Raw genomic sequence first — 57,437 nt, forward strand, 5'->3', positions numbered from 1 at the left:
AACCTCTTGTGGCCGATCATGGCGAACGTCCGATGGGAAGCGTCGGACCAGCGTGGGCGCGACAGGCTCGACGACATGGTTCGGCGGCTCGGTGCCGCAGTAGAGCGACACTCGTCAGCTGACCTATTCTGATATCCGCCACGACTTTACGAGGCACCAGCGCGGGACGAAGGACTTTGGCGACAGGCGCTAGTCGATAGGAGCGAAATGGCGGAACTCGACGGCAGGGTAGCGATCGTCACCGGGGCTGCCCGTGGGATCGGAGCCGCTATTGCCCGCGCTTTTGATGACCGTGGAGCGTCCGTAGCGATCTGCGATGTTGCCGGGAACCCTGAGCAAGTGGCGTCAGGACTGCGAAACAGTATCGGCGTCGTATGCGACGTCAGCAGTGAAGACGACGTTGACGCTTTGATCAAGAGAACACTGGGCGAATTCGGCCGGCTCGACATTGTGGTCAACAATGCGGGCATTGATGGCGCGTTTAATCCGTTGGCGGAATCTGCACCCGACACCTTTGACCAGGTGATTGCGGTGAATCTTCGCGGAGTGTATCTGGTGATGAGAAAATCTATTCCTGCCTTGATTTCCAGCGGGGGCGGTTCTGTCATCAACATCGCGTCGGTTGCCGCGGTCGTCGCTTTCGCGGGAACGAGTGCCTATACCGCCAGCAAGGCCGGGGTTGTCGGTTTGACGCGGCTCGCGGCACACGAGTATGGAAGTTCCGGCGTGCGGGTGAATGCAATACTTCCGGGAGTGATCGAGACGCCCATGCTCGCCGATCTCAAAGAGACGGCTCCAGAGATGTACGAGCAGGTAAGGGCACAGGCCGTGGCGATGACATCGCAGGCAAGGTTAGGCCAGCCCGACGAAATCGCCTCAGTGGCAGCATTTCTCGCGGGTGACGGCGCTTCCTTCCTTACCGGGGCCGCAATTCCCGTCGATGGCGGGTACACCGTGGCGTAGCGTTGCCGCGCGCGTGCCCACGAGTCAGTCAGTCCGGTGGACAGGAGATGGGGAGCGAGAAGTAGCCACGAATGGGGCCGGACCGCAGCCGTTGTGCGGATTCCAGGTCGACTTCCCAGTTCGGCAGTCGTTGCAGCAGGGCGGTCAGCGCGATCCTCGCTTCCAGGCGCGCTAAAGCCGCACCCAGACAGAAATGGATACCCTTGCCGAAAGCCACCTGATGCTCGGATTTGCGGTCGATGTCGAACACGTCGGGATCGGCAAAGACCCGTTCGTCGCGGTTGGCGGACGCGAACAGCAATAACACCGATTCGCCGCGACTCATCGTGGTGTTGTGCAGCGTGACGTCGCGGGTCAAGTTGCGGCAAAGCCCTTGGACCGGCGAATCGTAGCGCAGCAACTCTTCGATCGCCGGCCCGAGCAAAGTGTTATCGGCCGCGAGGCGGCGACGGCTATCGGGGTGTTGGGCCAGCACGACGGCAGCGTTGCCGAGCAGGTTGGTGGTGGTTTCGGTCCCGGCAAGAAGCAGCAGCGCGCAAAATCCGAGGAGTTCTTCGTCGGTGAGGCGCACATTGTCGATCTCGGCGGATACCAGCGCCGACATCAAATCGTCGCGCGGTGAGCGGCGGCGGTCGGCGAGGAAGTCGGTGAAGTAGTTATACATGGAGGCCATCGCCGACAGGGCCTCCGCCGTCTGCCCACGAGTCGGATCTGCTTGCACCAGCATGCTCGACCACTGCCGGAACTGATCACGGTCTTCGCGCGGGACGCCGAGTAGATCGGCGATCACCATCGCCGGCAGCACGGCGGCGAAGTCCACCACAAAATCGGCCGACCTGGCCCCTCCGTCCAGCCGCCCGACCAGATTCTCGGCCAGTTGCTCGATGCTGTCGTTCAGATTCGCGATCCGTCGTGGGGTAAAGGCTCTGCTCACCAACGCCCGCAGTTGGTTGTGGCGGGGCGGATCCATCAGAACCATCATCGGCAGAAATGACTGGACGAAATCCGAGCCCGGCGGCCTGGGGAACACCCCGTCCACTGAGGAATAGCTGTCGTGATCCAGCAAGGCGGTCTGTACGTCATCGTGACGACTCAACACCCAGGTGTCGGATGGCCCGGCGTGATACACCGGGTCCTCATCCCGCAACAACCGGTAGGTCGGGTACGGATCGTCGATGATGGTGGCGTCGAAGGGGTCGTATTGGATCTGCACGTCGGGCACCAGGGTCTCCTGCCACCCCCCAGAACAAGCGTTTAGACTGGCAGTCTAAACTCGCAGAGCAGGAAGAGCAATGCGCGAAATCCCACCACAGATCGCACACCGCCTTTCCGCCGCGGCCGAGCTATTCGCGGAACGGGGTCTCAACGACACCAAGATCGAAGAGATCGCCGCGGCCACCGGGATCGCCAAGGCCACGCTCTACTACTACTTCGCGGGCAAGGAAGACATCCTCGCGTTCCTGCTGGAAGACGGCTTGCGCGACGTCGCCGAGGACGTGGCCACCATCGTGCACGGCGACGGCACCGGCGCGCAGCGCCTCGGCGCCGTGATCAGCGCACAGCTACGGGTCATGGCCGAGCGGCCCGCTGTCTGCCGGGCGCTGATCGGGGAACTGGGCCGTGCCGCCCGCATGCCGGTTATCGCGGACATGATCAGCACCGCCTACCTGAAACCCGTCGAAAACCTGCTCATCGCGGGCGCGAGCGACGGCTCTCTTGTCGCGCAACACGATCCGCGATCCGCGGCGATCGCCCTGTTCGGAGCCGTGACAACGAGTGCGATAACCTACCTGGTCACCGACAACACCCTCGATGAAGCCCTGGTCGCCGGAACCATCCAAAGCATTCTGTTGGAGGGTCTCCGACCCCGCTGACCACCAATCTCCCCGAAATGCCGGGCGGGTAGGACGCTAAAGCACGCGGTCCATCTGGCTCGAGCCGAGACCGGGCTGCAAAATTCCGCCACTCTCCGGCTGGGTGCGCTCAACGATGCGACTGGCGCGCAACATCAGCCACGTCATCGTCACCATCCAGACGAAGAACGACACGCAGAGCACCCACCACGCCAGTATCCCGTTCCAGGCCAAGGGGCCATTGTGCACAAAAACGACGAAACTGCCCGGCGCAACGCCCAGCGCGGTCCAGATGTTGAGATACGCACACCAGCGTGGCAGCAGCGGCTGGGGACGACGGTCGCCAAACACGACGACGGCGATGATCGCCATCTGAATCATCGCCGTTCCGACGATCCCGACGAATGGCAACCACGCGAGGTCGTTGAGCGTCTGAATTATCTCGGGGCTGCGCCCGCTCCGGTAGGCGGCCGTCTGCCAGACCAGCTGCGGAAAGAGGAACTCAAGGATCAAGCAGGAGCCCGCGATCAACTGTGCCGTCGCCAACGGCGAATCGCTGCCCGCGATCCGCCGGATCTGATGCGTCAGTGCCGCGACGAAGAACGCCAGGAAAGGCGCTGCCGCACAGGCGATCCAGACGCCGCTCCGGATCCGACCGCGTTCTTCGGCGAACATCCGCGCGACCGCGTCGGCGCTCATGCCTGGGGCAGGTGGCGGCACAAAGCCGGCGACCAGGGCGAACCCGACAAGGAAGACCGGAGCGAAAATGATTCCGCCCCAAACGCAAAGACGTTGTTGGCGTTCCGTCATCACGCCGCTACCGTTTGAACGCGTCGATGATTTGCAGGTAACAGTCCTCGGACTCCTCGGCGGTAAACGGAGGCACATAGGACGTGTGCAGGGCCAGATGCGGTAAACCTTTGTAGTTGTCCAGTTTCTGACGGCACTCCTCCGGTGTCCCGGTGATGGAGAACAGCTCGACAAGCTCTTCGGGGGTGTCCTCGAATGCCGCCAGCCCCTTCTGCATCATCGACACGCGCAGTCCGTTGACCAGATCCTGCACGCCCTCGATTTCGGCGACCCCGTCAGACACCGGGTGCGCAATATAGAACCCGACATGCTTCTTGGCGCGCGCCAGCGCGACGTCCCGGTCTGGGTGCACACAGCAGATGACTTCGCATGCCAGGTCCAGTGCATCGGGATCTCGGCCGGCTGAACGCGCGCCCTCGGTGATGTTGGGAAGTACTACCTGCTCGAAAAACTTTGGTGTCCAAAGGTATCCGATCCATCCGTCGGCCTTGGCCCCGCACAACTTCAGCAGCTGCGGGCGCATGCCGGCGATCAGGATCGGGATCTGCGGGCGTACCATGTCGCGCAGTCCCCACGGATTGATCGGCGGCGCGGCGAACTGGTAATACGTGCCGTTGAACGCCTCGACCTCCTCACCGGCGAGGTACGCCCAGGACCGGCGCAACGCCTCAACGTATTCACTTAGCCGCTTGATCGGCGCCTTGAAATCGGTGGAGTGAAAGGCTTCCAAAAACTCCGGAACCCCAGTGCCGAGGCCGAATTTCATGCGGCCCCCGGACAATTCGTCGACGTCGGCCGCTGCGTTGGCCGCCTCGAACGGCGAGCGGTTGAATGCCGTCGCGAGCCCCGTGCACAGCTCTACGCGAGACGTGCTCAGCGCCGACGTGCACAGCATCGCGAACGGGTTTCGATACAGCTCGTAGGTCCACACCGAATCGAAGCCCGCCTCATCGGCCAGCCGGGCGTAATCCGGGATGCGCGAAAGCGGCGCCGTGCGACTGGGCATCGTGACTCCAAGTTTCACACCCCTCACCCTCTCAGGTTGAACTGCCGACGGTCTCGTACAACGCGGGCATCACGGCTCGCGCGAAGCGTTCCTGGTTGGCCACCGCAACGTCGGGAGCCAGGTTTCCGAACGCCGAGACGACGATGAGGCCGCCGGCATCGGTGCGGCGCACGATCTCGCGGATTTTCCCGACGACTTCTTCGGGCGTCCCCCACGGTTGCAGCTCGGCCAGGAAGTGTGCGAATTGCTCGTGGCCGTGTTTGGCGATCGTGCGCGCGATGTTGCCGTAGTACTCATATCCCGGTATCGCGGCAATGCTCTCGTCGGCGAACCCGTAGTGGTCGATCGTCGATCGGTAGTAGGCGACCACCTGCTCGAACAGCTGGGCGGCGATGTCGGGGTCCTCGTGACAGGCATTGAAGATCACCGCGATCGGCTTCGGCGGGTCGGCAGCCCGATATCGCCGATAGTGCTCGCTATAACGCTGCAGGTCACCGACCGTTTGATCCCACGGCTTTTGCAGAAAAATCATGATTCCGGCGCCGAGGCGGGCCATCACCTCGGCAGACTCCGGCGAGATCGACGACGCAAACACCCGCCCACGCAGCGGCGCCAACGGTGCTGGCCGCAGCTGCACGCCCCGGATGCGTCCGGTTTCAAACGCGTCCAGCAGCTCTGCGGCGTACTCATCAAAGAGCTGTCGCGACCGCGCCATCTCGACGCCGAAGCCGTCGAACTCCTCGCGCGCCAGACCGCGGCCCATGCCCAGGATCAGCCTTCCGCCCGAAAGGTGATCGAGCACGCAGGCGTGTTCGGCCAACCGAATGGGGTCGTGCCACGGCAACACCGACACCATCGTGCCCAGCTGCACGCGCTGAGTTCGCGCCGCGACCCAAGTCAAGAACTGCAGCGGGTCCGTCGACATCGAGTAGTCGGCGAAATGATGCTCGACCGCCCAAACCGAATCGAAGCCCAGCTCCTCGGCGCGGTCGGCGAGCATCATCTCTGTTTGCCAGACCTCGTGATCGGGCCGCCCGTCGAGGTTCTGGAAGAAATGCCCGTGTCCAATGCGCATCAGCGACCGCCGTCCTTACCCGGATGGCCACAGTCCTGAACGAGCGTGTACATCTCAAGACGGCGAAGCATGTCTGGGAGCATATCAGTGTGCCGCAGCATTGTGAACGGTCGTTGACGCCATCCGCGCCGGGGCCAGCCGTAGACCCGGGACTCCGTTCTGTATGTTGTTGTCCGGCAACCTGAAGGCTCACGGCGGGGCGGATTTGAGACCGGTGATCAGATACCGCAGACCAACTTCGAACGAGGACCGCGACCCGCCCCGTCCGCGGCTAGTTTCAATCATGACCGCGCCCAGCAGGTAGTTGAAGATGACGCTGATTCCATCAGTTGCCTGGCGCTCGTCGTACCCGCCACTGCGAAGGATGTCGAGGAGGCGTTCGCGTACTTCGGCAACCCAGTCGCCCGTGAGCTGCCGCGAGACCAGGATCTCTGCGATGCCGGGGCGGTCGACCAGGATTCGATGCAGGTCCCGGATGACGTCGAAGAGCACGGCATCCCAGGCCGCGGTAGTCGCGCGACGGATGGAGGGGACGGCGATGGTGCGCGCGACGAGTGCTTCGAGGAGTGCCTCTTTGGAATCGAAATAGCCGTACAGGGTCATATGGCTGACGCCGAGGTCGGCACTCAGGCGGCGGAAACTGACGGCGTCGAGGCCATCGGCGTCGAGGATCGCCAGCGCCACGTCGATCACATGCTCGACGTCAAGGAGTGCACGGCGCCCAGGCCGGTTGCCCGTAGTCATTGCCCAAAAGGTAAATCATCGAGGTTGACCATCAAAACTTTACGGTGTAAATATTATGGCATCAAGTTCAACGCCGGACAAGGGACACCGTGACAATCGACACCGAACGCGAGATCACGCCGGAAGACGACTCGTTTCGCTACCACAAGCGGCCCTCCGACCCGTTCTGGAACGAGTCCGGTCTGTTCGGGTTCATGGTTCCCGAGCGCAAGATCGACGGCTACTTCTACGTCTGGCACCGACCGAACATGAACCTGACATCGGCGGGCGTCGCAGTATGGGACGACAAGGGCATGGAAACACACAACTGTCTCTACTCAGAGTGGTTCCACTTCAACCCGATGGCTTCCGACACCGACATGTTCGATTTCGAGCTGGCCAACGGTATGCGCTGCAAGACGATTGAGCCGCTCAGGGAGTACCGACTGCGCTACACCAGCGACACCTATTCGCTCGATCTGCTCTGGACCGGCGCCTACAAGCCGCCGAACCTGCACTACTCCGGTGAGCACGGCTTCGACATCTACGGTGGTGTCCATTACGAACAACTCGGCACGGTGACGGGCACCATCACCCTGGACGGCGAGACGATCCCGGTGGACTGCCACCACTTCCGCGACCATTCGCGGGGCCCGCGGCCCGGTCCGGCGCATAACCTTCCCGGCGGCGGGTTCGACTTCGCCTGGGCGTCGGACCGCACCTCGTTCGCAGTGACGTCGGCACGGCCCGACCCCACGGCGCCGGTGACCGCCCGGTCGATCGACCAGGTCAGTTACGGCCATATGACCAAGGACGGGGTGACCGCACATGTCGTCGGCGGCACCCGCGAGGTCCTGGACCGCGAGGTGGACGGCCGACCCCGCCGGGTCGCCCTCCATTTGGTGGACGATCGCGGCCGCGAGCTGCACGCGGAGTCAGAGGTCCAGAACTGTCTCAAGTGGCACAGCATCTGGCATATGCAGTGGTGCCTTGCCAGCTGGGACGTCGACGGCGAGCCGGGCTGGGGCGAGAACCAGGACTGGTTCGACATCGAGGTCATCCGTGCCCACCAGCGCCAGGCGTTCGGCGCCGGACGTCCATAACAAGAAACGGAGGTCGCTCACGATGGCGGTGTCCAATTCCGACGAGCTCACCCCCGAGTGGTTCACGCGAGCACTCGGGTCTCCGGACTCCACGGTGACCGACATCGAGATCGACCAGGTGGGCGGCGGTGCGATGTGCCAAATGGTGCGCGCGACGTTGACCTGGAACGCCACCGACGGGTCACCTGAGTCGGTGATCGTGAAGTTCCCGACGTCGGACGCGGGCACGCGCGCCCTCGCTCAGGCGATGCAGATGTACGAACTCGAGGTCCGTTTCTACCGTGACCTACTTCCACACCTGGCCGACGTGAGCACTCCCACTTGCCATTTCGCCGAACTCGACGAAGCGACGGGTGCGTTCACCCTGGTTCTCGAAGACCTCAGCTCCAGAACGCGCCCGGGTGACGTCCTCGTGGAGAGCACCGGCGACGAGTGCAGCGCGGCCTTGGCTGAGCTCGCCCACCTCCAGGGTGCATCGTGGAACTCTCCGATCACCGCGGCAATGCCTTGGCTCGCGGCTCATGAGCGGACAGTGCAGCTCTTCGACTCGATGCCCGCCGGTCTCGAGCCGTGGCTCGCCCGCTTCGGTCATGCACTCGAACCTGCTCAGGTCGCGCTCTTCGAGACCGTGATTCCGCAGGCGGGCAGATGGATCAGATCCTGGGACGGCCCGTCGGTCGTTCAACACGGCGACCTGCGCACGGACAACATCCTTTTCAGTCTCGACCCCGTTCCGCGGGCCACCCTTCTCGACTTCCAGACCGTGCGCCTCGGACCGCCGGGAATGGACCCGGCATATTTCCTTGGCTCCTCACTCTCGACAGAAACACGGCGCTGCGCTGAGCGCGCACTGCTCGCAGAGTTTCACGACCGTCTTATAGCCACCGGTGTCGCCGGCTATGACTTCAACGACTGCTTTCGCGCATACCGCGAAGGTGCCCTGTATGCCGTCTACCTCTTTTGCGGCCTGTCCAGCCAGGTCGCGTCTTCGGAGCGCGTCGACCGCGTAATCGCAGACCAGACCCGCCGGTACGCGGACATGGCACTGGACCTGGAGGCTGCTCAGCTTGCTGGCCTCATGTGATCTGGCCGCCTTGGACCGGCCCCACCACAATGAGCCGATCTAGCCTCTACGCAAGCGCCCGTTCTCCTATATTCCTGTTATGGGTTCAGGCCGTCCCTACTGGGATTTTCCGCGTGGACTCGGCCCTATGCGCGTGCTGTTAGAGGTCGGCGGCGAGTGGGGCGTTCCGGCGCGTGCTTGCCTTTCCGGCACCGGCCTGTCGCTGAGCGACATCGATCGCACTGACCTATTGATCGAGGCCGAACAGGCAATGCGCGCCATCCGGAATCTCGCTGAGGCGACCGGCGATCCGCCGGGTCTGGGCGCCGCGGTGGGTGTTCGCCTGAGGCTCAGCTCGCTTGGCGCCTGGGGCCTTTTGCTGTCGTCATGCCGGACCATCGCGGACGTCATCCGGGTCGGGCCCCGTTACTACGAGTTATCCGAGAACTTCCTTCGGCCTTCGATCGAATATCAGGCGCAATCGGTGGTGATTGTGTACGCGGATGATGAAGTCCCCGAGGATATCCGCGGGTTCGTGATCGAACGAGACCTCGCCTATAACGTCACCTCGGTCCAGTCATTGGTGGGGGCATCGATACCGCTGCATATGACCGCCCGACTGCCGGCCGAACGCACCGCTGCGCTGGCCGCGTTGCTGCCCGGGTTCGAGATCGAGGCCGATAGCGCTCGCAATGCGATACACCTGTCCCGTCGTGTGCTGCAACAGCGCCTGATCAGTGCAGACACTGACGCCCATCGGCGCTGCTTGGCGCAGTGCGATGAACTCGTCGAGACGTTGCACAGCCGCGACAGCGTTGCCAACCGGGTCCGGGCCGTCCTCACCCGGTCGGCACCTCCGCTGCTGGGACTCGACCAGGTGGCTCACGAGTTCCACATCGATGCGCGCACCCTGCGGCGGTGGCTGGTCGAGGAAGCTACGTCCTATCGCGCGCTGGCCGATGAGGTGTGCGCGCGCCGCGCCGTCGAATTGCTCGAGGCGCCAGGTGGCACAGTGCGCCAGGCGGCTCACGGCCTCGGCTATGCCAGTGTCGCGAGCTTCACCCGCGCGTTTCGCCGCTGGACGGGTACCACACCCGCCGCGTGGACACGAGAACGTGCGGGCGCCCAGCCTGTCCGATTCGGTCAACGGAGTGTCCGGACAAGGTCGTCCGAGCGCCCTTAGACTCCTCAACGGCGTAACACATCGGCAGTTAGGTTCATCATCACTGACGTTCGAGTTCCCCCGAGCCTGGCTGCGTTGGATACGGACTGGTTCACCGAGCGCCTTGGCACAGCCGTCAAGGCGGTGTCGTTGACCCCGGTCGCAGTAGCGAGTGCGGCGGGTTCGCTGGCTCGTGCCGAGCTGAGCTACGCAGTGGAAGGTAGCGGCCCGCGATTCGTGATCATCAAGGGGCGCGGCGACAGCGACAACCAGCGCGTCATGGAGTCGGCGATGGGTCTGTCGGCGCGCGAGCAACTTTTTTATTCGCGCATCGCTGACGCGATTCCGGTCGCGGTCCCGCGGTGCTATTTCGTCGGTGAGGTTGGCGGCCCTGAGCCATTGGTGCTCGAGGATCTCGCTCACCTTCGCGCCGGCGATCAGGTGGCCGGCCTCACGCTGGCAGACGCCACGCGCCTGATCGACGTCCTTGCCCTCCTGCACGCCCGCTACTGGGATACCGAGCCCCCGGGTGGCGATCCGGACCGGCTGATCAGCTGGACGGACCCAGCGATCGCAGGGATGATCACAACACTTGTGTGCAGTGGCTTGGAAAATCTGCGCGAGCGCTACTCCGGACGGGTCCGCGAACAACTCCTCGACGCCGTCGCGGCCGCCGCACCCGAATGGCACACGGTGCTGGCACGATGCTCTGAGGGCCCACAGACGTTTGTGCACAACGACTTTCGCTTGGACAATGTCTTCTTCGCTCCTGATGGCTGCCCCGTCGTGATCGACTGGCAGCTCGCGGGCCGCTCCCGCGGCACCCAGGACGTCTCCTACCTGCTGTCCGGCAGCATGACCGAAGACATGCTTCGCGGCAGCTGGCGGGACCTGCTCAGTCGTTACCACGCGGGGCTTGTCTCCAACGGTGTGCGCGGCTACTCGTTCGACCAGTGCCTATTGGACTATCGGCAGAGCCTGCTCTTCACGATCGCACCGGGTATTGCGCTGCTCGGCCAGATGCAGTTGGCCGCCGACGAGCGTGGGCTGGCTGACGCGCTCGTGCTACGCACACTCGTGCACGCCGACGAGCTCGACGCATTCGGGACACTGTAATGGCCACAGCAACGCCGCAGCCCGGCGAGGTGCTCAGTGACCTCAGCGCCTATGTGATCGGTGGACGCGTGTCGTTGGCTTGCGACGATGGTGAGCACGAATCGGATTGCCGGACACCGGCTCAGGGAATTCTCGACGGGATCGAGGCCGAGGAGATTGGATTTCGTCGGGTCTTTCTTTCCGAACGGTGGAATCTCAAAGAAGCCGGCGTCATCCTCGGCGCGATCGCCGCGCGGACCCAGCGCATCGATGTCGCGTCCGGCATCATCACCACCCCGGCGCGACACCCGTTGCACATGGCCGGGATGGCTGCGACGTTTCAGGCCGCATTCGGGCCACGGTTGGTTCTGGGCCTCGGCCGGGGCAACCCGGGCTGGCTACGTGGCGCCGGCATGGACATGGTCGGCTTTCGCGGGCTCGAAGACTATGTCGGCGTGTTGCGCCAACTGTGGCGAGGTCAAACCGTCAGTTATAACGGTCCGCTGGGCGACTTCCCCCACCTCCAACTCGAGGACGTGGGCGACGACTTCGTGGCGCCGCCGGTGTGGTTCGGCACGTTGGGACAGCCGGTGGCGGCGCGCACCGCGGCCAGGTCCTTCGACGGCGTACTCCTTCCTCCGGTCTTCACTCCGGATGCCACGCACACCATCGTCGCCAGGTTGCGCGCCGAGTGCGCGGCTGTCGGTCGTGACCCGGCAAGCCTGCGCATCTGCCAATCCGTGATCACCGCACCCGATCTCGATGACACCGAGACACGCACGCTTGCCCACGCCAGGGCGGTAACCTATCTCGATGCACCGGGCTACGGTGAGATGTTGGTCGAACTGAACGGTTGGGACATGGCCCCGGTGCGTGCGTTGCGTGAGCACCAGCAGTTCGCTTCGATGGCTACGGCGGTGAGCGACTTAAGCTTTCACCGCCGCGAGCTGTTGGGCCCGGCCGCATTGGTCCCCGACGACTGGATGCTGGCTTCCTGTGCAATCGGATCAGTTGCTGAGTGCGTCACCACACTTCGACGGTTCCGCGCAGCAGGTGCCGACGAAATCGTCACGTACGGCAGCACTCCCGGCCAGAACGCCGCACTCGCGGTGGCATGGCGGGAATCATCGAAAGACCTTGGAGGAGAGATGACTTGGCCGGTGTGAAAACAGCGATCGCGCTCTGGGGTGATCGCCACATTCCCGCCACGGTAATCGCGCAGCAGGCCCGCGCGCTGGAATCCGGGGGCGTAGACGGCATGCTGATCGCCGATCAGTTCGGGAACTTCATCCCACCGCAGCTGTGGAAGCCGGAGATCACTCCGGCTGCTGCGGTACTGCCGGATCCGGATTCACACTCCGACCCGTTCACGCTGGCCGGCTATCTGCTTGCGGCAGCGCCCACCCTCGACGTCGCCGTGTCAACGGACTCGGTGCGGCGCGGTCCAAGCGAGCTGGTCCAGGCGGCCCTTACGCTCGCCAACATGACCGAGGGTGAGGTCACGTTGCAGGTCGGCGGCGGTGAGGCCAAGCAGTGCGCGCCGTTCGGATACAAACGCTCTCAGGGCATGTCGCGGATGGAGGATTTGTTTCGGATCGCCGGCGCGCTGTTGGACAGCGGCGGTGAACCGATCGACTTCGAGGGCAGGCGCTGGCACTACACCGGCGCCTCGATAGGCGGCGCGGTGCCCCACCGGCCGAAAATCATGGGCCTGGGGGGCGGTCCCATCCTCATCGACCACTCCACTTCTTATGCGGACGGGCTCGCCACGACCTGCCCGCCGGTGTGGGCCGGCCCCGACGAGTTCGGTCAAGCACGCGAACAGATCCTCAAGACCGTCGCCGCCAAAGGCCGGAATCCCGAGGAGTTCGAATTCGCAGTGTGGTTCCCGTGTCTGATCGGCAACGATAGAAGCCAGTTAGAGAGCAAATTCGACAATCCGCTGATCAAATGGCTGGCGGCGGTGTTCGGTCGGATCGAACCGACCGACTGGGACAAGATCGGCCTCGAATCGCCGTTTCCGGAAGGCTGGCGCTATTACAACGATCTGTTACCACATCAGACTTCCGACTCGCTGATCGATGGCGTGCTAGGCACCGTCACGGACGCTCATGTGACATCAGGCTGGGTGTGCGGAACTCCGGCAGAAGTCGCGGCCACCATAACCGAATACGTCGAGGCCGGCGCGAGCTGGGTCTGTCCCATGGACTACCTGCCGATGGTGCTCGACCCGGCCGAAGCGACATCCGCCTTCGAGCGATCGATCGAGACAGTGGCACTGATCAAGCAGTATTCGACTGCGCAGACCCCGGTTTAGGGCGATACCGGTAGGGTCGCGACGATGACCACTTCGGCCAAACCACCGGCAACGGCGACCAACGCCGACGCCACGATCGCGCAGCGCGAGCAGAGGGTCATCGAGTTCTTCACCTCGTGGAGCGAATCATTCGAGGCGTTCTGCGACTCGTTCGCCCTCCTCACGGCGGACTGCGTATGGGATCAACGGCCGATCCCCCGGCTCATCGGCCCGCGGCAGGCCGTGCGATTCCTCAAGCTCGCCCGCGCGACGCTCGGGCTGGTGACCATCGATGTCGAGATCCTGCACATCGCCTCCGCCGGTCAGATCGTGCACGTGCAACGCGTCGACCGGCTACGACGCGCCGACGGCAGCCTCATCGTCGCCGCGCCCGTGGCCGGGGTGCTCGAGTTCCATGGCGAACGAGTCATCGCTTGGCGCGAGTACTTCGACTTGACCGAGTTCCTCATCCAAACGCTCGCAACCAGTTGCCTGTACGTCGTTCGGCGATCGGCACAGCTAGCCCGGGCAACAGCGATGGCGGCGGTCCGCAGAATCAGCTAACGCGAACCTGCCCGGCAACTGTGCACGTTAGGCGAGCGACTTGGCGAAGCCGCTGACATCGCGCAGGCTCGCCGCGAAGACCTCGGGCATGGCACCGCCGAGCAGCATGTCACCACCGTGACACGTGCCAGCGACCAAGCGGCCGATCGCTGCAACTCCTGCGCGCACTAGGCGGCGGTAGTAGTCCAGTCCCTCGTCGCGTAGCGGATCGAGCTCGTTAACGGAGATGACGTGCGGCGGCATTCCGCTCAAGTCCTCATCCGTCGCGACGCCCGCCCAGCAGGTGGGGTCGTCTGAGTGCGCGCACTCGGGGTCGTAGATCGACGCCATTAGCGCGAGCTGCTGACAGCTGATGAAGTAGCCGTCGTTTTCTCGCATTGACGGATACTCGTCCGGTGGCTCCTGCCACCGGTTGGAGATGTAGGGACACTGCGCGTACGCGCCGGCGATCTCATGTAGCCAACCCTCGCGCTTGGCCTTGTGCGTGACCGTCAGCGTGAGGTTGCCGCCACCCGATTCTCCGGAAACGATCAGGTGAGTGATGCCAAGTTGCTCGCGGTTCGCGAATACCCAACGGACCGCGGCGGCGCAGTCGGTCAGCCCGGCGGGATATGGATGAACGCCCAACTTGCCGCCCGAGTTGCGGAATTCGACGCCGACGACGACAAGCCCTGTGGCAGCAAGGCATTCGCGTCCGCGCGCGTATACGGTGTCGGCGGCGCTGAGGATGGCCATGCCGCCGCCGTGCAGGTGCACGACGCACGGCAGCCTCGTAGCGGTGTCAGGTCGGCTGACATACAGCGTCACGTCTTGGCCATCGCCGCCAGGGATCGTGACGGTCGTGGTTGTCACTCCTTCGGCGATCGGCGTTGCTTGCCCGATTGCGTCGAATAATGTGCTGATCATTTCTTCGATCCCGGCGGTGAGGGCCAGCCGATCGTCGAGTGACGAGTCGACGGTCACCGGCAGTTCAGGCAGGAGGGCGTCAGCGCCGAACTCGGCGAGAGCCTGGACCATTCGGGGGTCGGAGCGTGGATCGGTACCGGGTGAGCAATCGGGATTGGCGAGTCGACCGTCGGGCATGAGGCAAATCCTAGATCTCCCTGGCCTGCGGCCCGCAACGGACGCTTGAAGGGTTGCCTTGTTTGACGGCCTCGCGCTGCAAGGCGATCAGATGCTGAACGATCGTGAACTATCGAGTGGCCCAGTATTTATGCCATTTGATATCGAAATCCATGCCAGATCTGTTACCGATCGTTCTCATTACTTGTTAGGCTAGGCCGGGTGAGCGGTCTGGTCAGCAGCTTGGGCGTCAACTCGTCCAGCGATCTCAGCGTCTTTTTGTTCTGCGCGATCTTCACGTTCGCGGTGGTGACGATCCTGTGGGTGGTGGGCCTGTTTCAGGGCAACCACTCGATGATGGACGGTTGGTACGGCTTCGCCTACGCGGTCCCGGCGTTGTTCGCGTACCTGATTGTCGGCGCCCAATCGGTCACCGCGGCGCTGCTGTTGTTCATGGTGATGCTGCACGGCGGCCGGCTGGGCTGGTACCTGGCGGCGCGCTGGCGCCGCTACGTGCCCGTTTACGGAGGCGACCCGCGCTATCTGAACTTCGTCAAAGAGATGTCCCCCGGCTACTGGTGGAAGAGCTTCTTTCGGGTGATGGAGCCCCAGGCGGTGATCATCGTGGTGATCGGCATGCCCGCCGTGGTTGGCATCCTCAAGAACCGGGCGCCCAACGGCGGCATCGGCCTGCTTGCCTTCGCCGGCCTGCTGGTGTTCATGGTCGGCCTGTACCACGAGACGGTTGCCGACGCGCAGCTGCAGTCCTTCCTGGCGCTGGAACAGCGCCCGCGCTATCTCAACACCGGGGTCTGGAAACACAGCCGCCACCCGAACTACTTCGGGACCACCACGGTCTGGTGGGGCATGTGGCTGGTGGCCGTCGCGGGCAACCCCGACTGCTGGTGGACCGTTGCGGGCCCGATCATCAACACAATCATGCTGACCTCAGTGCTCGGCTCGGCATTCCAGGACAACTACATGGGCGTACGGCCGGAGTATCAAGAGCTGATGGCCCGGACCCGCCGCTTCCTGCCGCTTCCATTGTCGGCCGACGCCATCGCCCGCAACCAGGCTCGGCTAGCCGAGCAGCGCGCCAAGGCAACCGCTAGTTGAGATGTATGACGCCATCATCGTCGGAGGCGGCCACCACGGCCTAACCTGCGCCACCTATCTCGCCCGCGCCGGCAAACGAGTGGTAGTGCTGGAGCGACAACCATGGCTCGGCGGCATGACCTACTCGCGCGAAACCGTTTCTGAAGCACCGGGATTCGTGATGAACCCGTGCGCGGTGGATCTGCTGTTCACCAACTTAGAGCCGTCCATCGTCAGCGAGCTTCGCCTGGAATCCTTCGGCCTGCGCCAGGCCAGCCCGGACCCGTGGGGTGCCTACCTGGGGCCAGAGGGCCAGTCGATCGGGCTGTGGCGCTCACTCGACCGCACCGTCGAAGAGATCCGACGGTATTCCAAACCTGACGCCTCCAAGTTCGCAGAGCTCTGCGAGATGTGGTGTGACTTCTGGTATGTGGCAGCGCCGTACCTGATGGACCATCCCACCCGTCCGCGGGCCAGGACGGTCGCGGAACTGGGTTGGCGGGCGGTGCGCAAGCGCCGCAATCTGGCACCTGTCGCGCGAATGCTGATGGCGTCTCCACATCAGCTCATCGAGACGATGTTCGAGTCCGACGAGGTGAAGTCGCTGCTGGCGATCTACGCCTCGGGCTCGGAAGCTCCGCTGCGGGAACCGGGATCGGGTGCGGTGCTGGGTGTGATCATGCTGCACATCGGATGGGGCATCAAACGCCCGGTCGGCGGTATGGCCGAGTTCACCAACGCACTGGCCGCATGCCTGCGCCGGCACGGCGGCGAGGCCCGCACCGATGCGGAGGTCGAAGAGATCCTGGTGCGCGGCGGGCAAGCGGTCGGGGTACGGCTGGTCAACGGTGAAGTGTTGCACGCCAGGCAGGTCGTCGCGGCCGTCGATCCGGTCACGCTGATGTGCAAGCTGGTTGACTCGGCCCACGTCTCCGACGCGGTGCTCGAGGAGGTCCGCAACATCCGCATCAACGGCTGGGGAGTCAACAACGCCAAGATCGATGTGGCGTTGTCACGGCGGCCAAAACTGTTGTGCGACAGGGCGGAGCTCTGGGGCAGCTACATGCTGATCGGCGACAGCATGGACTACGTCGACCGGGCTCTCGACGGCGCGATGCATGGCGTGATTCCGCCCGAGACGCCGATGTGGGCGCTGATGCCGTCGGCCTTCGATCGCTCACAGGTGCCGCCGGGTAGCGCCGGCGACACAATGTATCTGTTCTGCACCGCGGTCCCGCAGACCTTCGCCGACGGCAGCGAATGGGCGAACCACCGCGGGCCCTTTTCGGCCCAGGCGATACGCACGGTCGACGAGGTTGCCCCCGGCTTCGCCGACGCAGTCATCGGCAGCTGGGTCAAGAGCCCCGACGAACTACGGCGGATGACACACGACGGCAGCTACGTGGTCGTCGACATGTCGCTGAACCAAATGGGTCCCAACCGCCCGACCGCGGCGCTGGCGGGCTACCGCACACCCATCCCGGGCCTGTGGCACACCGGTGCGGGCGCACATCCGATGGGCGGCGTGCACGGCTGGGCAGGCAGGACCACCGCACGCACCGTCCTCAAGTCGCTGTAATCAGGTTGCGCGCGGCTCGATTTCCGAATTCCACCGTCGTATTCTGCCCGCCGGCAACATCAAATCGACACCGCCTTCAGGTCACTGCGCGCTCGCTGTCGGCGGGTTGGTAATCACGCATCCAGTCGTCGCAGTAGTCCCGCCATTCGACAATGGTGTTGCCCTCGAAGACGATTACACCTACTACTGGCACCGACGCCACGCACGTGCCGTCTGCCTTATAAAGGTCGTCTGAGCGTTCTATAAAGACGAATCCGTTGCCTACGGCGACATTTCGGATCGGTACCTCGACACGGACCACATTGAGCATGCTGAACATTGCGTCGATGCCGGCTTCGCATGCTGCGCGGCCGCGTAACGCTCCTCGTGCGCTGTTCCACCAGACAATGTCCTCGGAGGCGTGGATCCGCCACGCTTCTTTCACCGCGTCCTTGCCGTCGGCCCACATGGCGCAGACGTTGCGGACGGTCTGTTCGTGCTCGTTCACATCAGACATCCTTGTCGCTTCCCCGTAATCGATCTTTTCGCGACGGAACGTCGCTTGAGGTATGGGGCCCGGTACGGCTGGGCAGCGTGACTCCGATCCGCAACTGTATATTCTCCTTCGGGCTTGGATCACTGATGACATGAACGATCGTTTACACGATACATGCTAAACGGCCATGCTTTAATCGGATAGCCTAGAACCGATGAAGCACTCGTTATCGCTATGTGAGCCGTGACTCTTCACGCACCCCGATACCGAGGACGTCCTGCGTCGCGCCCCAGAACCGTCGTGGCAGCCTGCCGACATCTAGCTCACGTCGCTTCATCGCCACCTAGTGCGGCAGCGCGAACGCGCGCCCACATGTGGCCTCTCTCGGGGGTGGGACCCGTGCAGGCGCACATCCGATGGGCGGCGTGCACGGCTGGGCAGGCAGGACCACCGCACGCACCGTCCTCAAGTCGCTGTAGTAGCCGCGGTTGCGGATACTCGTAGGCTTCAATCATGCGCGAATCCACGCCGAGCCCATTGCCGCCTGGACCCCCGCTCCCCCGGTCGGTGCAGACCGCGCTGATGCTGCGCTACTGGCCGCGCTTTGTGACCGCCTGCCGACGCCGCTACGGCAGCGTATTCACCCTGCGGGTCGCCTCGCTGGGAACACTCGTTTACCTCGACGATCCCGCCGACATCAAGGCCGTATTTGCCGGTGATCCGGCCGTCTATCACGCCGGCGAAGCGAATTCGATACTGGCCGGGGCACTAGGAGAGAGCTCAGTGCTGGTAATCGACGACGACCTGCATCGCGACCGTCGCCGCCTGATGAGCGCCCCGTTTCACCGCGACGCCGTTGCGCGCCAGGCCGGTGTGATGGCCGAGATCGCCGCCGCCAACATTGCCGGTTGGCCGGTAGCTAAAGAGTTTCCGGTTGCGCCCAGAATGTCGGAGATCACTCTCGAGGTGATTTTTCGGACCGTCATCGGCGCCACCGACCCGGCCCGGCTGGCGTCGTTGCGCGAGGTGATGCCGCGGCTGCTCAACTTCGGATCATGGGCCTCGCTGTCGATCGCCAAACCCGACCTGCAGCGCCGCCGCCCCTGGCGATATGTGCGTCGCCGCATCGAGGAGGCCGACCGGCTGTTGTATGCCGAGATCGCCGATCGTCGCGCCGACCCCGATCTTGCGCAGCGCACCGACGTGCTCGCGATGCTCGTGCGTGCCGGCGACGACGACGGTCGAACGATGACCGACTCCGAATTGCGTGATCAACTCATGACACTTCTGGTCGCCGGGCACGACACCACAGCGACGGCGCTGTCGTGGGCTTTGGAGCGACTCGTCAGGCACCCGGACAAACTGGACAAGGCGGTACGCGCCGCCGACGCGAGTGCGGCCGGTGATCCGGCGGGAGACGAGTACCTCGAGGCGATTGCCAAGGAAACGCTGCGGATCCGCCCGGTGGTCTTCGATGTCGGCCGGGTCCTGACCCAGCCCGTCGAGCTGGCGGGCTACCGACTGCCCGCCGGCGTCATGGTGGCTCCGGGCATCGGGCTGGTACACAGCAGCCCCGAGCAATATCCCGATCCCGACCGGTTCGACCCGGACCGGATGCTGGGCGCCACGCTAGGTCCCACCACGTGGCTGCCGTTCGGCGGCGGCAATCGCCGCTGCCTCGGGGCGACGTTCGCCATGGCTGAGCTAAGAGTCGTCCTGCGTGAGGTCCTCCGCCGTGTCGAGCTGAGGACCACCACCGCCAGAGGCGAACGACAGAGGGTGAAGCATGTCATCCTTACGCCGCACCGTGGCGCACGCATCTATGTCCAAGCCATGCGTGACACCGCGACGGCATCGCCCGCAACAATGCAGATGCCACGCTGCCCCATCGCCAGCTCGCACGAGCTCCGAACACGTTGAAACCCGGGGGCCGCAGCGCGATCAACTGACCGAGTCGTGTACCAAACCGGAGCTGGACGGCGATACTGCTTGCGCGCCTGCTTCCTTCTCCTGCTGCCGCAACGCCCGCAGCAGCGCCCACATCATGATGAGTACCCAGATGCCGAACGTGGCAAGGCCTAGGTAGAAGACGAGCAACCCCTGCCACGCCACCGGTCCTGTCTTTGCGAAGTACGGAAAGAAGGCAGGCAGGAAAGTGAGCGGAATCCATATGTTGGCGTAGCCGACCCAGCGCGGGAATACCGGCCGCGCAGCGCGGTCCATCAGAATTGCCACCGCAATCGGGATGTCCTGGAGGAAGAAGAGCCCGATCGGGGTGACCAGCAGCAGCCATGCCAAATCGTTGATCCCCTGAATCACCGCGGGATCGCGGTCGGGGCGAAACGCGGCGACGTTCATGACGATCAGCGGCAAGACGGTGACGATCACCACGCAGATACCGCCGATCTGCTGGAGATTCGCCAATGCGGGCGGCGCCGATTCGATCCGCAACATCTGTGTAGTGATCAAAGCGACGATCGGCCCTAAGAATCCCAACCCAATTGCAGCCAGCAACAATCCGAGGCGTGTCGTGGTGGGATGGGCACTGTAGAACTCGGCGATCTGCTTCGCGCTCAGGTTGGCGCCCGGCGGCACCGGAAACAGCCGGGCGACGATGAAGCCGGCGAAGGTCAACACGATGACGGCCAATCCACACCACGCCATAGCGCGCTGCACGGCATACGTCATGACGCCACCCCTGAACGCCCGCCCAATCGCCGAGTGATTCGCCTTTTGCCGTTATGTCGCAGAATCTCCCGAGCGCTGCCGCGCCCCGGCCATCCGCTGAGGAACGCCATCGGGAACGCACCTGCGCCGGTGTGCCACAGCCCGTCGATGGGCGTGTTCCACGCCGACAACGACGGCGTCGGACGCCAGGGTCCCATCTGCGCCAGGGAACAGTCCACGTGTTCGTAATTGCCGCGGGTAATGTGGTACTGCGACTCGAAGTCGTCGGGTGTGGTGATGTGAACGTCGAGGACCGCGTCGCCCAATTCCGGTGCATACTGCGCGAAGTTGTCCATCATCAGCTTGACGTACTGCTCCTTCTCGTCCTCCCACGTGCGCCCGCCCGACAGTTTCCGCGGCGTGTTGAACGCATAGAAGTAGAGCGTGTCGCCGTCACTGCCCTCGGGCACCAAAGTGCGGTCGTAGACCGAACTGGTGATGTGCTGGATGGGGATCTCGTGGGTGAACTCGCCGTTGATCGCGGCATGGGCCGAGCGGTTGAGGTACTCCATATTCGGGCAGATCGTGATGGCCGACAACGCTTCTGGGCTGCGGCCCTGTTGGTAGCGGGGAAAGGTGAGCCGCCGGTCCAGCGCGCAGTCGACCTTAAACGTGTAGATGTTGGAGTGCAGATTCTGAAGTCCGCGGACCTCGTCCCGAGTTTGTTCTGGCACCACGTCGGAGTCGAGCAGTTTGGTCACCAGGGTGATCGGGTCGGTAGCGGCAACCACCTCACGTGCGGTGAACGTCCGCCCATCTTCGAGCGCGACGCCTCGTGCCTGGCCTCCTTCGGTGAGGATCTCTTTGGCTTTGGCGGCGGTGAGGATCGTGCCACCGTGCGCTTCCACGCAGCGGGCCAGGGCCTGGGTGTAAGCGCCAGTGCCGCCGACGGGATGGCGCACCCCCCACTCGTGCAACCCGGCGATGAGCGACAAGTGCAGACCGGTGCCGGCTTCCCATGTCGGGGCGAAACTAGCCAGCGAATAGGTGGCAACCGGCACCTTGATCTCGTCGCGGTCGAAGTACTCTTCACAGACCTGTTCGATGGAGGCCAGCATGGCCCGGGCGCCGCGGGCGATCGACCTGGGCCCCTTGGCGGCTCGGACCAGCATCTCGGCCAATGCCGCCGGCCGCACCCGCACAGGATGCCCCTGCAGATACGGCAGGGCCACCTTGAGAGTCGTGGTGAGGTCGTCGCACAACTGCTCGTAGCGGCGAGCGTCCTTGTGTGAATAGCGCTTGATCTCTTCGACCAGGCGGCTGCGGTCCTTCCAAATCGGCATTACCTGCCCATCGGGGCCCAGCCACGTCAGCAACGTATCGGGGTACACCCATCGCAGTCCGTACTTTTCAAGCTCGAGTTCGTGATCAACGGACGGCTCCACACCGGTCAGCAGAAACTCGACCGAACACGGATTGACCTTGTACCCGGGCGCATTCGGCATTTCCATGGTCCACGCGAGGCCGCCGACCACGTCGCGCGCCTCCAGAACCAGTACTTTTTTGCCTGCGCGAGCCAGGTAAGCCGCACATGTCAATCCGTTATGGCCGGCACCGACCACGATCACGTCTCGAGCCGAGTTGTCTGTCAAGGCCAACGAGACCACGGCATCTCCCTTCCCTGCCACACCTCAAGTTGAACGCATTGTATACTTACGTAAACATACTGTATAGTAGGTGAAACAGTACGTCTAGCGTGGCTGCGGCGCGGTGCGTATTACAGTCGGGCAGAGCCTGATCAGTTCCGGCCGTCGCAGCAGCGAGGAATGCCCATGTCAGAGCCGTCGACTCTCCGCGACGTGCGGGACAAGCGAAGGGCCGAACGTCTGAGCGGCCGCACACGGCCGGACTACATGACCCTCATCGTCGAAGCCACCGAGCGGGTGTTGGCGGAAACACCGTTTCACAAAATCACCATCGACCAGATCCTCAACGAGGCGCAGGTTTCCCGTGCGACGTTCTACGCCTACTTCTCGTCGAAGGGCGAAGTGGTCGCCGAAGTGTTGAGCCGCGTCATGCTCGAGCTGTTCGACCTACTCGATCCGTTGTTTCAGCGGCTCCCTGACGCCAATCGACGTCAGGCAATTGCTGCCGTCCTGCAGGAATCGGCAAAGCTGTGGAAGCTACATCGCCCGGTTTTCCACGCCACACACGAGAATTGGCACTCCGTACCCGAGTTGCGGGACAAATGGCTCGCGCTCGTCGAGAAATTCACCGATGCCATCGCGGGACAATTGGAGCGTGACGCGAAGCACGAAGCGGCCCTTGGAGGGAAGGCGCGTCAGCGCAGTGCGGTTTTGCTCTGGTCGAGCGAGCAACTGTTCTATCTCGCCGGGACCGACGCCGACGACGACCTGGACAATGAACAGGACCTGCTAGAGACCCTGGCGATCATGTGGGAGGGCACGCTATTTGGGCCAGAGTGATCTGGCCGCCGCTGTTCGGCTCGCCACCGACGGACGCACCCATTGGGGCCCGCCGCCTCAGGTCGCTTGGGCGCCAATCAAATTGCGCGCGGCCCGATTTCCGAATTCCACCGCGGTGTTCTGCCCGGCCGCCGACATGAAGTCGGCAGCGTACTGAACCGGCGATGCCGGATCGAGCGACGCGTTGAGACGCCCGATGTCCTGGTAGGCGCCGATCCGGGTGAACGGCAACGCCCGCCGCCACCGCGTCACATGGGTGAACTCGACGGTGTTGCGCAGTTCGGGGAACACCTCGAACACGGTCGCCAGGGTGTGTTCAACCACCCGCTCGTCGGACGCGTCGATCATCCGCTCCGACGCGCCGGTCTCCCATAAGCAGCTCAGCAAGCCGTGTCCGGCCGGAGCCCGATCCGGGGCCTTGTTGTGGTCAAGGAACATCAGCGCGATGTCGGGGTCCTCCACCGACGGGAACATCACCAGAAACGCCGGGCAGTCCGGTGGCCCGGAAGTGCCGACGGCGACGCTGATGCATTGGGTGTAGCCCAGACTGTTATCGAGCTGACCAAGGATGCCGCGATCGTCGACGCAGATGGCCGTCGCCTCGGGCAGCGGGCAGGTGACGACACAGGCGTCGTAATCCGATGTCGTGCCGGAATGGCTGACACGGACCTGGTTTTCGGTGCGCCGCACCTCGGTGACCGGCGTCTGCAGGTGTACTTTGAGCCCGTCGGCCAGCCGCTCAGGCATCCGGCCCTGTCCGCCGACAGCGGCCAGGATCTTCGCGGTGAAGATGTTGCCGATCCCGGAGAACAACTCCACCTTTGACACCTTGTCCGTGTCCGCGATCAGCATCGTTCGAACGATCGGCTCGCACAGGTAGCTATCGAGCTCGGTCGAGAGGGCGCGCGTCGCATACGCGCGGGCGCTCTCGGTGTCGAGCGGCGCGGCCTTGCGCATATCGGCGTAGTCCAGCCGGCCACGCGCCTTGGCCAACGCCACGTCGAAAGCCAATCGGGGAACACGCAGTTTGGCGCCCAGCGACAGTACGCCGGTTTTCAGCCCGGAGCGCACCATGTGATCCATGTCGAGCAGATGCGTGACGCCCGCGCGGCGGATGGCGATACATGGTGCAGTGCGGCGCATTTCGACATTCAGCTCACGCGCCAGCGCCAAGTAGCCGTGGTACGTCGAACCGAGCGCCGACGCGCCGGTGTCGATCGCGTAGCCATCGCGGCGCACCGTCTGCACGCGACCACCGGGAGTGTTCGTCGCCTCGAAGACATCGACTTGCCAGCCGGCCTGCTGTAGGCGATGGCCCGCCGTCAGCCCGGCAAGGCCCGCTCCCACGATGGCGGCGCGCGGCATGCTCACACCGCCCGGACCGAAGCCGCCGACACAGCGGGCACATCGTCGAGCCGGTACAACGAGCGACGGATTGTGTACGTCATCACGAAGAACCAGATCCAGAACGTCGCGAACGGCAGGTAAAAGCCGAACAACCCGTTCCAGGCGAACGGTCCGGTCTTGAAGAAGAAGATGATGCTCAGCGGTATCAGGTCGAGCATGAAAAATACGTTGAACCACCCGACCCAGCGCGGAATTATGGGGTTGGTGTCCTCATCGGCGAGCGAGGCATAAATGATGCTGATAACGACGAAGTAGAACGGCGCGATCACCCCGAGGAACTGCAACCAGGCGACGTCGTTGAGCAGCTGCACAATCTGCGGGTCGCGGTCGGACCGAAACGACGCGGTAAGCCACCAGCCGGCGGGATACGCGGTGAGTAGCACGTTGGTACAGCCGGCAATGATCTGACAGTAGGTGAGTATTCCCGGCTTTCCCTCGACGGCCGCGATGAGCTTGGCAAGCATCGCTGTCCAGGGCACGTAGAACATCGAACCGACGAGCACCAGCACCATCCCGATGCGGATTCCCATGGTGTTGTCGTGGTAGACCCGAGTGATCTGAGCGGCGTTCCAGCTCGGCGGCTGGGACGGGAAGAAGCCGGCGAGCGGCCAGATACCGACCATGAGGAACGCGATGTAGACGAACCCGCTCCATGAAGTGCGCTGCAGGAGTCTCAGATTTGCCTGTGGCGACAGCATTCGCGTCCTCCCTGGTCGGTCGTGGTCCCTGACTCGACTCGAATCGAGACACGTAAACGATCGTTGACTCCTCTTATGCGTTGATACACTACCTCGCGGGCCGTGATTTTCACTCTGATGGACGTGATGGGGTTGGGCAGATGTAATTCGCGGCTGGGTCGCTGCAGACTTTTCAGTAAACGATGGTTGACAACGGCCATTTATAAACCTTACTGTCTCAAAATAACCTCCGACACGAGAGTCGCAGAAGCCACAAGGTGCCCCGCCCATCAACTGTGAAGCCGCGGCGAGCGGTTGTCGCCGGCGCTGGAATCGCCGGCCTCACCGCCGCGTACCGCCTGCAGCAAGCTGGCTGGGGGGTAGAAGTCTTCGAAGCGGAACCCCGTGCGGGTGGACGCGTCGAGACAATCGTGCGACAAGGGTATTGCGTCGATACCGGTGCGACGGCATTCGCTGCGCGTTATCCGGTCGCCACGCAGCTGGCCAGAGAGCTGAATCTGCGCATCGTTGACACGGCCCCGTATCTCGGCGTGTACCGAGATGGCCGAGTCCGACTGTTACGCCTCGACCGGTTGATCCGGTCGGGGCTGACAACCGACGTGCTGACCTTGTCCACCAAGCTCAGGCTCGCGCGAGTGGTAGTCGACGTCGTGCGAGCGACTCTGCGCGGCATGCTGTCGTACGACGACTTGCGCGCCGCCGCACCGCTTGACACCGAGACGGCTCGCGATTACCTACGCAGGCTGGCCGGCGCCGAGGCCGACGCCTACTTCGGCGAACCCATCACGCGTGCGCTGTTGCTTGCCAACTCAGACAAGGTCAGCCGCGTCGAGCTGATGTCGGGTCTGGTCAATGCGGTCGCCGGCCGGCTGTCCACGCTGGCGGGTGGACAGGCTGCAATCATCGACGCACTGCTGTCACGGGTACACACAGTGCACTTGCGCTCCCCCGTGCTCTCGCTGACCGACACCGCCGACGGCGTCCATCTGAGTTATCGCGGTCCCGACGGCGAGACGAAGAGCGTCGAAGCCGACGCCTGCGTCGTCGCCACCCCGTTGCCGATAGCGGCCACCATCTGCGAGCCGGCCAGAACACAGCTCGGCCCGCTCAACGAAAAGCTGCGCTTCACCCAGGCGATCAACGTCGCCATCGGAACGACACGACCGGCGAATACGCCGGCGTTCCTAGTCCAGCTGCCGGCCGCCGAGGACCGCGAGATCTGCATGATCATCATCGAAAACAACAAGGCGTCCGACCGCGCACCGACCGGCCACGGCCTAGTTTCGGTGTGCTGGGAGATGTCGGCAGCCGCGGCGTGGATGCACCGCTCCGATGACGAACTCATCGCGCGCTCGCTGCAAACAGTCCTGCGGTTGTTCCCCGAATTGCGGGGCACGGTCGATTTCACCTATGTGCGCCGCTGGCCAGTGGCATTGCCGCAGACGTCTGTTGGCGTCTATCAGCGGATCGCCGAGTTCACCTCGAGCATCGATCCGGCATCGCGCATCCAATTCGCCGGTGACTATCTGTCGCAGACCGGCCAGAACACGGCCGTCGCCTGGGGCAACCGCGCCGCGGCCAATTTGCATAGGCACCACGGTCATTGGCGCCACACGAAGGAGTTCGCTCATGGCTGATGTGCAGTCGATGCTCAGCTCGGTGATCGGCGCGGGCAAGACCGCCGTTCACAAGATCGGAGCCGATGAGATCCGTCACTTCATCGTGAACCAGCCCAACGTCGACGGCGAAGTCGACGTGACGGTCATCGGTGATGCGGGTGAAGTCGGCGCGTCAAATGGCACAGTGCTGTTCGATGCCACCTTCGACACCGGCCAAGGCCGCGTCACACACGAACTGGTGCTGCGCAATGCGCCGGTCAGCGACAATCGGTTGTTCTTTGAATACGACATGTCACGACAGTTCCGGCTACAGCGGGCTCTGCACGGCAGCGACGTACCGGTGCCAGAGCCGTTGTGGCTCGACCCCGATGGCCGCTGGCTCGGCACATCCGGCTATGTCATGGCGCGGGTACGAGGAAGGGGGCAGCACCCCGCGGCCTTCATCCAGGGCCCGATTGCCGAGGCCTCGCCGGCCGACCGCGAGGAGATGCTTGGCCAGGTCATGGCGGCGCTGGTCGCCATCCACAACACCGATATCCAAGCGCGTGGGCTGCAGGACTTCGTGATGAATGCGCCCGGTGTCGCACCGCTGGAACGGCTGATCAACTGGTATTGGCGGACCTGGGATTGGGTGCGCCTACCGGTGTTCGAGCGTCTTGTACCGGCGCGCCGCTGGCTGCTCAATCACCTGCCCGACGGCGCGCCGGAGCTGATGCATGGCGACTCCACGCTGCAGAACTACTTTTTCGACGGCACGCGGTTGAGCGCGGTCCTGGACTGGGAGATGTCGAGCCTCGGTCGCGCCGAGGCGGATCTGGCGCTGCAATGCCTCAGCAACCGGATATTCGCGGCCGCACCCGACAGCGGGCTGTTACAGCCGCCCAGCGAAGAGGAATGGCTGGCCATGTACCACGCCGCCGGCGGTCGTCAGCTGCGCGACTTCGATTACTTCAAGAAGTTCGCGGCCTACATGATCATCGTGGCGGTCAGTGCTCTGCAGCGCAATATGACCGAAGCCGAACGCGCGGCCCAAGCACCGCTGTTACAGCCATGTTGGCAGCTCGTCGAATCCTGAAGGGAGCCTTAAGTGTCCACTGAAACGCACGCGAAGGCGTTCTGGGAAGAAAAGAACGTATCGTTCAAGACCGCCGCACCCGAGGATGACCTACTGCATCGGCAGTTCAAGGACGTGAACCGATCGCCGACACTCACCGAAACACAATTCTTCGGTTTCAGCGTCCCAGAGGAGGACATCCACGCGCTCACGTATCTGTGGCACCACCCGAACCTGGGCGTTGTGTCCGGCGGTGCCTGGGTCTGGCAAGGCGTTAAACAACATGTGCTCCAATCCGAACTGTTTAACTGGACCTCCTTCATGAGCGAGGATGTCCTCGGAAACGACTTATGGGACTACAAGTTCGACAACGGCTACCACGTGCAGACGATCGCACCCCTCAAGAAGCATCGGCTGCGTTATGCCGACGAAGCCCGGCAGAATGCATTCGACATCGAGGTCGACGCCTTGATGGAGCCCATGCTGCTGCAAACCGGCATGCACTTCGAGCAGGCGATGCACGCACGCGGCGAACTCAGGTTGCGCGGCAAGACGTACGAGGTGGACTGCACGCATGTGCGCGATCGGTCGTGGGGGCAAAGCCGCAGCGAACAACACGCGCCGACGCCGCCGATTGACTGGATGACCGGTGTCTTCAACCAGAACTTCATGTTCGGCTGTACCGCATACGACCATCCAGATCTCGAACCCGATTGGAAAGGGCATCTGCAGATTCCCGGAGACGATCCGACAAAGGGTGGCTGGGTTTACCGTGCGGGCGAGTTGATTCCGGTCGTATCGACTCGCAAGCGCGTCAGTCACGACTATTCGACGCTGGTACCCACCACCGCCGAGATGTTGATGACGGACGCGAGCGGCCGCGACTACGAGATCCGCGGCGAAGTCGTTGCAGCCAACCGCATTCCCGTGTGGCCGAATATGGACACCTGGATCTGCCTCGCACGATGGGAGTGTGAAGGCCAGATTTGCTACGGCGACCTACAACAGGTGCAGTGGCACGACTACGTACGACAGTTCTTAGGACGGTAACGGCGATGGTGTCCTCAATCCCTACCACCGACCACACGCAGCCCACAACGGATGTGCTCGTCGAGCATGACGACACCGTGGGCGTGATCACCATCAACCGGCCGGCGCGACTCAACGCGGTCACCCCCGCCGCGGCCGACACGCTGAGGTCGGCGTTCCTCGAGTTGGAAGCCGACAGCCGCATCCGCGCTGTTGTGCTCACCGGCGCCGGGCGGGGATTCTGCGCGGGCGCCGACATCTCCGGCGATGTGGGCGACGCCCGCCAGGTACTCCTGGATGCGTGGAACCCGTTGGTGATGACGATGCGCTCACTACAGCTACCCATCATCGCGGCGATCAACGGCGTGGCGGCCGGCGCCGGCGTCTCATTGGCGCTGGCGTGTGACCTGCGGGTCGCGGCCCCGTCAGCGCGATTCGAGTTGTCGTTCGCCAAGATTGGGCTGATGCCCGACGCGGGCCTGACGTGGCTACTTCCCCGCGTCGTCGGATTGGGACGCGCCAACGAACTAGCATTCCTCGGCGGGCGTCTGTCAGCGGCCGAGGCGCGTGATTGGGGCCTGGTGAACCGCCTGTCCGAGGATGGTCAGGCGGTTACTGATGCGGTCGCAATGGCCCGGCGTTTCGCCGAACTGTCGGTGAGCGTGGCGGCGATCAAGCAAGCACATCATCGGGGCCTCGAAACCGACTTCGCCAGTCAGCTGAAGTACGAAGCGGACACCCAGGGCCGGCTTCAGCAGCAACCCGATTTCGCTGAAGCAACACAGGCGTTCGCCGCCAAGCGGCCACCGCGGCTGGCCGAACGCACGCCCCCAGCCAGGACGCCATGAGATGACAAGCCAGGAATGGCGGACGCGGTCACCAAGAAGCTCGGCCAAAGCCCAGTTGTTCATGGTTATACCGAGGGCGAATGCCGGGCTCACCGGTTAACCTGCGCTACCGTTGAGAAATGCCCAGACGTAACGACCGTTCAGAACAGATCCTGCGCACAGCGATGCACCTGTTCCACGAGCGCGGCTTTGACGGCGTCGGTGTGGATCTCATCGGCGAGAAGGCGGGGGTGTCCGGGCCGGCGATCTATCGCTATTTCAGCGGTAAGGACGAGATCCTGATGACGCTTCTGGACGAGGCGATCGACCGGGTCCTGATGTCGACAGGCGGCCAATTCGATGATCCACGGGAGGAGCTGGAGCACTTGGTGCGGGGCCACGTGCAGCGGGCCCTTGAAGAGCGTGAACTCATGAGCGTGTGGACCAGAGAACGCAATTCGATTCCCAAGGCGTACAGGTCAAGGTTGAGCGCCCGGATCAAGCGCTACATCGACCGGTGGGTGGATTGCCTTCATGCCTGTTACCCGAACCAGTCGCGCGATGTGCTCAATGCGGCCGTGCACGCGACTCACGGACTGATCGACTCAACCTCCATGTGGCCGGAAAAGTCGCTGCGGACGGCCGGGCTCGCTGACATCCTGACCGGGATCGCCCTGCAAGGGTTGGAGTGGTTGGGCACCGACGCGTCCGGCACGGCGTCGGCACCGAAGAGCGTTCGGCAAAAGAAGCCTCCGGTCGTTGGTTCCGAGGTAACACCGCTGCGCAGCCGCAAGCCGCGTATCGCCCGCTAGTCGGGCGTAGTGGGCTTTGACCCTGCGACGAAACGTCAGTTCGATGGTTTGAGTAAACGCACGTTAACAAATCTGCTAGATTTCAACGTAGCGTGGTAGACGCCGTCGGGCGCCCCTATTCATCGCGGCGGCCACGGGCGAACCTGAAGGAGACGCCAATGGATCCCTTGACCAAATCCCGAATCCAAATGTTTGGCGTGTGGTGTGCAATCGCGTATCTGGTTGCCCTGTTCATCGGCTGGGGTGCGATAGCCGGGTTCTTACCGCCGACTGCCCCTTCGGCCAACGCCGCCCAGATCGCTGCGCTCTACCACAGCGACTACACGCGAATTCGCATCGGGATGCTGGTGGTGATGCTCGCCGCGTTGATCTTCATCCCGTTCGCGGCGGTGACATCGCAATTCATCGCACGCATCGAGGGGACCGCCGGCGTCTTGACCTACACCTTCCTACTGGGCGCGGCCGGCAACATGGTGCTGACCTTCTATCCGGCGGTCTGGTGGTTGACCGCGGCCTTTCGTCCTGACCGCCGCGCCGAGCTGATCCACCTGATGAACGACATGGCGTGGTTGCAGTTTCTCGGCGGCGTCACCATGTACCTCGCTATGCCGCTGTCGGTGATGGTCGCCTCGCTGTGCGACAAAAGTGCGGAGCCGGTGTTTCCGCGATGGTGTGGGTATACCAACGGCTGGTTGGCGTTGACGGTCTTACCCGATCAGCTGCTGTTCTTTTTCTACAAGGGCCCGTTCGCGTGGAACGGCCTGTTCGGCATCTGGGTCCCGGTCGTCGTCTTCAGCGGTTTTTTCATCGTCAACTTCGTCGTGCTGCGTCGAGCGATTCACCGCGAGCGCCTTTCCATCGTGGCGCTGCCTACCGCACCGGCCGCGGCGGCACACAGCGCCTGACATGACCACTCACCGCCGCTGACGAATCCGCAATGCGCTGGCCACCACGTCGGCGGCGACCACAATCGTGCGTGGGGGAACGAACGCTCCGGCGGGGACTGTCGCTTGATTCGCTGAATCTGGCTGCATAATTTTGATATTGATGGTATCAATAACCGAGTGGTTGCGTCGTCGCGAAAGAAGAACCTCATGCCCGAGTCGCTTACCCAGAAGATCAGGGTCGCCGGCCAGTTGGGCCGAATCGGCGCGCACATCATCAGTGAGCGTCTAAGCCGTCCGAAACCCACGACCCTCGCTGAAATCCCGCCGTCGGTGGACGCGCTGACACCCGAGTGGCTGACGGCCGCCTTGTGCCACGGACACCCGGGAGCATGGGTCACCGCGGTGTCGAGCGGCTCAGGAAGCGACGGGTCGACCAGCAGGCGAGTGCTGACCATCGACTACAACGACGTTGGCCGCCAAGCGGGACTTCCGACGTCGGTATTTACCAAGTCCACGCCCAAGTTCACCTCGCGAGCAATTACCGTTCCGTCAGCAGCATTGACGTGCGAGGCGCTGTTCTACGACCGCATCCGACCCACCCTCGACATCGAGGCCCCGCGTGGCTACTACATGACGGTGGATAACAGATCCGGACGCTCGATGTTCCTGATGGAAGACGTGGCGAGCGCCAAGAACGCGACATTTGGCGACCCGACCAAACATTACATCGACCGGACCCGGGCCGAAGCGATCGTTAACACGTTGGCTACCGTCCACGGAACACTGTGGGAGAGCCCCCGCTTCGCCGGTGATCTGGCAATCGTCAAGGATGCGCACAGGTGGCAGATCGACGTCAACGAGACAATCGCTTTTCCGCGTCGCACGCTGATCGGCTTCGACCGCGCGGCGTCGGTCTTCCCCGCGGGGTTCCGTCGTCGCCGGGCCGAGGTCTTCCCGGCGCTGATGACCTCCCTGGCGATGCATAACTCGGCACCCAACACACTGCTGCATTCCGATGTGCATTCCCGCAACTGGTATCTGACGCCCAACGGTGGGATGGGCCTGTACGACTGGCAACTCATCAGTCGCGGCATATGGGCCCTCGATGTCTCCTACGCGCTCAATTCCGCGCTGACCGTGGATGATCGGCGCAGCTGGGAGCGGGAGCTCATCGAGTTGTATGTCGACCGCCTGCATGCCGCGGGAGGACCCGCCCTCTCGTTCGAGGAGGCCTGGCTGGCGTACCGCCAACAAGCCTTCCACGGCCTGGTGTTCTGGCTGTACACCATCGGCGCCGGCCGGCTCCAGCCGGCCATGCAACCCGACGAAGTATCGCTGGCCAACCTCGAGCGCATGACGACCATGATCGACGACTTGGATTCCTTTGGCGCCTTGCAGCGGTCTTCGGCTGCGTCAGCACGATTGCCGTAAACCGCTTTCACCGCGCCGACCCCGCTGAACGTCAGTTACGCGCGCTCTCGAACGGAAGCGTGAGATACCGCCGCCTCCTTCACCGAATAGCGCTGCGCGAGCCGCGCGCGCCAGGCTTTGATCTCTCCGGCGAAGTCGTAGCCATCGCGGCGCAGGGCCGACCTGAAGCACAGTCCGATCGCGTACGAGACGAACACTTCTGCCTCGCGCGCGGGATCGAGGTCGCTTCTGACCGAGCCGTCCGCTCGGCCCCCGGCGAGGTGGTCGGCGAGTTCAGCCTCGTAGTCGGCGATGAGGCGATCGAACCAGCCGGCGAAGTTCTGCAAAGCGGCGGGCGTCTCGAAGGTGAGCACCATCATCGCCCGCATCGTTTCGGGTTCTCGCTCAACCGCATCCAGCAGATCGTCCAGCTGACCAAGAACACGATCCAGGCCAGTGCCGCCACGCTCGCGTCGCACTGCGGGAAGCAATAGTTCGGCGAAGGTATCGAAAACCGACTGCAGCAACGCCTCTTTGGAACCGTAACGGTCACGGACCATGTTGCGGCTAAAGCCCGCGTTGATGCCGATCTCGACCGCGGTCGTGCGTTCGTAGCCTTGACGGGCGAACAGCTGGATCGCGGAGGCGATGAGGGCGAGCGTCGACTCCTCGACGCGCTCCTGATTGGTCCGCGGTGGGCGTTTGATCACACTGGGCACGTCATGAGTGTACGACGATTCTGTCGACAAACAGATAAATATCTGTTCACTGACAGATCGGTCTGTTACCGTGGTCAGATGCTCGATGAACGCCCGTTAACGGCAAAGAAGCCGGTGGGGGTCGACGCGGCGGGCCCGGATCCCGTCGCGGCTCAGCGGACATGGGCGAAGGTGTGGATCGTGCACGGCTTCCTGTGGCTTGCACTGATCGCCTACTGCTGGACCATGTGGGTCGTCAGCGGCGACTTCACCCCCAACACGCTCGGCCGAGGTGAAGAGCCCACCTGGTACGTGGTCCTGGTTCGCTGCGTCGAAGTGATCTTTGGAATTTTCATCACCGGCTGGATCCTGTGGCACTTCGTGATCGGCCCGAAGCTGCGCACCGGCCGCTTCAGCTTTGACGGCCTGTTCTTTCTCGCTGGTTGGTTGATGTTCTTCCAGGAGCCCTGGATCGATTGGACCGCTTACCAATTCCAATACGCCACAACGTTCGTCAACTTCGGCAGCTGGCTGTCGCACATCCCCGGTTGGAGTTCGGGCAACGGGCAGCTGATTCCGGTGCCGATGGTGTATTTCACCGCCTACTTGTGGATGTGCGCGATGTCGGGTTATGCCGGGTCCCGGTACATGACCCATCAGCGCAAAAAAGATCCATCCCGCAGCGTATTTCGCCTTATCGTGCAGACCTATCTCGTGATGATCGTCGGCGACTTCATCGTCGAGCTGATCATGACCAGGACCGGGCTGATCAGCTACTCGTCGACCATCCCGTGGCTGACGCTGTTCGCCGGCACCGATCACCAGTTCCCGATCTACGAGCCGCTCAGTTGGCCGGGAACGTTCATTATCTTGAGCTGCCTGCACTTCTTCCGCGATGACCGTGGCAGGTCCTGGCCCGAACGCGGCATCGACAAACTGAAGTTCAAGCGGGAAGGCACCAAGACCTTCGCGAGGTTCTGCGCGATCGCCGGCGCCGCACAATTGGCGATCTTGATCGCCTTCAATATGCCGTACTGGTTCTACGCGTTGCACTCCGGGCCCATGCCCAAGGCGCACATCGAACGAGCCTGGCGCAACGGTGGGGTGTGCGGCCCCACGACCGCCTTCAATTGCCCCGATCCGAAGCTGCCGATCTCACGTCAATCAGCACCGGATCGACCCGAGCTTCTGCCAAGGAGGCATCAATGACACAGCACAGCACCGCCGCGGTAGTCGGGGGCGGCATCGCCGGGATGGCGGCTGCCTACGAGCTGATGAAAGCCGGTTTTCAGGTCACTGTGTTCGAGACCCGCGACCGGGTGGGCGGGCGGATCTGGACCGTGCGCAAGGGCGACTTCGTGATGGATCTGGGTACCGCCGTGTATCTCGGGACCTACCGCGAGGCGGTCGCGATGATCCATGAGGTCGGCTTGAGCAACGAGTTCGTCGAAACGCCAGTGATTTTCGGGATGCCGCGACAGGGCAAGCAACACTACCTCGATCTGGCGAAGCCGATCCGTGCGAGCTTGGGCACGCAGGTGATCTCCTGGCCGGCCAAGATCAAAGCGCTGCGACTGTTCGCGGACGTCTTCAAGCACCGGGCCAGCCTCGGCTATGACACCTATGACGGGCTCGCCGAGATCGACAACGAAACCGTCTACGACTACTGCCACCGGGTGCTCAACAACGAGCTTGCCCGTTATATCGCTGCGCCGCTGGTCAGCGGCACCTGGGTCCACGAGGATCACGACACCTCGGTGGCCCTTCTGCACTGGACGGTGCGCAACATGCTGGTCAAGTCGGTGTTCAACCTGACCTCCGGCGTGGCCGGGCTCCCCGTCAAGTTGGCGACGCTGGTCGACACGAAGCTCGAGCACACCGTCACCAACGTCACCGACAACGGTTCCGCCGTCGAAGTCACCTACACGACCCCCTCGTCTGGCGAACAGACCCAAACCTTCGACACCGCCGTGATAGCGACGACAGCCCCACCCGCGCTGCAGATGTATCCGCAAATGGACGAAAACCACCGCGGCCTTTACGAAACCGCCCGGTACCACCGGTTGGGCAACGTATCGCTCGGGTTCTCGGCGCGACCGGACGATCCGGGAACCTTCTCGATGGTCTCCCCCTACGACGACCCCGACACCATCGCCGTGATCGCGGACCACAACAAGGCGCCGGGCAGAGCACCGGCGGGCAAGGGCCTCATCTCGGTGTTGCTGTCACCCGCCTATCTCAACCGAACCGACGACCGCGACGACGACTACCTGGTCGATCACGCGCTGGAGCGGGTCAAGTACTACTACGGCAAGCTTCCCGGCGACCTGGAGCAGCACGCACTGTTCCGCTGGCCGGAATCCGTTCCGGTGCTCGACAAAGGTCGCTTCAAGCGAATAGCCGACTTCCGCAAGAAGATCGACCGCAGTTCACGGGTGCAGTTCGCCAGCGACCTGGACCGCATCCCGGGCCTCAACGGAGGGTTGGTTAGCGGCAAGGAAGCAGCAGCCCGTGTCTCGGCTCTGTTCGCCGACAAAATGTCGGCGAGTGTCGGCTAGTCGGGGCTCATCGGTAACGCAACGGACGGGAAGCGCACCATGACAACCTCAGTACTCGCGATCGCACAGCCACCCTGGGGCATGACCACTCCGGCAACAGCGCAGACGATCATCACCGTGGTCCTGGCGGTGGTGGTGGCGGCCTTCGTGGCTGCGGCGCTGATTGATTGGAGACGATCCGGGTCGCCGGCCTTCTTGCTGATGTTGGTCGGCGGTTACGTCTGCTCATTCAATGAAGCGACGGTCGACGTGCTCGGCCATTGCTTCTTCCCCGTCGATGGGGTCATCGCCTATAGCGCCTTCGGCAGATCCATTCCGGTGTGGGTGGTGCTGGCGTACGTCGTCTTCTTCGGTGGGCTGTCGTACGTGATGGCGTCGGCGTTCAAACGAGGCACCAGCCACCGGGCGATGTGGTACGGCATCGGCATTTTCGGCGTTCTCAACGTCTTGCTGGAGATCCCGATGCTGCGCGCCGGGCTGTACGTCTACTACGGGAATCAACCCTTTGCGATCGGTGGCTTCCCGGTCAGTTGGCTGGTGATCAACAGCCTGGGTTCACTGTTCGGCGCCGTGGTGGCCGTCCGGCTGTCGTGGTTTTTCACCGGCGGCCGGCAGCTGTTGCTCGTGTTCGTGCCGTTCGCGACCTATATGGCGTCTTGGGTACTGGCGATGCCGTACTTCGCAATCACCAACACCGACATGCCCACCGGGGTGCGGATGGCGGCGGCGCTGCTCAGCATGGTGCTCGGGGTGATCGCGATCGACGGCCTCATTCGGATAGGAACCGGCCGGTGGCGCCTGCTGCCGCCGCAAACCTCTGAGACGCTCACCGGGAACCGGAAGCATGCGTATTCACATTCTTAAGCTACGACGGAACGATCGTTACGTTCGAGCCGGGGCGGAGCTAGTGTTGACCCCGCCAAAGGTCGATGAAAGAGCCTATATTCCCCGAATTCTTACTGCCCTATCCCGACTGACCTAGGATTCTAGTTATGGAAACGTTCGATTACATCGTAGTGGGCGCGGGACACAACGGGCTATGCGCGGCAGCCACCCTCGCTGAGCAGGGCCGCTCGGTGTGTGTGGTCGAGCGGCTGCCGATTCTGGGCGGTCTTTCGGCAAGCTACCCCTACCTGCAGGACGCGCCCGAGCACAAGCTGAGCATCGGGGCGATGGATGACCTTTTCATGGCACAGACACCGCTCGCCCGCCAGATGCGACTGGCCGACTTCGGTTATGACACAGTCCCCCTGGCGCATCCCTACGGGTGGATGAACGAGGATGGCGACACACTGCTGCTGTGGGGAGACTTCGCCCGCACGCTGGACGACATCCGGTACTTCTCCCCGAAGGACGCACGCACCTACGAGCAACTCCGGGGACCGATCGACTGGGTGATGGACCTCGTCGACATTCTCACGGTTCAGGACGCCTCGGCATGGGGCAAGCTTGATTTCGCCAAATACCTGCTGCGTCACCGCCCTGACCGGGCCACCCGCCGCTTCATCAGCAGCATGCTGGCACTCAACGTCTTCGAACTCATCTCGGAAACCTTTGAATCCGACGCCATGCGCGGCCTGTGGGCCTACTGGTCGTCAATGGTGGGCCCGGCGGACGCCGTCGGCTCGGGCGCCTACTTCCTCGGTTTCGCCGGCGTGCACCGCCACCTCGGTGTCCAACGGCCCCGCGGCGGCATGACAAACCTGGTCGAGGCGTTCAAGGGCAAGCTGCAGAGCCACGGCGGCGTGGTGCGGCTGGGCAACGGGGTCAAGCAAATCCGCGTCGACGCCGGACGCGCCACCGGAGTCTTGCTCGATGACGAAACCGAGCTACGCGCACGACGCGGGGTCGTCTCAAACGCCGCAGCGCAAATCACCCTGGGCAAGCTGGTCCCGCAAGACCAGCTGAGCCGCGAAGACCGCAACAAGGTCGCGCTCATTCCGGCGAATTCGATCAACGCCGCCGCGTTCAAGATCGATGTTGCGACGGCGGGCCGCGTCGGTTACCCGAAGGCCGAAGCGGCCCGAGCCAAACGTGATGGCGAGGACATCCGTACTACCACCTTTATGACCGGAACCCTCGAGGACCACATCGAGCAGATGTACGCGATGAAGCGGGGAGTCAATGTGGACACTCCCCCGGTGTACATGGCCATCTTGTCGGCGCCCGATCGGTCGATCGCCTCAGCCGAGGGTGACGTGCTCTACCTGCACTCGAATGTGCCGGGCTATCCGAGCAACGGGTGGGACGTCAACAAAGACGCCTACACCGAACAGATCTGGAAATCGAGCCTGCGCTTCCTCGGTGGTCTAGAGACGGAGATCGGGCGGGTCGTGTCGACCCCGCAGGATCTGGAGAACCGCTTCGCCGCACCCGCGGGCGCGTACTTCCACGTCGACATGCTGGTTACCCGGTTGGGTAAGAATCGCCCGGCACACGGCCTCGGCGGTTACAACACCCCGATCAAGGCGCTCTACCAGACTGGCGCCGGCACGCATCCCACCGGCGGGGTGGTCGGGTGGCCGGGACGGCTGGCCGCCCAGCATGCACTCCGAAACGAATAAATGCGACAAGGCAACTCGACGTGAATGAGGAGGACGGCCGATGCCTAACATGAACCTGACGGCCCAACGACTGTGCGTGTGGTGCGGTCCGGTCATGATCGCCATCTGGGCGTCGGCGTTCACATTTCTCTGCCGTTTCATCCCGCCGCCCAGCCCGGCCAAATCGCGCGCTGCGCTCGTGGCTCAGTTCAGCGACCACACCAACCTCATCCGCCTCGGCCTGGTGATCAGCCTCTTCTCGTGTGCGCTGCTGGTGCCGTTTTGTGCGGTCATCGCCGCCCAGATGCGCCGGATGGAAGGCGTTCGGTCGGTTCTTGCCGAGTCGCAGCTGGTCTCCGGCGGCCTGCTGTGCGTGGAATTCCTTGTGCCTTTCGCGATCTGGCAGACCGCGCTGTACCGCCTCCACGAATGGAATCCCGAAACGGTTCAAATGCTCAATGACATGGCCTGGCTGATGTTCCTCGGGATCATCTCCTCGGCCTGCATCCAAGTCGCGTCAATCGGTGTCGCGATCCTGCTCGACAAGGGCAGCAAGCCGGTCTTTCCGCGCTGGGCCGGCTACTTCAACATCTGGGTCGCGATGATCTGGGTGCCGGCCGCGATCATCCCCTTTTTCAAAACGGGCCCCCTGGCGTGGAACGGGATATTCGCCTGGTGGGTCCCTCTGTGCGTTTACTTCTGCTGGTTCGTCCTGATGGTCGTGCTGCTGCTTCGAGCCATCGGCGACGACGAGCGCGCACAGGAGCAAGCCGGCATCACTGACTGGCTCACCGGTAACAGATCTGAACTGGCGAGCCCGAACACGAGCTGAACTAATCAGCCAATCCGCAAATGCAGCTCGCCGAAGTGGAGCGTCCCGCATGGCCACCCGACTGTGGGCTCCTGCAAGACCGAGTACGCGGGAATCCGCCGGTTCCATTCCTCGATGATGAGGCGTAGTTCCAGGCGAGCAAGGTGTGAACCGAGGCAGCGGTGTGGACCCCGGCCGAATGTGAAGTGATTGTCCCGCCTTTGGTGGATGACGTCGGCATCGGGGTATCGTGCGGGGTCGCGGTTGGCGGTTCCCAGCCCAAGCCAGCAGTTTGATCCCGCAGGGATCGTCACGCCTGCGACCGTGACCTCTGCGGTGGTCATCCGAGGGACATAAGGGACTGGCGGGTTGATTCGCAAGACCTCTTCGATGAAGTGTGTAACCGCTTCTTCGTCATCAATCACCGTGGCTCGCAACGCCGGATTGCGGGCCAGTTCGTACAGCGCGAATCCCGTTGCGGCGGTTACGGTATCCAGCCCAGCGATGAGGAACAAAAAGCACAGCCCGATGATTTCTTCCTCGGTGAGTGCGCCATCGCTTGAGTCGGAGAGCAATTGGCTCAGCAAGTCATCGCCGTCGCTACCGCGGCGGGCGGCAAGGTGCCCGTTCAGATAGCTCACCAGTTCGCTGCCTCGCGCCAGAGTTTCCGGAGATGCCGCGGCGCCCTCGGCGGCGGAGAAGGCTAAAACTGCGTCCTTCCAGCCGATGAGAAGATCCCGGTCATCGAGCGGCAGGCCGAAAAGCGTCAAAAAGACCTGGGACGGAAACGGAACCGCGAGCGCGCTCATGACCTCCGGGTTACAGCCGGCCGCCATGATCTGATCGATGAGCTTGCCAACTTGCTCGCGCAACTCCGGCGCGCGCTCGGCCATGCGGCGGGGACCGAAGAACTTGTCCAGAACCCGCCGGAAGCGGGTGTGTTCTGGCGGGTCGAACGCGATCGGCACCATGGGAAACGGGCTTCCCACCAGATCGAACGCGCCCTGAGAGGAAAACAGCTCCGGATTTCTGGCCGCCTCCTCGACGACGTCGGCGCCGCTCAGGAAGTAAACGCCGGCATCGGACACCGCAACTTTGCCGGGCGCCAAGAGCATGTGCCATGCGGCGTCGCGGTCATGAGCAAAGGGCAAAGTTTCCAGCGCCGGCAGCGCGGGGCAGACGACCTCCATGATCGCTCCTCTGACTCTTAACACTGTTAACCAAGGTTAATTGTTGATGTTAGTGCTGCTGTACCTGGATATCAGGCATGCATCCAATAGATCAAAGTGTGAGCTGCGTCACATCACGTCGTTGGCGATTGGCAATAGCCAACGAGACCCAGCGTGGTGCCAACCGGCGGCGCGCGGAGCTCAGGAATCTTGCGTGAGCAACACGGCGACCCACACCCGCGACACGATTCCCGACGCGCTCGACCGAAACCACCGTTCACCGCCGGGATTGCGCTGGTACCGTTGACAAACGGAATTTAGGGCCGTACTGTCTCAAAATAATCGCCGGTGCGCGCGAGCATTGGGCCGTCGGTGAGGCAGCAAGTCAGTTCACGGGCGAGCCAAAACCACTCGACACCATGAGGAAAATGCGTAAATGAACGTTAACGCACCCTCGAAGATGGACGACATGCAACAACACCTAAACCAAGCTTGCACCATCGGTGCCTCAAGGGTGGGTGGCCCACCACCCCGGCGCGTCAACGACCGCTATCGTTGCGCCGGCCAGGCTTCTAGGTTGGACTGGCGAAATGGTTCGTGACGCCATTGGCAACATCCTGCGCGCCCGCGCCGCACGTATGCCCGATCGCGTGTGCTGTGCCATGGACGAGAACGTTTACACCTACGCCGAGATGGATCAACGGTCGGACGCGCTTGCCACCGGGCTGGCGCAGCTGGGTGTTGGCCGCGGCGAACAGGTTGCGATGCTCGCGCCCAACCGTACCGAGCTTCTCGAGCTCTTCTACGGCGTGGCGAAGACGGGTGCGGCGCAAGTGCCCTTGAACGCCTACCTGAAGGGCGAGTTTCTGCTGCACCAGCTGCGCCAGTCCCGATCGGGCTTTTTGGTCACCGACGCCGCCGGCCGCGAAGCAGTCGCTCCGCTGAGGAGCCAACTGCCCGACCTCCGAGCGGTGATCGTGCTCGATGACGCCGACGGTGATGAGATCGCCTATGCGAGTCTGTTCGACCGCGGCGACACACCGCCACGGGTGGAACTGACCGCGGCCGACACGATGTCGATCCTCTACACCTCCGGCACTACGGGACTGCCGAAGGGATGCGTGGCCAGCCACGGCTATTACTGCCGGAGCGGAGAAATTGTCGGGCATGCGCTCGAGGTGGTCGAGGGCGATGTCCTGTTCGCCGGCCTGCCGCTGTTCCACGCGGGTGCACAGCTGATCACCGTCACGCTGCCGCTGATTCACGGTATACCGGCCTACCTGCAACGGACGTTCAGTGCCCGGGCGTACTTCCCGCGCGCAAAGGAAGTCGGTGCGACAGTGATGATCGCCGTCGGCGCGATGGGCGCAGCAATTCTCGCGACCGAACCGTCGCCGGCCGACCGCGGCCACAAAGTCACCCGGATTATGTGCGCACCGCTAACGCTCGCGGCGCAGGCGACCTTCCGGGAGCGTTTCGGCGTCGATCCATGGGTCGACATCTTCGGCCAGACCGAGTGCATGCCAACCACATTGACACCGCTCTCATCGGACCGACGTGACCCGAACGGCTGCGGTATCGGGGCACCCGACCTCGATGTTGCCCTCCTCGACGACGAGGGCAACGTGCTGCATGGCGAGGCAACGGGCGAAATCTGTCTTCGCCCCGAGGCACCGTATGCGATGTTCGACGGCTACTTCGAGAACCCGACGGCGACTCTCGAAGCGTTGCGGGGTCTGTGGTACCACACGGGCGACTATGGCCGGCGCCTTCCCAGTGGAGCGTTCACGTTCGTCGACCGCAAGAAAGACAGTCTGCGCCGCCGCGGCGAGAACATTGCCAGCTTCGAACTCGAACAGGCCATCGACGCCCACTCGGCCATCGTCGAGTCAGCGGTGGTCGCCGTGGCATCCGATCTGGGCGAAGACGACATCAAGGCCTGCATTGTCACCAGCTCGCCGATCGAACCGGCCGAGCTGTTCGACTTCTTCAAGACCACCTTGCCCTACTTTGCAATCCCGCGCTATGTCGACTTCCTCGACGCGCTCCCCCGCAACGGTGTTGGCCGTGTGATGAAGCACAAATTGCGTGAGGCTGGAAATACCACTGAGACATGGGACTTCGAAGCGCTGGATCTGACCGTCGCCAAAGAGGAGCGCCGTTAGATGGACTTCACCCTGACTCCGGAGCAACAGGACCTGCAGGCGCGTGCCGAGAAACTCGGCCGGTCGTTCGCCGACCAGGCCCGCGAATGGGACGAGTCGGACGACGCGCCCTACCGTGAGATCTTCGATCGTGTTGGTGCAGAAGGGCTTTTTGGTGTCGCAATGCCCACAGAGTACGGCGGTCAGGGCGGCGGAGCGGTCGAGTACTTGATCGTCGTGGAAGCGCTGTTCCGCTACGCCCAGTCCTGGCTGCCGCCCGAGCCGGTGTTCTGTACCAGCGGTCCGGGGCCATCGATGTTCCTACTCGGCAGCGACACCGTACGGGAAAAGTACTTACACGATATCGTCGCCGGCCGTCGCGCATGCAACATCGCGCTCACCGAACCGCAAGCGGGCTCCGCCCTGACGCATCTAAGCACCACCGCGGTCCGCGATGGTGACGCCTACATTCTCAACGGCGCCAAGAACTTTCTCACCGGGTCGAACGTCAACGACCTCAACGCGACTTTCGTGCGCTTCGACGACGTGCCAGGTGCCAAAGGGATCGGCGCCATCGTGGTGGAGAACTCAATGCCGGGCGTGGAAATCCGGCGCGGCCCGGTCTACATCGGCGATCGCGGGATCCATCACGGCGACATGGTGTTGCGCGACGTCCGGGTGCCCGCCGAGAACGTCATCGTCGGCCCGGGCCAGTTCGCCCGGTTGATGACGGCCTTCAACCTCGAGCGGCTGCACAATTGCGGCTTCTGGCTGGGCTTCAGCCAGGCCGGCTTTGACGAGGCTGCCAAATACACCCAAGAGCGCGAGGCGTTCGGCAAGCAGATCATCGACTTTCAGGCCGTCTACCATTCGCTGGCCGACATGTGGGTCCAGATCGAGGCCTTGCGGCTGCTCGCCTACCGGGCCGCGGCCTCGGCGATCGAGGGCCGATTCCCGAAGCTCGCAGAAGTGACCCAGGCCAAGCTGTTCGGCGCCACGGTCGGTCCGCAGATCACCCTCAAGGCAATGGAATTGCACGGCGGCTATGGCGTGACTACCGATTTCCCCATCCAGCGCATTCATCGGGACTGTGTTACCAACGTGGTCGCCGGGGGCGCACCGGCCGTGCTGCGCAACGGTGTGGCCGCGGGGCTCTTTCCCGACAGACGGTTCCCGCAAGCATGACCCTCACGGTCGAGCAGCAGGATTTTCAGCGGGCGGTGCGCGACTTCTGCGCGCGCGAATGCGGCACGCGCGAACAGCGTGAGGCGTTGCTCGACGCTGACGAGGAGGATCAATCTTCGGTCCTCTACGAGAAGCTTGCCGAACTCGGTTGGCTGGGCATCGCAATCTCGGAGGATTACGGCGGCTCCGGTGGAACCTACGTGGAGCAGACGATCCTGTTCGAGGAGCTCTGGCGCGGTCTTGCGCCGGTCAAGGCGCTCGGTCCGACGACGACCGTTGCGGGATGCTACAAGCGATTCGGATCCGAGCAGCAGAAGCATGATGCGCTGTCCGCGATCGCAGGCGGCGAGATCATGTCGATTTCGATCTCTGAGCCCGGCGCGGGATCCGATGTCGCGGCCATCGCCTGCAGGGCGGAGCCGGTTGCGGATGGCTATGTACTCAACGGGCAGAAGACGTGGTGCTCGTATGCACACCGGGCGGGTCGAATCTTGTTGGTCGCGCGAACCAGCCGCGACGAGAAGCCGCATGTGGGTTTGACCATCTTCGAGGTGCCCCGCGATGCCGAAGGCATTGAAACTCGCCGCATCTCGACGCTGGGAGGTCGCGAGGTCAACGACGTCTTCTTCACCGACTGCTTCGTGCCCGCCGAGAACGTCGTTGGTGAGAACGGGCGTGGGTTCCCGCAAATCATGGCCGGTCTGGACGGCGAGCGGCTGCTCTGCGCCGCGGTCGGCCTGGGCATCGGCCAGCGGGCGCTGGACGACACCATCGCGTACGTCAAGGAGCGCAGGCAGTTCGGGAAGGCCATCGGCACGTTCCAGGCGCTGCGTCACCGGATTGCCGATCTGGCCACCGAGCTCGAGTGCGCCCGCCTGCTCACTTACGAAGTCGCCGAACGGCTCGAACAAGGCGCCGACCCAGTCACGACGCGTATGACGTCGATGGCCAAGATCAAGAGCTCCGAAGTCGCCAAACGCATCGCACTGGAGGGCATGCAGATGATGGGCGGCTACGGGTACGCGACCGAATACGACATGGAAAGCCACGTGCGCCACTCACTGGTGCTACCGATCTACGCCGGCACCAACGAGATTCAGCGTGAAATCATCAGCGGTTCACTGGGTTTGCGCTAGCGGCAGCTGTAGCCACGGTTCTGAACGACGCACCGTTGGCGGCCGACGCTGCCGCGTTCCCGTCCGCTGCGGCCCACGAGCGTCCAGCTGCGTTACATATCACGGGTCATGTCTGCGGTATTTGTAAGGCGATCCGGCGGTAGTGTTGCCCACGTGGCTTCAGTTATCCACGGAGAGGTTCCCGCGGACCCGCGCTCGAGCATTCTTGCCGCCGCCGAAAAGTGCTTTGCGCGATTTGGCATCATGAAAACGACGATGGAAGATGTTGCGCGTGCTGCGAATCTATCCCGGGCGACGGTATACCGGTATTTCGCCGACCGGGACAGCTTGATCTTGGAATCCGTCGTTAGACGCTCCCGCCTGAACATGCAAGCAGCCCGTGAGTACATCTTGCAATGGCCCACCACCGAACAGAGGATTGTGGAAGGCATTCTGCATGACGTGCAGCGAGGTCATCGCGACCCGATGATCCACAAATTGGTTTCGCCGCCCGAAATGATGATGGCTACCTCCCTGCTCGCTACGTCGGGTAAAGCGATCGAACTCACGCGCGAGCTGTGGGAGCCGATTCTGGTCGCCGAACAAGAATCGCGTGCGCTCCGTTCAGACATCGACTTGGCTCTGCTGTACGAATGGATCGCCGAACTGGAGATGATGTACATCAGCCAACTGACTGCCGGAACCGGATCGATCGACAGGTTCCGCCAAAAGCTTCAGGCGTTCTTTGCGCCGGCCCTGCTTGGGACCAACCAAACCGTGAATTAGACGTTTCGACCGTCCTTGTGACGGCGCGTGCGTATCTTGCTCACGCCCCGCAACATCGGTCAGCGATTGTTGTACCCGGCATCGACCGGCAACGTGACACCGGTGATGTATCGCGCCTCGTCGGAAGCGAGGAAGACGATAGCGTTGCTGATATCGACGGCCTCGATCAGCTCGACGGGCATCGGGTTCTTGTACGCCGGGTCGTTGGCGACCTCGGGATGCGAGTTGACAAAGGCTTCATATTCCGCGTTCGCGACCATTGGTGTGTTCACCCCGGTCGGATGCACGGTGTTGACTCGAATGCTGTGCTTGGCGAGCTGATTCGAATACAGGCGCATAAGACCGACCACGCCGTGTTTGGCCGCGGAGTATCCGGCTTGACCGGGAAAAGTATTCAAACCAATGCTCGTTAAGCCCGCCGCCGAGCTAGTGATCACAATGGATCCGCCTTCGCCGCGTTCGATCATGCCCGGAACCGTCACCTCGAGCACATGCCACACGCCTGTGAGCATCACGTCAATGGCGTCATGCCAGGCCTGTGGCCTATCCCCCGGTTCAAGAACCGGCATGATCCCAGCGTTAGGCAGGACAATATCGACTTTGCCAAACTGTTGAATGCCCGCGTCGTACGCGGCTTGTACGTCGGGTCGGTTCCGGACATCGCCGACCGACGTCAAAATCGCGCCACCGACCTCCTTGACCAGGCGCTCCGTCTCCTCGAGATCGCCTGGCGTGGCCATCGGGTAAAACACAGTTGGGAATTGCTGACATATGTCGATGGCGATAATCGACGCGCCTTCTTCTGCAAGACGTACGGCATGCGAACGGCCCTGCCCCCGGGCCGCGCCGGTGATGAAGGCAACTTTGCCGTCGAGCCTTCCCATGAGATCTCCTATCGTGTCGCCGCCCGGAGATGGAGGACGTTCACGCCCATAGATACGGCTCTGCGCAGGGCCCGAGAGGCAATCCCTCACGGCACCGTACCGCGGTGGCGTTCGACGTGTCAACATATAACAATATTCGCCTCACGTATCGCACCTGTGCTGACCGGCTGCCGACGCTATTACCAGGACTGCCAAGCGGCTGACCGGGTCTGCGCGGCGGTTGGCTCTCGGCGCTACCGCCGAGATATTGGTCGAATCCTGTATTACGCCATGCCAGCGCAAGTGCCGGGATTGTCGATGACGTAGCGAGGCAGGCGGCGGTCGAGCTCGGCGAATGCGCCCTCCCGGCTTGCCGTCCGAAACTCCAATGGAAGTTCACCCGCCGCAGCATCCACGTTATGAGACATAATACGATAATTGATATATGATGCTGACGTCCCGCGTTGAACGGTGATAAGCCGGCCGCACGATCGGAAGGATCTGATCTGCACAATCCGCTCTCCCACGCCTCCGGGCAGGACCCGCACAACGATTTCGCTCGACTCTTGTGCCGTGCGCTGAGCGCGCGGACCGTGGTGGAGTTGCAGGCCCGCGACGGGGCAACGACAGCAGCGCTCGCAGGCGTCGTCCAGGCCACCGGGGGTCGCGTGATATCGATCGGTGACCCGTCGGTGCTGAACTCGATCGATCAGCGGCTGTCGGCCGATGCGCTCACCGGGGTCGCCGAGCTCGTCGCAGTCGATTCGGTCGAACCCTGCATGTCCACGGTGCCCGCGGAAATCGACGTCGTATTCGTCACCCCGCCTGCGCAACCCACCGACAGATTCCTCGCGCTCCTCGGCGTGCTCACCGCGCGGTTGCGCAACGGCGGAGTTTTGTTCAGCTCATCGCGGGCTGCCTGGTACGCGGCCTATGTGCGCGATCCGGCGCACGGCTTCCGGACGTCGCTGTCGCCACTCGGCGCAATCTCACTGTGGTCAAGGTCAGCGAAGAACCCTTGACACTCCGCACCCTTGTTCTATAGTCGGTCTATCAACATAATACAAACTCTGTTCTATGTATCTCTGGAGTCCTGTGAACCTCGGCGAACTTTGCGAGTACTGGGCGGTCTGGCGGCCGCAAGCCCCCGCAATCCGCACCCGCGAGACGACCATGAAGTGGAGCGAGCTAGAAGACCGAACGGCACGGATTGCCGGTGGCCTCAACGCCCTTGGAACCTGCCACGGTGACCGGATTGGTATCTATGCGGCGAACTCCCTCGCGTGGTGCGAACTCGCCCTCGCCGCGTTGCGTATCGGCGCGATCGTCGTCCCGCTTAACTTGCGGTTCACCAGCAGCGAGTTGCTACCCGTCGTCAACGACGCCCAACTCAGCTGCATTGCTTACGATTCCGCGCGTGCCGAACGGTACGCGCCGCTGGCGGCCGACCGACCGGACATCGTCCAGATTTCCCTGGATAACGCTGCGCCACCAGAACTCTCGGTCGACACGTTGGCAGCATCACCGCGGGCGGGGACCCCAGGCCGCGTCGCAGCGGACGACGTAGCCATCATCAGCTTCACCTCGGGCACCACCGGAAAACCCAAGGGGGCGATGCTCACTCACGCCAACATCCTGGCTCACGTCACCCAGTGGTCTCGGGCCAATGATTGGACGACCTCGACCGCACTGCTGTGCTGTCTGCCGCTCGCCTTCACGGGTGGGATCGTGAACAACTTTCTCGGCGCTTACGGGGTCGGCGGAACCTTGGTTCTCGAAGACGCCTTTGAGCCGGCTCGGGCACTGGAATTGATCACGTCGGTGCCCGTCACCGCGATGACCGGCGTTCCAGTGATGTTTGAGCAAATCGCCTCAGCCCCGGGCTTTGATGAGGCCGACCTGTCACACCTGACCACGGCTGTCACGGGGGGAGCGACCGTATCAGAAGCGCTGTTGCGCGCGTACCAGGCCAAGGGTGTGATGATCCGACAGGCCTACGCGCTGACGGAGGCATCGGGCAGCGTATGCATGCTTCCGAGGGAGCTGGCAATTCAGCGACCGGACTCGGCCGGTCTTCCCAATGTGCATACCGCGGTGCGCATCGCCGACGACCACGGTGTGGAGCTACCCGCCGGGGAAATCGGTGAGATCCAGGTCAAGGGCCCTCAGGTCTGTGTTGGGTACTGGCGCGACCCGGAAGCAACCGCAGCATCGCGGGTGGATGGATGGTTGCGCACCGGGGACATCGGCTACAAAGGCCACGACGGCCTGCTGCAAGTCGTCGATCGAAAAAACGACAAGATCATTTCGGGCGGGCTGAACCTTTATCCGGCCGAGATCGAAAAAGTGATCTCCGACTATCCCGGTGTTGCCGAGATTGCCGCCTTCGGGGTACCCCATGAGCGATGGGGCGAGACCGTGGCCATCGTTGTCGGAAGTAGCGAAGTCGAGTTCGACGGGCTGCTGTCCTACTGTCGAACGGTCCTCGCCGACTACAAGCGGCCACGGTATATCCAGATCCGATCGGAGCCACTGCCGCGGAGCGGGAATGGAAAAATCCTCCGGCGAACGTTGCGCGAAGAATTCGATGCTGCCGAGTATATGCGCACCAGCTCAACGTGAGACTTACCCGAAATGTCAGCCTAAGCCTAGAAATCCCTTGCAACTGGGAGTGTGAACCATGACCGTTCATGAAACTGAGAGAACCGAATTCGATCCCGCCGCGTTCGATCATTTCAGCCAAGAGCATGCCGACGATCCCGACCCCGTATGGCATGCATTGCGACAGATCCGCGGACTCGCCCGCAGCGAAAAATACGGCGGATTTCGCATCGTCTCCCGCTATAGCGACATCTGCGAAGCGGCGCGAACGCCAGAACTCTTCTGCTCTGGTGAGGGTAATTCGTTACCCCGCCACGATTTTCCCAACTTGATCCCGTCAGATGTCGACCCACCACTACATCATCAGTACCGCAAGATCCTCAACGTGTCGATGGCGCCGCAGGCTGTCAAGGAGCGTGAAGCCGAGATCCGCGAACTGGCCGACGAGCTTCTCGCTCCGCACGCCGGTTCCAGTGGCGAGATCGACTTCTGCGAAGTGCTCGCCACCCCGTTCCCTCAGTTTGTTGCGTTGCGCACCATTGGATTTCCAGATTCGGATCGCGCGACGTTGGGCCCGTGGATGCACGCACTTACCCATCTGCGCGGAATCGACGACACCGCCGTCGCCGAAGCGGCCGGCAACGTCTTCGCTCGCTTGACCGAGCATCTCGCACAGCGTCGAGCCGAGCCTCGCAGAGACGACCTATTCAGCCTGTTGCTCGACGCCGACATCGACGGCCGCCCGATGAGCGACGAAGAGATCATCATCTACACCCTGCTGCTGTTATTCGGTGGCCTGGACACCACCTCGAGCGCGATCGCGGGATCGATCTACTACCTCGCTCAGCACCCCGACGTCCGCCAGGCGCTGTTGGACGACGAAGACGCGATGGACCGAGCGATCGATGAGTTCCTTCGATGGACCTCGCCGATCCAGGCACTAGCGCGGACGGTTACACAAGACACGGAACTCGCCGGCTGCCCCCTGCACGCGGGCGAGAAAGTTCTTCTGTTGTGGGGGTCGGGAAATCGCGACGAATCGGTCTTCGACGACGCGGAAAGTGTTGTCATTGACCGCTTCCCGAACAAGCACCTGAGCTTCGGTATGGGGCCGCACCGCTGTATCGGATCGCACCTGGCCAAACTCATGATCAAGGTCGCGATCGAGCGGTCGATCCACTTACTTGGCGACTTCTCGCTGGCCGATCCCGAAGGGGTGCGGTGGGCGATGGGAGAAGCCCGCGGACTGGAGAAGCTTCCTTTGCGTATTGGCCTGTCCTACACGGGAACCGAGACATGACGCTGCTGCGACACGAGCTGCTCGCCGACGGCGTCTTGGTCCTCGAGATCAACCGGCCCGAAGTCCTCAACGCCGTGTCCGTGGAAGTGCAGACCGCCATCGAGCGCCGGTTGACCGAGGCGGAGAATGATGCGGCCGTCCGATGCCTCGTGTTGTGCGGCGCCGGCAACCGCGCGTTTTCCGCGGGCTGGGACATTCACCAGCTCGCACGGATGAGCGAGGAACAACACACCCTTGTCCAGTTGGAGCGAGAGGAATGGCTGTGGCACTGGGCGTCGACACCGATCCCCACTGTTGTTGCCTTGCAAGGAATTACCTACGGCGTCGGCGCGCTATTGGCTGTCACGGCAGACCTTCGCGTCGGCTGCGCTGAGACACGATTCAAAATCACGGCTTCCCAGTACGGAGGAGCGAACCTCACCTGGGTGTTAGACGAGCTGATCGGCTGGTCCAGGACCAAGGACCTGCTCATGACTTCTCGCGTGGTCGAGGGGACAGAAGCAGAGCGAATCGGCCTGCTCAATCGTCTGGTCGAATTCTCCGACGTACGGCACGCCGCAATTGCTCTCGCGAGCCAGGTAGCTGCGCTGCCGCCCGAAGGGGTCCGCGCCGTCAAGCAGTTACTCCAGGCGGGCCCGGGACGAGACCTACGCGCGAGATACGATGCGGAAAACACCGCGATGATGACCACGGTACGCCCCGGCCCGATGACCGACGTCTTCTCGAGATTCCTGGCAACGCACCCCGCAGATCATGAATGAGATAGCCAGGAATCGCATCCTCGCCGGCACCTCACACGTTCTGGAAGACCCGCAAATCGAGCTCCTGCTAGAACGGATGTATTACGACGCGCAAGTGCGTGCCGACATCGCCAAACAGCAGTGGGATCCGCGCGATCCGTACTCGGAGGAGCTCTCTGGGGATTTCGGATACTCACTTCGACCCGCGCAAGGCGAATTCATTTACATCATGGCCAGGGCAATGAACGCACGTCTCGCCGTGTGCGTGCCCGTGTCAGCAGGTGCGCCGGTGCTCTATCTTGGTGCCGCTATTCGCGACAACTGCGGCGGACGGGTCGTCGGAGTCGAGCCGCGCGAAAAGTACCGGCGGCTCGCCCGCGAGGCGGTAGCCAAGGCAGGGCTCGACGATTTCGTGCAGATATACGGCGGTGACCCGGCAACCGAACTGGCCGGCGTCCCAGGTTTGGTCGATCTTGATATTGCCCTCATCGATGGCTGGCCCGATCTGTCTGCGCCGTCGCGGGCTCGCTCGGTGCTTGATGTCCTCGCGCCGCGGATTCGACAGCACGGAATGCTGGTGAATGACAACCGAGAACCCGACTACGTGGCCAGGCTCATCGAGCTCGGCTATGACAGTCTGCCAACCGATCTCGGGTTGATATCGGTTCGTCGGTAGCGGTTAGCGGCCAGCCCCGACCGGCGGCAGGTCTGCCGACAGCTGCCGATGAAAGTGCTGGTTCGCGGCCTCGTTGCGGCCGTACACCACTGACTCCACGTTGCCGTGAGCGATGCCGTCAGAAATCGTCTTCGCAACTACCCAGTCCTCTTCGCGAACGGTCTTGACTAGCAGGTCCCAATTCTTATCCCAGTAGTGAGATTGCTTGGCGGATCGTGGTAGCTCGGGAACGAGGAACCTCAACTGCACAACGGAGCGTCGAAAGTCGGTCGCGTCCGGACGCACCGACCAGATCTCGAAATGACTCGGTTCGATCGTCATGATGGTACCCGGATACAAAGTGAAATTGCCGATCGCGTAATCGGTGAAGTTCAATTCCGCAGCGTCATCCCGCGTATCTTCGATCCCCCGGCGAGCGACGAAGAGACGTGAATGCTTCCCAAATGCGTCAAACGTGTAGATGTTCGTGTGGAAAAACGGCCCGACCGTCTGTGGATGAACGAATTGCAGATGGTACGCGTCGAGGAAGCCATCCATCACAACTTTCCAGTCGATGTCAACAACGAACGTTTCCTGCCGATAAAGTTCGGCGCTCGCGATGCCGGATGCGGCGACGTCATCCGAAAGGTCGGATCCAACGAATTTCGCCATGTCGAGCGGCTCGCCCCGCGTAGGCACAACCCACACCAATCCGGCGTATTCGTCGGCGGGAAGCTCGATCAACCCATGGGCGGTGCGGTCGATCGCGGCGAAACCGTCGTCAAAAGGAATGGCCCGAATTGAGCCGTCCCTGTTGTAGCACCACCTGTGGTACGGGCAACTGAACATCTTGCGGCGGCCGACGGGTTGATCCTCGACCTTCGCACCGCGGTGCCGGCATACGTTGCTGAACGCCTTGAGACTGCCATCATCTTGCCGTACGACAAGAATCGGTACACCGCAACAGTCGACAGTGACGAACGTCCCGGGGTCGCGCAGCTCGGAACCATGGGCGACGATCGTCGGCATCGTTCTGACAAAGTCCACCTCGCGGCGAAGGCGCGCCTCATCGAAGAACACATCGGCGGGGACGTAGACCTCCGAGGCGGCATAGTCAGTCGTTCGCGAGTCGATGAACCCGATCAGCCGCTTCTTGACGTCCGCCTTGTTGTGGTCCTGCATCGAACACTCCGTCCGCCACGCGACGCGTCTTGTCGTGGAACTTACGACGAGAATTGTATCATGTATCGCAAAGCTGAACGATCCCTAGCTGTGTCAGCCGGTAGTGCTGAGGAATGTCGCCGTAAGACAGCAATACATAAGTGGACATGTGATACTCGATCTCCAAACCGTAGCGGCGATGAGGGAGTGGTTACTGTGCGTCCGCAGAGGAACGTACTGGGTGCGACCGTTGAGGAGTCGCGGGAACAGCTGATTGCCGCAGCCGAAAAATGCTTCGAGATCTATGGGGTCGCCAAGACGACCATGGACGACATCGGACGGGCAGCATCGGTCACTCGCGCGACGGTATACCGCTACTTTGCCGACAGAGACAGTTTGATCCTGGCTGTGGTGATCCGGCGCTCAAGGATGTTGTTGGACCGCGCCCGTGCTTACCTCGACTCCCAGCCCACGTTTGCCGACAAGTTGGTCAAGGGAATGGTGTACCTGGTCGACCATGGCCGCCGGGATCCCATGGTCAGGCTGCTCGTTAGCCCCGAGCATCTCAACCTCGCCACCGGCATATTGGGCAACTCGAAAGCGGTAATCGACCTGACTTATGAACTGTGGAGCCCGATCATGGCCACCGCTCAGCGCAACGGTGAGATGAGGGAGGGCATCGACGTGCACAAGGCATGCGCCTGGCTGGCGTTTCAGCAATTGATCCTGATCGGCAGGCTCGATCTGGTCGACCCCTCAGATCCCCAGCACGAGGAGATGCTGCGGGAGTTTCTGTTGCCGGCATTCGTTCCAGCGGGCTGACAGCGGCTGGCTTTCTAGTCGTGACGGCGTGACTCGGCGATCCGACGAGTTTCGGGCGACGCTGCGGCCGTGAGCATGGCGACAACAAGGTCGATGAGTTGGCTGATGAAGACCCGGTCGTCGGTGTGCGGCGCAGTCGCGGCCCGGCGTGCCAACTCGCCGATGACGAAACGTATGACGACAAGGCGCCGGTGCAGCTGCGCAGCAGTGCGGTCCAGGAAGGGGTCGACGAGTTGGCGCCAGCGAACAATGCTGTCGCCGTGATCCTCGAGATCTCCGGGCGGAAGGATCGGCTGCCGCCGGTTCATCAAGTCGGCATAGATGCATAGATAAGCGCAGCCGCCGGTAGATTCGGCCAGTTTCGACGCCAGCGGTTGAACAAGCGCTTCGGCGAGCGCGCGTACGTTCTGGTCACCGGCCGCCTCGTAGCGATCCAGCAGTGCATGACGGCGCAGCTCGACGTCATAGCTGTGCTTCTCCAACACCGCCGTCAGCAGTCCGGCCCGGTCGCCGAAGTGATACTGCAACGCGGTGGCGTTCTTCACCCCGGAAGCCCGTTGAATCTCGCGCAGGCTGACCGCATCGATTCCCTGCCCGCCATAGAGCTCCTCGGCTGCTGCGAGCAGACGTTCCCGTGTAGACATGGCGCCGTCATACTATCGAGTAATGCACCCGCATTGCAATTCAATTCATATGCCTGTACGGTCCTGTGCGTGACTGAACTCGTGAACTCGGACGTCAGCCCCTCGGACGACTGCCGATCTGCCGCACACTATGGCGGTCGGGTTGCGGGACAACGCAACGGTTTTCATCGAGAAAGGGCTTTGAGGTGGCCGACGTCGATCTATCCGGAAAAGTAGGAACGAAATAGCATGTGGGACTTCAGCACCGAACCCGAATTTCAAGCAAAGCTCGACTGGATGGACACATTCGTCCGAAACGAGGTCGAGCCGCTCGACCATCTGACTCATCAGGCTGAGCACGTCATCTATGCGCCCCTGTCGACCGAGCTGGCCACGATCGTGCGGCCACTGCAACGGGAGGTGCGCGAACACGGTCTGTGGGCATGCCATCTCGGACCCGAGCTCGGTGGTCAAGGCTACGGCCAGGTGAAGCTCGCACTCATCAACGAGATCCTGGGCCGAACGGCTTGGGGTCCCGTTGTTTTCGGATGTCAAGCACCCGACACGGGTAACGCCGAGATCCTGGCCAAGTTTGGCACAGAGGAACAGAAACGGCGCTATCTGCAACCCCTGCTGGATGGTGAGATCTTCTCGTCCTTCTCGATGACCGAGCCCCACGGCGGCGCGGATCCGCGCCTGTTCCGCACCCTTGCGGTGCAAGACGGCGAGGACTGGATCATCAACGGGGAAAAGTATTTCACCTCCAATGCGCGCAACGCGGCATTCTTCATCGTCATGGCGGTAACCGATCCAGACGCCGGACACCGCGAACGGATGTCGATGTTCTTGGTGCCTGCCGAGACCCCCGGCATCGAACGGATCCGCGAAACCGGAATGATCGGCGATCCCCTCGGCGTCGGCAACCACCCGCATATCCGTTACACCGACGTCCGCGTCGGCTCCGATGCGCTGCTGGGTGAGCGGGGCAAGGCCTTCCACATCGCACAGGCCCGCCTCGCCGGCGGCCGACTGCACCACGCCATGCGCAGCATCGGCTTCGCCAAGCGCGCATTCGACATGCACTGCGAAAGAGCTTTGTCCCGTACGACTTTCAATGGACCCCTCGCCGACAATCCCGTCGTTCGGGCCGGCATCGCCGACTCGTACATCCAGCTCGAACAGTTCCGCCTGCTGGTGCTGCATGCCGCATGGCAGATGGACACCCACGGTGCTGTCGCAGCCATGCAGCACGTCTCCGCATGCAAGGTCGCCATGGCCCGCGTGGCCCACGATGTCGTCGAACGGGCATTGCACCTGCACGGCGCCCTCGGCGCGTCGAACGAGACTCCCCTGGCGCGGCTATGGCAATCAGTGCCGACCTATGGGCTCATGGATGGGCCGACCGAGGTCCACCAGGACATCGTCGCCCGACGAGTGCTCGGCTCCTACTCCCCCGCACCCGGCAACTGGCCCACCCAGTTCCTGCCCGACCTCACGGCCGCCGCCCGTAGGCGGTACGGCACGCAGTACGCGCAGATCGCGACCTAGCGGCGGGCCGTCCAACGAGAAGCGCTGGATTCGATGGGCAGCTGACGCCCAAACAGGTCCCACTGACGGAGGTAGCATGCGCGCGGTACAGGTGACTCGGCTCGACGGACCGGACGGGATCGAGGTGACTGACGTCGAGGAGCCCACCGGGGATGGCATCGTCGTCGACGTGCACGCCGCAGGCGCGGCATTCCCGGACGCATTGCTCACCCGCGGCCTCTACCAGTACCGACCGGAGCCGCCGTTCGTGCTCGGATCGGAGATCGCCGGGGTGGTGCGGTCCGCACCAAACAACGCACATATCCGTGCCGGCGACAGAGTCGTGGGTCTGACGATGCTCACCGGCGGCATGGCCGAAGTGGCGGTCCTGCAATCCGACAGAGCGTTCAAGCTGCCGGACAACGTGACCTTCGAGGCGGGCGCCGGCGTCCTGTTCAACGATCTGACGGTGTACTTCGCGCTGAGTGTTCGAGGCCGGTTTCAGCGGGGCGAGACGGTGCTGGTGCATGGGGCGGCCGGCGGGATTGGAACGTCGGCGCTGCGGCTGGCATCCGTGCTCGGCGCGTCTCGCACCATCGCGGTGGTCAGCACCGAGGAGAAGGGCCAGATCGCCACGGCGGCCGGCGCGACCGACGTGGTGTTGGCCGAGGGCTTCAAGGACGCGGTAAAGGAGTTGACCGGCGGCCGCGGCGTCGACGTTGTCCTCGACCCGGTCGGCGGCGACCGGTTCACGGATTCGCTGCGCTCGCTGGTCCCCGGGGGACGGATGTTGGTAGTCGGCTTCACCGGTGGTGAGATTCCCACCGTGAAGGTAAACCGGCTGCTGCTCAACAACATTGACTTGGTCGGTGTTGGCTGGGGCGCCTGGACGCTGACGCACCCCGATGCGCTGGCCGAGCAATGGGCGGCGGTGGGGCCGCTGCTCGGCTCGGGCCAGTTGCATCCCCCCGAGCCAGTGGTCTATCCGCTCGATGAGGCCGCCGCCGCGGTCGCATCTTTGGAAAATCGCACCGCCAAGGGCAAAGTCGTGCTGCGCATCCGGGATTGATCTAACCGCACGCAGCCGATCAAAAACATTCCGATAAAGACGAATACCGAGTCAAGACGCCACTTCAGCATGCGTTATCGCTCATCGTGAGGTCGCTTGTGGTTCGGTCGTGATTGCTCGCCGCTACCCGCGGTTGTATCGAAACTGCGGCGGGTAGTCTCGCCCGAAGTCGCGGCCGTTGGCACCCTGGTCGCGGTTGTCGTTGCGCAGCAGCGGGATATCGGGTGCCGGGCAGGCGATGCCCGCT

General features: G+C 63.0%; 54 protein-coding genes (1 of these 54 running past the window's edge). 37 read left to right on the plus strand and 17 right to left on the minus strand.

What is annotated here, in order from left to right; genetic code table 11:
- Positions 1-207 precede the first annotated feature (207 nt).
- Entirely contained in the window at positions 208-963 is a 756-nt protein-coding gene (locus tag VNW74_RS30235; RefSeq protein ID WP_325683786.1) for an SDR family NAD(P)-dependent oxidoreductase, read from the plus strand.
- A gap of 28 nt (positions 964-991) precedes the next feature.
- Here the strand turns inward: VNW74_RS30235 and VNW74_RS30240 are convergent, their stop codons facing one another.
- Positions 992-2,185 carry a cytochrome P450 gene (locus VNW74_RS30240; RefSeq protein ID WP_325683788.1) on the minus strand — a complete coding sequence of 398 codons (1,194 nt, stop codon included), beginning with the start codon at positions 2,183-2,185 and terminating at the stop codon, positions 992-994.
- Positions 2,186-2,255: 70 nt separating this feature from the next.
- Between VNW74_RS30240 and VNW74_RS30245 the strand changes: the two genes are divergently transcribed.
- On the plus strand, positions 2,256-2,837 hold the full coding sequence (locus tag VNW74_RS30245) for a TetR/AcrR family transcriptional regulator (protein ID WP_325683790.1): 582 nt from the start codon (positions 2,256-2,258) through the stop codon (positions 2,835-2,837).
- 36 nt (positions 2,838-2,873) lie between these two features.
- Here the strand turns inward: VNW74_RS30245 and VNW74_RS30250 are convergent, their stop codons facing one another.
- The 4 genes from VNW74_RS30250 to VNW74_RS30265 all read right to left on the minus strand — a co-directional run bounded on the left by VNW74_RS30250 (position 2,874) and on the right by VNW74_RS30265 (position 6,451).
- A complete protein-coding gene (locus VNW74_RS30250) occupies positions 2,874-3,626 on the minus strand; it encodes a hypothetical protein (RefSeq protein WP_325683792.1) in 753 nt (250 codons plus the stop codon).
- A gap of 7 nt (positions 3,627-3,633) precedes the next feature.
- On the minus strand, positions 3,634-4,632 hold the full coding sequence (locus tag VNW74_RS30255) for an LLM class flavin-dependent oxidoreductase (protein WP_325683793.1): 999 nt from the start codon (positions 4,630-4,632) through the stop codon (positions 3,634-3,636).
- A 31-nt stretch (positions 4,633-4,663) separates the two neighbouring features.
- Positions 4,664-5,707 (minus strand): LLM class flavin-dependent oxidoreductase, encoded by a 1,044-nt coding sequence (locus VNW74_RS30260; protein ID WP_325683794.1) that lies wholly within the window; start codon positions 5,705-5,707, stop codon positions 4,664-4,666.
- Between the two features lie 189 nt (positions 5,708-5,896).
- Positions 5,897-6,451 (minus strand): TetR/AcrR family transcriptional regulator, encoded by a 555-nt coding sequence (locus tag VNW74_RS30265; protein WP_325683796.1) that lies wholly within the window; start codon positions 6,449-6,451, stop codon positions 5,897-5,899.
- 89 nt (positions 6,452-6,540) lie between these two features.
- Here VNW74_RS30265 and VNW74_RS30270 point away from each other — a divergent pair, with 89 nt between their 5' ends.
- The 7 genes from VNW74_RS30270 to VNW74_RS30300 all read left to right on the plus strand — a co-directional run bounded on the left by VNW74_RS30270 (position 6,541) and on the right by VNW74_RS30300 (position 13,713).
- Entirely contained in the window at positions 6,541-7,533 is a 993-nt protein-coding gene (locus VNW74_RS30270; protein ID WP_325683798.1) for a DUF7065 domain-containing protein, read from the plus strand.
- Positions 7,534-7,555: 22 nt separating this feature from the next.
- Positions 7,556-8,617, plus strand: a complete 1,062-nt coding sequence (locus tag VNW74_RS30275; protein ID WP_325683801.1) for a phosphotransferase — start codon at positions 7,556-7,558, stop codon at positions 8,615-8,617.
- A 79-nt stretch (positions 8,618-8,696) separates the two neighbouring features.
- Positions 8,697-9,779 carry an AraC family transcriptional regulator gene (locus VNW74_RS30280; RefSeq protein ID WP_325683803.1) on the plus strand — a complete coding sequence of 361 codons (1,083 nt, stop codon included), beginning with the start codon at positions 8,697-8,699 and terminating at the stop codon, positions 9,777-9,779.
- Between the two features lie 75 nt (positions 9,780-9,854).
- Positions 9,855-10,874: a phosphotransferase family protein gene (locus tag VNW74_RS30285; RefSeq protein WP_325683805.1), complete on the plus strand. Its 1,020-nt coding sequence runs from the start codon at positions 9,855-9,857 to the stop codon at positions 10,872-10,874.
- On the plus strand, positions 10,874-12,019 hold the full coding sequence (locus tag VNW74_RS30290) for a TIGR03857 family LLM class F420-dependent oxidoreductase (RefSeq protein WP_325683807.1): 1,146 nt from the start codon (positions 10,874-10,876) through the stop codon (positions 12,017-12,019). The genes VNW74_RS30285 and VNW74_RS30290 overlap by 1 nt, the downstream gene beginning before the upstream one ends.
- Positions 12,016-13,170, plus strand: a complete 1,155-nt coding sequence (locus VNW74_RS30295) for an LLM class flavin-dependent oxidoreductase (RefSeq protein ID WP_325683891.1) — start codon at positions 12,016-12,018, stop codon at positions 13,168-13,170. The genes VNW74_RS30290 and VNW74_RS30295 overlap by 4 nt, the downstream gene beginning before the upstream one ends.
- Positions 13,171-13,194: 24 nt before the next feature.
- Complete coding sequence (locus tag VNW74_RS30300; RefSeq protein WP_325683809.1) at positions 13,195-13,713, plus strand: limonene-1,2-epoxide hydrolase family protein; 519 nt, start codon at positions 13,195-13,197, stop codon at positions 13,711-13,713.
- A 27-nt stretch (positions 13,714-13,740) separates the two neighbouring features.
- Here VNW74_RS30300 and VNW74_RS30305 read toward each other — a convergent pair whose 3' ends face one another.
- Entirely contained in the window at positions 13,741-14,796 is a 1,056-nt protein-coding gene (locus tag VNW74_RS30305; protein WP_325683811.1) for an alpha/beta hydrolase fold domain-containing protein, read from the minus strand.
- A gap of 201 nt (positions 14,797-14,997) precedes the next feature.
- On the opposite strand from VNW74_RS30305, the gene VNW74_RS30310 reads away from it, so the two are divergent.
- Complete coding sequence (locus VNW74_RS30310; protein WP_325683813.1) at positions 14,998-15,891, plus strand: DUF1295 domain-containing protein; 894 nt, start codon at positions 14,998-15,000, stop codon at positions 15,889-15,891.
- 1 nt (position 15,892) lies between these two features.
- Positions 15,893-17,449, plus strand: coding sequence for an NAD(P)/FAD-dependent oxidoreductase (locus VNW74_RS30315; RefSeq protein WP_325683815.1), 1,557 nt, complete (start codon positions 15,893-15,895; stop codon positions 17,447-17,449).
- A 76-nt stretch (positions 17,450-17,525) separates the two neighbouring features.
- Here VNW74_RS30315 and VNW74_RS30320 read toward each other — a convergent pair whose 3' ends face one another.
- Positions 17,526-17,936, minus strand: coding sequence for a limonene-1,2-epoxide hydrolase family protein (locus VNW74_RS30320; RefSeq protein WP_325683817.1), 411 nt, complete (start codon positions 17,934-17,936; stop codon positions 17,526-17,528).
- Between the two features lie 501 nt (positions 17,937-18,437).
- Here VNW74_RS30320 and VNW74_RS30325 point away from each other — a divergent pair.
- Entirely contained in the window at positions 18,438-19,844 is a 1,407-nt protein-coding gene (locus VNW74_RS30325) for a cytochrome P450 (RefSeq protein ID WP_325683819.1), read from the plus strand.
- A gap of 21 nt (positions 19,845-19,865) precedes the next feature.
- On the opposite strand, the gene VNW74_RS30330 is transcribed toward VNW74_RS30325, so the two are convergent.
- Positions 19,866-20,612: a hypothetical protein gene (locus VNW74_RS30330; protein ID WP_325683821.1), complete on the minus strand. Its 747-nt coding sequence runs from the start codon at positions 20,610-20,612 to the stop codon at positions 19,866-19,868.
- On the minus strand, positions 20,609-22,279 hold the full coding sequence (locus VNW74_RS30335) for an NAD(P)/FAD-dependent oxidoreductase (RefSeq protein ID WP_325683823.1): 1,671 nt from the start codon (positions 22,277-22,279) through the stop codon (positions 20,609-20,611). The genes VNW74_RS30330 and VNW74_RS30335 overlap by 4 nt, the downstream gene beginning before the upstream one ends.
- 144 nt (positions 22,280-22,423) lie before the next feature.
- On the opposite strand from VNW74_RS30335, the gene VNW74_RS30340 reads away from it, so the two are divergent.
- Positions 22,424-23,077, plus strand: a complete 654-nt coding sequence (locus VNW74_RS30340; RefSeq protein ID WP_325683825.1) for a TetR/AcrR family transcriptional regulator — start codon at positions 22,424-22,426, stop codon at positions 23,075-23,077.
- A 57-nt stretch (positions 23,078-23,134) separates the two neighbouring features.
- Here the strand turns inward: VNW74_RS30340 and VNW74_RS30345 are convergent, their stop codons facing one another.
- Together VNW74_RS30345 and VNW74_RS30350 are read right to left on the minus strand one after the other, a co-directional pair.
- Complete coding sequence (locus VNW74_RS30345; RefSeq protein ID WP_325683827.1) at positions 23,135-24,442, minus strand: NAD(P)/FAD-dependent oxidoreductase; 1,308 nt, start codon at positions 24,440-24,442, stop codon at positions 23,135-23,137.
- Between the two features lie 2 nt (positions 24,443-24,444).
- Positions 24,445-25,182: a hypothetical protein gene (locus VNW74_RS30350; RefSeq protein ID WP_325683829.1), complete on the minus strand. Its 738-nt coding sequence runs from the start codon at positions 25,180-25,182 to the stop codon at positions 24,445-24,447.
- 275 nt (positions 25,183-25,457) lie between these two features.
- On the opposite strand from VNW74_RS30350, the gene VNW74_RS30355 reads away from it, so the two are divergent.
- The 7 genes from VNW74_RS30355 (at position 25,458) to VNW74_RS30385 (ending at position 32,841) form a co-directional block, all read left to right on the plus strand.
- On the plus strand, positions 25,458-26,819 hold the full coding sequence (locus tag VNW74_RS30355) for an NAD(P)/FAD-dependent oxidoreductase (RefSeq protein ID WP_325683893.1): 1,362 nt from the start codon (positions 25,458-25,460) through the stop codon (positions 26,817-26,819).
- Positions 26,812-27,876, plus strand: coding sequence for a phosphotransferase family protein (locus VNW74_RS30360; RefSeq protein ID WP_325683831.1), 1,065 nt, complete (start codon positions 26,812-26,814; stop codon positions 27,874-27,876). The genes VNW74_RS30355 and VNW74_RS30360 overlap by 8 nt, the downstream gene beginning before the upstream one ends.
- Positions 27,877-27,888: 12 nt before the next feature.
- Positions 27,889-28,905 carry a DUF7064 domain-containing protein gene (locus tag VNW74_RS30365; protein ID WP_325683833.1) on the plus strand — a complete coding sequence of 339 codons (1,017 nt, stop codon included), beginning with the start codon at positions 27,889-27,891 and terminating at the stop codon, positions 28,903-28,905.
- Between the two features lie 5 nt (positions 28,906-28,910).
- On the plus strand, positions 28,911-29,732 hold the full coding sequence (locus tag VNW74_RS30370; RefSeq protein ID WP_325683835.1) for an enoyl-CoA hydratase/isomerase family protein: 822 nt from the start codon (positions 28,911-28,913) through the stop codon (positions 29,730-29,732).
- Positions 29,733-29,851: 119 nt separating this feature from the next.
- Positions 29,852-30,523, plus strand: coding sequence for a TetR/AcrR family transcriptional regulator (locus VNW74_RS30375; protein WP_325683837.1), 672 nt, complete (start codon positions 29,852-29,854; stop codon positions 30,521-30,523).
- A gap of 158 nt (positions 30,524-30,681) precedes the next feature.
- Positions 30,682-31,428, plus strand: coding sequence for a hypothetical protein (locus tag VNW74_RS30380; protein ID WP_325683839.1), 747 nt, complete (start codon positions 30,682-30,684; stop codon positions 31,426-31,428).
- A 189-nt stretch (positions 31,429-31,617) separates the two neighbouring features.
- Positions 31,618-32,841: a phosphotransferase gene (locus VNW74_RS30385; protein WP_325683841.1), complete on the plus strand. Its 1,224-nt coding sequence runs from the start codon at positions 31,618-31,620 to the stop codon at positions 32,839-32,841.
- 35 nt (positions 32,842-32,876) lie between these two features.
- On the opposite strand, the gene VNW74_RS30390 is transcribed toward VNW74_RS30385, so the two are convergent.
- A complete protein-coding gene (locus tag VNW74_RS30390) occupies positions 32,877-33,539 on the minus strand; it encodes a TetR/AcrR family transcriptional regulator (RefSeq protein ID WP_325683843.1) in 663 nt (220 codons plus the stop codon).
- Positions 33,540-33,617: 78 nt separating this feature from the next.
- On the opposite strand from VNW74_RS30390, the gene VNW74_RS30395 reads away from it, so the two are divergent.
- The 5 genes from VNW74_RS30395 to VNW74_RS30415 all read left to right on the plus strand — a co-directional run bounded on the left by VNW74_RS30395 (position 33,618) and on the right by VNW74_RS30415 (position 39,451).
- Positions 33,618-34,727: a spirocyclase AveC family protein gene (locus tag VNW74_RS30395; protein ID WP_325683845.1), complete on the plus strand. Its 1,110-nt coding sequence runs from the start codon at positions 33,618-33,620 to the stop codon at positions 34,725-34,727.
- A complete protein-coding gene (locus tag VNW74_RS30400) occupies positions 34,724-36,076 on the plus strand; it encodes a protoporphyrinogen/coproporphyrinogen oxidase (protein WP_325683846.1) in 1,353 nt (450 codons plus the stop codon). The genes VNW74_RS30395 and VNW74_RS30400 overlap by 4 nt, the downstream gene beginning before the upstream one ends.
- Before the next feature lie 39 nt (positions 36,077-36,115).
- Positions 36,116-36,940, plus strand: coding sequence for a hypothetical protein (locus VNW74_RS30405; RefSeq protein WP_325683847.1), 825 nt, complete (start codon positions 36,116-36,118; stop codon positions 36,938-36,940).
- Positions 36,941-37,068: 128 nt separating this feature from the next.
- Positions 37,069-38,640 carry an NAD(P)/FAD-dependent oxidoreductase gene (locus tag VNW74_RS30410; RefSeq protein ID WP_325683849.1) on the plus strand — a complete coding sequence of 524 codons (1,572 nt, stop codon included), beginning with the start codon at positions 37,069-37,071 and terminating at the stop codon, positions 38,638-38,640.
- Positions 38,641-38,734: 94 nt separating this feature from the next.
- A complete protein-coding gene (locus VNW74_RS30415; protein ID WP_325683851.1) occupies positions 38,735-39,451 on the plus strand; it encodes a hypothetical protein in 717 nt (238 codons plus the stop codon).
- 5 nt (positions 39,452-39,456) lie between these two features.
- On the opposite strand, the gene VNW74_RS30420 is transcribed toward VNW74_RS30415, so the two are convergent.
- Positions 39,457-40,620, minus strand: a complete 1,164-nt coding sequence (locus tag VNW74_RS30420) for a cytochrome P450 (protein ID WP_325683853.1) — start codon at positions 40,618-40,620, stop codon at positions 39,457-39,459.
- A 569-nt stretch (positions 40,621-41,189) separates the two neighbouring features.
- Here VNW74_RS30420 and VNW74_RS30425 point away from each other — a divergent pair.
- The 4 genes from VNW74_RS30425 to VNW74_RS30440 all read left to right on the plus strand — a co-directional run bounded on the left by VNW74_RS30425 (position 41,190) and on the right by VNW74_RS30440 (position 45,829).
- Positions 41,190-42,764, plus strand: a complete 1,575-nt coding sequence (locus tag VNW74_RS30425) for an AMP-binding protein (protein WP_325683855.1) — start codon at positions 41,190-41,192, stop codon at positions 42,762-42,764.
- Complete coding sequence (locus VNW74_RS30430; protein ID WP_325683857.1) at positions 42,765-43,928, plus strand: acyl-CoA dehydrogenase family protein; 1,164 nt, start codon at positions 42,765-42,767, stop codon at positions 43,926-43,928.
- A complete protein-coding gene (locus VNW74_RS30435; protein WP_325683859.1) occupies positions 43,925-45,064 on the plus strand; it encodes an acyl-CoA dehydrogenase family protein in 1,140 nt (379 codons plus the stop codon). The genes VNW74_RS30430 and VNW74_RS30435 overlap by 4 nt, the downstream gene beginning before the upstream one ends.
- Positions 45,065-45,217: 153 nt before the next feature.
- Complete coding sequence (locus VNW74_RS30440; protein ID WP_325683861.1) at positions 45,218-45,829, plus strand: helix-turn-helix domain-containing protein; 612 nt, start codon at positions 45,218-45,220, stop codon at positions 45,827-45,829.
- 59 nt (positions 45,830-45,888) lie between these two features.
- Here the strand turns inward: VNW74_RS30440 and VNW74_RS30445 are convergent, their stop codons facing one another.
- Entirely contained in the window at positions 45,889-46,713 is an 825-nt protein-coding gene (locus tag VNW74_RS30445) for a mycofactocin-coupled SDR family oxidoreductase (RefSeq protein ID WP_325683863.1), read from the minus strand.
- Positions 46,714-47,156: 443 nt separating this feature from the next.
- On the opposite strand from VNW74_RS30445, the gene VNW74_RS30450 reads away from it, so the two are divergent.
- From VNW74_RS30450 to VNW74_RS30470, 5 genes are read left to right on the plus strand one after another with little or no spacing between them, the layout of a single operon-like run.
- The gene (locus VNW74_RS30450) at positions 47,157-47,714 is read left to right on the plus strand and encodes a hypothetical protein (RefSeq protein WP_325683865.1); all 558 of its coding nucleotides are present in this window, start codon (positions 47,157-47,159) and stop codon (positions 47,712-47,714) included.
- Between the two features lie 55 nt (positions 47,715-47,769).
- Positions 47,770-49,314 (plus strand): class I adenylate-forming enzyme family protein, encoded by a 1,545-nt coding sequence (locus VNW74_RS30455; protein ID WP_325683867.1) that lies wholly within the window; start codon positions 47,770-47,772, stop codon positions 49,312-49,314.
- A gap of 58 nt (positions 49,315-49,372) precedes the next feature.
- Entirely contained in the window at positions 49,373-50,593 is a 1,221-nt protein-coding gene (locus VNW74_RS30460) for a cytochrome P450 (RefSeq protein WP_325683869.1), read from the plus strand.
- Positions 50,590-51,354, plus strand: a complete 765-nt coding sequence (locus tag VNW74_RS30465; protein ID WP_325683871.1) for an enoyl-CoA hydratase/isomerase family protein — start codon at positions 50,590-50,592, stop codon at positions 51,352-51,354. Before VNW74_RS30460 ends, VNW74_RS30465 begins: the two co-directional genes overlap by 4 nt.
- Positions 51,347-52,009 (plus strand): O-methyltransferase, encoded by a 663-nt coding sequence (locus VNW74_RS30470; RefSeq protein WP_325683873.1) that lies wholly within the window; start codon positions 51,347-51,349, stop codon positions 52,007-52,009. Before VNW74_RS30465 ends, VNW74_RS30470 begins: the two co-directional genes overlap by 8 nt.
- 3 nt (positions 52,010-52,012) lie before the next feature.
- On the opposite strand, the gene VNW74_RS30475 is transcribed toward VNW74_RS30470, so the two are convergent.
- Entirely contained in the window at positions 52,013-53,170 is a 1,158-nt protein-coding gene (locus tag VNW74_RS30475) for an aromatic ring-hydroxylating dioxygenase subunit alpha (protein ID WP_325683875.1), read from the minus strand.
- A 195-nt stretch (positions 53,171-53,365) separates the two neighbouring features.
- Between VNW74_RS30475 and VNW74_RS30480 the strand changes: the two genes are divergently transcribed.
- Entirely contained in the window at positions 53,366-53,971 is a 606-nt protein-coding gene (locus VNW74_RS30480) for a TetR/AcrR family transcriptional regulator (protein WP_325683877.1), read from the plus strand.
- Positions 53,972-53,985: 14 nt separating this feature from the next.
- Here the strand turns inward: VNW74_RS30480 and VNW74_RS30485 are convergent, their stop codons facing one another.
- The gene (locus VNW74_RS30485; protein ID WP_325683879.1) at positions 53,986-54,615 is read right to left on the minus strand and encodes a helix-turn-helix domain-containing protein; all 630 of its coding nucleotides are present in this window, start codon (positions 54,613-54,615) and stop codon (positions 53,986-53,988) included.
- 228 nt (positions 54,616-54,843) lie between these two features.
- On the opposite strand from VNW74_RS30485, the gene VNW74_RS30490 reads away from it, so the two are divergent.
- Together VNW74_RS30490 and VNW74_RS30495 are read left to right on the plus strand one after the other, a co-directional pair.
- On the plus strand, positions 54,844-56,142 hold the full coding sequence (locus tag VNW74_RS30490) for an acyl-CoA dehydrogenase family protein (RefSeq protein WP_325683881.1): 1,299 nt from the start codon (positions 54,844-54,846) through the stop codon (positions 56,140-56,142).
- Positions 56,143-56,218: 76 nt separating this feature from the next.
- Positions 56,219-57,190 (plus strand): NADPH:quinone oxidoreductase family protein, encoded by a 972-nt coding sequence (locus VNW74_RS30495; RefSeq protein WP_325683883.1) that lies wholly within the window; start codon positions 56,219-56,221, stop codon positions 57,188-57,190.
- Between the two features lie 123 nt (positions 57,191-57,313).
- Here VNW74_RS30495 and VNW74_RS30500 read toward each other — a convergent pair whose 3' ends face one another.
- Positions 57,314-57,437 carry the 3' portion of a spirocyclase AveC family protein gene (locus tag VNW74_RS30500; RefSeq protein ID WP_325683885.1) on the minus strand. It continues 998 nt past the right edge of the window, so only the last 124 of its 1,122 coding nucleotides appear in the window; its start codon lies off the right edge, out of view; its stop codon occupies positions 57,314-57,316.

This window comes from Mycobacterium sp., assembly GCF_035570115.1.
Lineage (GTDB): Bacteria > Actinomycetota > Actinomycetes > Mycobacteriales > Mycobacteriaceae > Mycobacterium.

Coding starts and splice junctions, on each gene's coding strand:
- VNW74_RS30235 (WP_325683786.1), top strand. CDS start 208: ATGGCGGAACTCGACGGCAGGGTAGCGATCGTCACCGGGGCTGCCCGT.
- VNW74_RS30245 (WP_325683790.1), top strand. CDS start 2,256: ATGCGCGAAATCCCACCACAGATCGCACACCGCCTTTCCGCCGCGGCC.
- VNW74_RS30250 (WP_325683792.1), bottom strand. CDS start 3,626: ATGACGGAACGCCAACAACGTCTTTGCGTTTGGGGCGGAATCATTTTC.
- VNW74_RS30255 (WP_325683793.1), bottom strand. CDS start 4,632: ATGCCCAGTCGCACGGCGCCGCTTTCGCGCATCCCGGATTACGCCCGG.
- VNW74_RS30260 (WP_325683794.1), bottom strand. CDS start 5,707: ATGCGCATTGGACACGGGCATTTCTTCCAGAACCTCGACGGGCGGCCC.
- VNW74_RS30265 (WP_325683796.1), bottom strand. CDS start 6,451: ATGACTACGGGCAACCGGCCTGGGCGCCGTGCACTCCTTGACGTCGAG.
- VNW74_RS30275 (WP_325683801.1), top strand. CDS start 7,556: ATGGCGGTGTCCAATTCCGACGAGCTCACCCCCGAGTGGTTCACGCGA.
- VNW74_RS30280 (WP_325683803.1), top strand. CDS start 8,697: ATGGGTTCAGGCCGTCCCTACTGGGATTTTCCGCGTGGACTCGGCCCT.
- VNW74_RS30290 (WP_325683807.1), top strand. CDS start 10,874: ATGGCCACAGCAACGCCGCAGCCCGGCGAGGTGCTCAGTGACCTCAGC.
- VNW74_RS30300 (WP_325683809.1), top strand. CDS start 13,195: ATGACCACTTCGGCCAAACCACCGGCAACGGCGACCAACGCCGACGCC.
- VNW74_RS30305 (WP_325683811.1), bottom strand. CDS start 14,796: ATGCCCGACGGTCGACTCGCCAATCCCGATTGCTCACCCGGTACCGAT.
- VNW74_RS30315 (WP_325683815.1), top strand. CDS start 15,893: ATGTATGACGCCATCATCGTCGGAGGCGGCCACCACGGCCTAACCTGC.
- VNW74_RS30325 (WP_325683819.1), top strand. CDS start 18,438: ATGCGCGAATCCACGCCGAGCCCATTGCCGCCTGGACCCCCGCTCCCC.
- VNW74_RS30330 (WP_325683821.1), bottom strand. CDS start 20,612: ATGACGTATGCCGTGCAGCGCGCTATGGCGTGGTGTGGATTGGCCGTC.
- VNW74_RS30340 (WP_325683825.1), top strand. CDS start 22,424: ATGTCAGAGCCGTCGACTCTCCGCGACGTGCGGGACAAGCGAAGGGCC.
- VNW74_RS30345 (WP_325683827.1), bottom strand. CDS start 24,442: ATGCCGCGCGCCGCCATCGTGGGAGCGGGCCTTGCCGGGCTGACGGCG.
- VNW74_RS30350 (WP_325683829.1), bottom strand. CDS start 25,182: ATGCTGTCGCCACAGGCAAATCTGAGACTCCTGCAGCGCACTTCATGG.
- VNW74_RS30360 (WP_325683831.1), top strand. CDS start 26,812: ATGGCTGATGTGCAGTCGATGCTCAGCTCGGTGATCGGCGCGGGCAAG.
- VNW74_RS30370 (WP_325683835.1), top strand. CDS start 28,911: ATGGTGTCCTCAATCCCTACCACCGACCACACGCAGCCCACAACGGAT.
- VNW74_RS30375 (WP_325683837.1), top strand. CDS start 29,852: ATGCCCAGACGTAACGACCGTTCAGAACAGATCCTGCGCACAGCGATG.
- VNW74_RS30380 (WP_325683839.1), top strand. CDS start 30,682: ATGGATCCCTTGACCAAATCCCGAATCCAAATGTTTGGCGTGTGGTGT.
- VNW74_RS30385 (WP_325683841.1), top strand. CDS start 31,618: ATGCCCGAGTCGCTTACCCAGAAGATCAGGGTCGCCGGCCAGTTGGGC.
- VNW74_RS30395 (WP_325683845.1), top strand. CDS start 33,618: ATGCTCGATGAACGCCCGTTAACGGCAAAGAAGCCGGTGGGGGTCGAC.
- VNW74_RS30400 (WP_325683846.1), top strand. CDS start 34,724: ATGACACAGCACAGCACCGCCGCGGTAGTCGGGGGCGGCATCGCCGGG.
- VNW74_RS30405 (WP_325683847.1), top strand. CDS start 36,116: ATGACAACCTCAGTACTCGCGATCGCACAGCCACCCTGGGGCATGACC.
- VNW74_RS30410 (WP_325683849.1), top strand. CDS start 37,069: ATGGAAACGTTCGATTACATCGTAGTGGGCGCGGGACACAACGGGCTA.
- VNW74_RS30415 (WP_325683851.1), top strand. CDS start 38,735: ATGATCGCCATCTGGGCGTCGGCGTTCACATTTCTCTGCCGTTTCATC.
- VNW74_RS30420 (WP_325683853.1), bottom strand. CDS start 40,620: ATGGAGGTCGTCTGCCCCGCGCTGCCGGCGCTGGAAACTTTGCCCTTT.
- VNW74_RS30425 (WP_325683855.1), top strand. CDS start 41,190: ATGGTTCGTGACGCCATTGGCAACATCCTGCGCGCCCGCGCCGCACGT.
- VNW74_RS30430 (WP_325683857.1), top strand. CDS start 42,765: ATGGACTTCACCCTGACTCCGGAGCAACAGGACCTGCAGGCGCGTGCC.
- VNW74_RS30435 (WP_325683859.1), top strand. CDS start 43,925: ATGACCCTCACGGTCGAGCAGCAGGATTTTCAGCGGGCGGTGCGCGAC.
- VNW74_RS30445 (WP_325683863.1), bottom strand. CDS start 46,713: ATGGGAAGGCTCGACGGCAAAGTTGCCTTCATCACCGGCGCGGCCCGG.
- VNW74_RS30455 (WP_325683867.1), top strand. CDS start 47,770: ATGTATCTCTGGAGTCCTGTGAACCTCGGCGAACTTTGCGAGTACTGG.
- VNW74_RS30460 (WP_325683869.1), top strand. CDS start 49,373: ATGACCGTTCATGAAACTGAGAGAACCGAATTCGATCCCGCCGCGTTC.
- VNW74_RS30465 (WP_325683871.1), top strand. CDS start 50,590: ATGACGCTGCTGCGACACGAGCTGCTCGCCGACGGCGTCTTGGTCCTC.
- VNW74_RS30470 (WP_325683873.1), top strand. CDS start 51,347: ATGAATGAGATAGCCAGGAATCGCATCCTCGCCGGCACCTCACACGTT.
- VNW74_RS30475 (WP_325683875.1), bottom strand. CDS start 53,170: ATGCAGGACCACAACAAGGCGGACGTCAAGAAGCGGCTGATCGGGTTC.
- VNW74_RS30485 (WP_325683879.1), bottom strand. CDS start 54,615: ATGTCTACACGGGAACGTCTGCTCGCAGCAGCCGAGGAGCTCTATGGC.
- VNW74_RS30490 (WP_325683881.1), top strand. CDS start 54,844: ATGTGGGACTTCAGCACCGAACCCGAATTTCAAGCAAAGCTCGACTGG.
- VNW74_RS30495 (WP_325683883.1), top strand. CDS start 56,219: ATGCGCGCGGTACAGGTGACTCGGCTCGACGGACCGGACGGGATCGAG.